At 35.6% G+C, this 57,671-nt stretch carries 49 protein-coding genes, 2 pseudogenes and 2 riboswitches (1 of these 53 running past the window's edge); of the genes and pseudogenes, 47 read left to right on the top strand and 4 right to left on the bottom strand.

Going from position 1 to position 57,671, the window contains the following annotated elements; genetic code table 11:
• From BW929_RS04585 to BW929_RS04690, 22 genes and pseudogenes are all read left to right on the top strand, one after another.
• A pseudogene (locus tag BW929_RS04585) lies at positions 1-274 on the top strand (hypothetical protein); the annotation flags it as partial.
• Positions 275-776: 502 nt separating this feature from the next.
• Positions 777-2,447, top strand: a complete 1,671-nt coding sequence (locus tag BW929_RS04590) for an L-lactate permease (RefSeq protein ID WP_076544214.1) — start codon at positions 777-779, stop codon at positions 2,445-2,447.
• 152 nt (positions 2,448-2,599) lie between these two features.
• The gene (locus BW929_RS04595) at positions 2,600-3,433 is read left to right on the top strand and encodes an electron transfer flavoprotein subunit beta/FixA family protein (protein ID WP_076544215.1); all 834 of its coding nucleotides are present in this window, start codon (positions 2,600-2,602) and stop codon (positions 3,431-3,433) included.
• 13 nt (positions 3,434-3,446) lie between these two features.
• Positions 3,447-4,445 (top strand): electron transfer flavoprotein subunit alpha/FixB family protein, encoded by a 999-nt coding sequence (locus tag BW929_RS04600; protein WP_076544216.1) that lies wholly within the window; start codon positions 3,447-3,449, stop codon positions 4,443-4,445.
• A complete protein-coding gene (locus tag BW929_RS04605; protein WP_076544217.1) occupies positions 4,445-5,863 on the top strand; it encodes an FAD-binding oxidoreductase in 1,419 nt (472 codons plus the stop codon). The genes BW929_RS04600 and BW929_RS04605 overlap by 1 nt, the downstream gene beginning before the upstream one ends.
• Positions 5,864-6,129: 266 nt before the next feature.
• Positions 6,130-7,410: a nickel-dependent lactate racemase gene (larA, locus tag BW929_RS04610; RefSeq protein WP_076544218.1), complete on the top strand. Its 1,281-nt coding sequence runs from the start codon at positions 6,130-6,132 to the stop codon at positions 7,408-7,410.
• A 220-nt stretch (positions 7,411-7,630) separates the two neighbouring features.
• A complete protein-coding gene (locus BW929_RS04615; RefSeq protein ID WP_076544219.1) occupies positions 7,631-9,529 on the top strand; it encodes an LTA synthase family protein in 1,899 nt (632 codons plus the stop codon).
• Positions 9,530-9,627: 98 nt separating this feature from the next.
• The gene (locus BW929_RS04620; RefSeq protein WP_234978066.1) at positions 9,628-10,560 is read left to right on the top strand and encodes a glycerophosphodiester phosphodiesterase family protein; all 933 of its coding nucleotides are present in this window, start codon (positions 9,628-9,630) and stop codon (positions 10,558-10,560) included.
• A 148-nt stretch (positions 10,561-10,708) separates the two neighbouring features.
• Positions 10,709-11,875, top strand: a complete 1,167-nt coding sequence (locus BW929_RS04625) for an iron-containing alcohol dehydrogenase (RefSeq protein WP_076544221.1) — start codon at positions 10,709-10,711, stop codon at positions 11,873-11,875.
• 17 nt (positions 11,876-11,892) lie between these two features.
• Positions 11,893-12,399: a Na+/H+ antiporter subunit E gene (locus BW929_RS04630; protein WP_076544222.1), complete on the top strand. Its 507-nt coding sequence runs from the start codon at positions 11,893-11,895 to the stop codon at positions 12,397-12,399.
• Positions 12,396-12,653: an MrpF/PhaF family protein gene (locus BW929_RS04635; protein ID WP_076544223.1), complete on the top strand. Its 258-nt coding sequence runs from the start codon at positions 12,396-12,398 to the stop codon at positions 12,651-12,653. Before BW929_RS04630 ends, BW929_RS04635 begins: the two co-directional genes overlap by 4 nt.
• The gene (mnhG, locus tag BW929_RS04640) at positions 12,653-12,994 is read left to right on the top strand and encodes a monovalent cation/H(+) antiporter subunit G (protein ID WP_076544224.1); all 342 of its coding nucleotides are present in this window, start codon (positions 12,653-12,655) and stop codon (positions 12,992-12,994) included. Before BW929_RS04635 ends, mnhG begins: the two co-directional genes overlap by 1 nt.
• Positions 12,994-13,236: a Na(+)/H(+) antiporter subunit B gene (locus BW929_RS04645; protein WP_076544225.1), complete on the top strand. Its 243-nt coding sequence runs from the start codon at positions 12,994-12,996 to the stop codon at positions 13,234-13,236. The genes mnhG and BW929_RS04645 overlap by 1 nt, the downstream gene beginning before the upstream one ends.
• Positions 13,237-13,253: 17 nt before the next feature.
• Positions 13,254-13,979 (top strand): hydrogen gas-evolving membrane-bound hydrogenase subunit E, encoded by a 726-nt coding sequence (gene mbhE, locus BW929_RS04650; protein WP_234978059.1) that lies wholly within the window; start codon positions 13,254-13,256, stop codon positions 13,977-13,979.
• On the top strand, positions 13,979-14,314 hold the full coding sequence (locus tag BW929_RS04655) for a sodium:proton antiporter (RefSeq protein ID WP_076544227.1): 336 nt from the start codon (positions 13,979-13,981) through the stop codon (positions 14,312-14,314). Before mbhE ends, BW929_RS04655 begins: the two co-directional genes overlap by 1 nt.
• Positions 14,314-15,849 carry a complex I subunit 5 family protein gene (locus BW929_RS04660; RefSeq protein WP_084566091.1) on the top strand — a complete coding sequence of 512 codons (1,536 nt, stop codon included), beginning with the start codon at positions 14,314-14,316 and terminating at the stop codon, positions 15,847-15,849. The genes BW929_RS04655 and BW929_RS04660 overlap by 1 nt, the downstream gene beginning before the upstream one ends.
• Before the next feature lie 3 nt (positions 15,850-15,852).
• The gene (locus tag BW929_RS04665; protein WP_076544228.1) at positions 15,853-17,385 is read left to right on the top strand and encodes a complex I subunit 5 family protein; all 1,533 of its coding nucleotides are present in this window, start codon (positions 15,853-15,855) and stop codon (positions 17,383-17,385) included.
• A gap of 3 nt (positions 17,386-17,388) precedes the next feature.
• Complete coding sequence (locus BW929_RS04670; RefSeq protein ID WP_076544229.1) at positions 17,389-18,930, top strand: complex I subunit 5 family protein; 1,542 nt, start codon at positions 17,389-17,391, stop codon at positions 18,928-18,930.
• An 80-nt stretch (positions 18,931-19,010) separates the two neighbouring features.
• A complete protein-coding gene (locus tag BW929_RS04675) occupies positions 19,011-20,225 on the top strand; it encodes a M20 metallopeptidase family protein (RefSeq protein WP_073156643.1) in 1,215 nt (404 codons plus the stop codon).
• A gap of 97 nt (positions 20,226-20,322) precedes the next feature.
• The gene (locus BW929_RS04680; protein WP_073156640.1) at positions 20,323-21,255 is read left to right on the top strand and encodes a diguanylate cyclase domain-containing protein; all 933 of its coding nucleotides are present in this window, start codon (positions 20,323-20,325) and stop codon (positions 21,253-21,255) included.
• Positions 21,256-21,296: 41 nt separating this feature from the next.
• The gene (locus BW929_RS04685; RefSeq protein ID WP_073156637.1) at positions 21,297-22,511 is read left to right on the top strand and encodes a pyridoxal phosphate-dependent aminotransferase; all 1,215 of its coding nucleotides are present in this window, start codon (positions 21,297-21,299) and stop codon (positions 22,509-22,511) included.
• Between the two features lie 50 nt (positions 22,512-22,561).
• The gene (locus BW929_RS04690; protein ID WP_073156635.1) at positions 22,562-23,335 is read left to right on the top strand and encodes a thermonuclease family protein; all 774 of its coding nucleotides are present in this window, start codon (positions 22,562-22,564) and stop codon (positions 23,333-23,335) included.
• A 77-nt stretch (positions 23,336-23,412) separates the two neighbouring features.
• On the opposite strand, the gene BW929_RS04695 is transcribed toward BW929_RS04690, so the two are convergent.
• The 3 genes from BW929_RS04695 to BW929_RS04705 all read right to left on the bottom strand — a co-directional run bounded on the left by BW929_RS04695 (position 23,413) and on the right by BW929_RS04705 (position 27,008).
• Positions 23,413-25,347 carry a TRAP transporter permease gene (locus BW929_RS04695; protein WP_073156632.1) on the bottom strand — a complete coding sequence of 645 codons (1,935 nt, stop codon included), beginning with the start codon at positions 25,345-25,347 and terminating at the stop codon, positions 23,413-23,415.
• Between the two features lies 1 nt (position 25,348).
• Complete coding sequence (locus tag BW929_RS04700; protein WP_073156629.1) at positions 25,349-25,879, bottom strand: DUF1850 domain-containing protein; 531 nt, start codon at positions 25,877-25,879, stop codon at positions 25,349-25,351.
• A 169-nt stretch (positions 25,880-26,048) separates the two neighbouring features.
• Positions 26,049-27,008 carry a TAXI family TRAP transporter solute-binding subunit gene (locus BW929_RS04705; RefSeq protein ID WP_073156626.1) on the bottom strand — a complete coding sequence of 320 codons (960 nt, stop codon included), beginning with the start codon at positions 27,006-27,008 and terminating at the stop codon, positions 26,049-26,051.
• Positions 27,009-27,530: 522 nt separating this feature from the next.
• Here BW929_RS04705 and BW929_RS04710 point away from each other — a divergent pair.
• From BW929_RS04710 to hydE, 4 genes are all read left to right on the top strand, one after another.
• Entirely contained in the window at positions 27,531-27,788 is a 258-nt protein-coding gene (locus BW929_RS04710) for a TM1266 family iron-only hydrogenase system putative regulator (RefSeq protein ID WP_073156624.1), read from the top strand.
• A gap of 41 nt (positions 27,789-27,829) precedes the next feature.
• Positions 27,830-29,278, top strand: a complete 1,449-nt coding sequence (gene hydG, locus BW929_RS04715; RefSeq protein ID WP_073156621.1) for a [FeFe] hydrogenase H-cluster radical SAM maturase HydG — start codon at positions 27,830-27,832, stop codon at positions 29,276-29,278.
• Between the two features lie 169 nt (positions 29,279-29,447).
• Positions 29,448-30,719 (top strand): [FeFe] hydrogenase H-cluster maturation GTPase HydF, encoded by a 1,272-nt coding sequence (hydF, locus tag BW929_RS04720; protein WP_076544230.1) that lies wholly within the window; start codon positions 29,448-29,450, stop codon positions 30,717-30,719.
• Positions 30,720-31,763, top strand: coding sequence for a [FeFe] hydrogenase H-cluster radical SAM maturase HydE (gene hydE / locus BW929_RS04725; protein WP_076544231.1), 1,044 nt, complete (start codon positions 30,720-30,722; stop codon positions 31,761-31,763).
• Between the two features lie 74 nt (positions 31,764-31,837).
• On the opposite strand, the gene BW929_RS04730 is transcribed toward hydE, so the two are convergent.
• Entirely contained in the window at positions 31,838-33,535 is a 1,698-nt protein-coding gene (locus BW929_RS04730; RefSeq protein ID WP_084566092.1) for a SulP family inorganic anion transporter, read from the bottom strand.
• Positions 33,536-33,834: 299 nt separating this feature from the next.
• On the opposite strand from BW929_RS04730, the gene BW929_RS04735 reads away from it, so the two are divergent.
• The 21 genes and pseudogenes from BW929_RS04735 to BW929_RS04835 all read left to right on the top strand — a co-directional run.
• On the top strand, positions 33,835-35,769 hold the full coding sequence (locus BW929_RS04735) for an SLC13 family permease (RefSeq protein ID WP_233493717.1): 1,935 nt from the start codon (positions 33,835-33,837) through the stop codon (positions 35,767-35,769).
• A gap of 378 nt (positions 35,770-36,147) precedes the next feature.
• Positions 36,148-36,678: an energy-coupled thiamine transporter ThiT gene (gene thiT / locus BW929_RS04740; RefSeq protein ID WP_073156613.1), complete on the top strand. Its 531-nt coding sequence runs from the start codon at positions 36,148-36,150 to the stop codon at positions 36,676-36,678.
• Positions 36,679-36,825: 147 nt separating this feature from the next.
• A riboswitch (TPP riboswitch) is annotated at positions 36,826-36,927 on the top strand.
• A gap of 131 nt (positions 36,928-37,058) precedes the next feature.
• Positions 37,059-38,345 (top strand): phosphomethylpyrimidine synthase ThiC, encoded by a 1,287-nt coding sequence (gene thiC, locus BW929_RS04745; RefSeq protein ID WP_073156610.1) that lies wholly within the window; start codon positions 37,059-37,061, stop codon positions 38,343-38,345.
• A 113-nt stretch (positions 38,346-38,458) separates the two neighbouring features.
• Entirely contained in the window at positions 38,459-38,956 is a 498-nt protein-coding gene (gene thiW / locus BW929_RS04750) for an energy coupling factor transporter S component ThiW (RefSeq protein WP_076544232.1), read from the top strand.
• Positions 38,957-39,036: 80 nt separating this feature from the next.
• On the top strand, positions 39,037-39,867 hold the full coding sequence (thiD, locus tag BW929_RS04755; RefSeq protein ID WP_073156604.1) for a bifunctional hydroxymethylpyrimidine kinase/phosphomethylpyrimidine kinase: 831 nt from the start codon (positions 39,037-39,039) through the stop codon (positions 39,865-39,867).
• Positions 39,868-39,902: 35 nt separating this feature from the next.
• Positions 39,903-40,601 carry a thiamine phosphate synthase gene (gene thiE, locus BW929_RS04760; protein ID WP_076544233.1) on the top strand — a complete coding sequence of 233 codons (699 nt, stop codon included), beginning with the start codon at positions 39,903-39,905 and terminating at the stop codon, positions 40,599-40,601.
• Positions 40,553-41,359, top strand: a complete 807-nt coding sequence (thiM, locus tag BW929_RS04765) for a hydroxyethylthiazole kinase (protein ID WP_073156598.1) — start codon at positions 40,553-40,555, stop codon at positions 41,357-41,359. Before thiE ends, thiM begins: the two co-directional genes overlap by 49 nt.
• A 134-nt stretch (positions 41,360-41,493) precedes the next feature.
• A complete protein-coding gene (locus tag BW929_RS04770; RefSeq protein WP_076544234.1) occupies positions 41,494-42,246 on the top strand; it encodes an IclR family transcriptional regulator in 753 nt (250 codons plus the stop codon).
• Positions 42,247-42,343: 97 nt separating this feature from the next.
• Positions 42,344-42,976, top strand: a complete 633-nt coding sequence (locus BW929_RS04775; protein ID WP_076544235.1) for a flavodoxin family protein — start codon at positions 42,344-42,346, stop codon at positions 42,974-42,976.
• 300 nt (positions 42,977-43,276) lie between these two features.
• On the top strand, positions 43,277-44,578 hold the full coding sequence (locus tag BW929_RS04780; protein ID WP_076544236.1) for a radical SAM protein: 1,302 nt from the start codon (positions 43,277-43,279) through the stop codon (positions 44,576-44,578).
• A 71-nt stretch (positions 44,579-44,649) separates the two neighbouring features.
• Positions 44,650-44,768: riboswitch (molybdenum cofactor riboswitch) on the top strand.
• A gap of 9 nt (positions 44,769-44,777) precedes the next feature.
• On the top strand, positions 44,778-46,583 hold the full coding sequence (locus tag BW929_RS04785; protein WP_076544237.1) for an aldehyde ferredoxin oxidoreductase family protein: 1,806 nt from the start codon (positions 44,778-44,780) through the stop codon (positions 46,581-46,583).
• 132 nt (positions 46,584-46,715) lie between these two features.
• On the top strand, positions 46,716-47,000 hold the full coding sequence (locus BW929_RS04790; protein WP_076544238.1) for a MoaD family protein: 285 nt from the start codon (positions 46,716-46,718) through the stop codon (positions 46,998-47,000).
• 2 nt (positions 47,001-47,002) lie between these two features.
• A complete protein-coding gene (locus tag BW929_RS04795) occupies positions 47,003-47,674 on the top strand; it encodes a HesA/MoeB/ThiF family protein (protein ID WP_076544239.1) in 672 nt (223 codons plus the stop codon).
• Positions 47,675-47,765: 91 nt separating this feature from the next.
• Positions 47,766-48,518 carry an MBL fold metallo-hydrolase gene (locus tag BW929_RS04800; RefSeq protein WP_076544240.1) on the top strand — a complete coding sequence of 251 codons (753 nt, stop codon included), beginning with the start codon at positions 47,766-47,768 and terminating at the stop codon, positions 48,516-48,518.
• Positions 48,519-48,746: 228 nt separating this feature from the next.
• Positions 48,747-49,757, top strand: a complete 1,011-nt coding sequence (locus BW929_RS04805) for a LacI family DNA-binding transcriptional regulator (RefSeq protein WP_076544241.1) — start codon at positions 48,747-48,749, stop codon at positions 49,755-49,757.
• A 269-nt stretch (positions 49,758-50,026) separates the two neighbouring features.
• Positions 50,027-51,214 (top strand): annotated as a pseudogene (locus tag BW929_RS15345) (ABC transporter substrate-binding protein).
• A 104-nt stretch (positions 51,215-51,318) separates the two neighbouring features.
• The gene (locus tag BW929_RS04815; protein ID WP_076544242.1) at positions 51,319-52,203 is read left to right on the top strand and encodes a carbohydrate ABC transporter permease; all 885 of its coding nucleotides are present in this window, start codon (positions 51,319-51,321) and stop codon (positions 52,201-52,203) included.
• A 2-nt stretch (positions 52,204-52,205) separates the two neighbouring features.
• Positions 52,206-53,039 (top strand): carbohydrate ABC transporter permease, encoded by an 834-nt coding sequence (locus tag BW929_RS04820; protein WP_076544243.1) that lies wholly within the window; start codon positions 52,206-52,208, stop codon positions 53,037-53,039.
• Positions 53,040-53,170: 131 nt separating this feature from the next.
• Positions 53,171-54,640 carry a glycoside hydrolase family 32 protein gene (locus tag BW929_RS04825; RefSeq protein WP_076544244.1) on the top strand — a complete coding sequence of 490 codons (1,470 nt, stop codon included), beginning with the start codon at positions 53,171-53,173 and terminating at the stop codon, positions 54,638-54,640.
• A 240-nt stretch (positions 54,641-54,880) separates the two neighbouring features.
• Complete coding sequence (locus BW929_RS04830; protein WP_076544245.1) at positions 54,881-55,888, top strand: LacI family DNA-binding transcriptional regulator; 1,008 nt, start codon at positions 54,881-54,883, stop codon at positions 55,886-55,888.
• 122 nt (positions 55,889-56,010) lie between these two features.
• Positions 56,011-57,671, top strand: partial view of an ABC transporter substrate-binding protein gene (locus BW929_RS04835; RefSeq protein WP_076544246.1) — the 5' portion only. Its footprint extends 223 nt past the window's final position; the window shows 1,661 of its 1,884 coding nt (coding positions 1-1,661); its start codon is at positions 56,011-56,013; its stop codon lies beyond the right edge, outside the window.

Here is a 57,671-nt window from a genome sequence, read left to right on the forward strand (position 1 = left end):
AGATATATTAAAAGCAATAGTTGGGAGGTTGATCCAAGATATGAAAGAAGAAAACTGGCAAGAAAATATGGAAATCCCATTCCATACCCCAGAAGACACAGACAAAGAGTGGTATAAATACGAATGTCCTAAATGTGGGGAGGAAGATGAAGTTCCAGGCTATGTGATAGATGAGTTTGCAATGGGAAAAGATTTGAAAGAGGGTGAGATGCCAGGAGTGGCATGTCCTGAATGTGGTGCGAAAATGAAGTTTAAATATACATTTGAAAGATAAAACCCTACTAAAGAAATATTAATTAACTTCTATAGTAGGGTGGCCGTCAGGCCATTTTGTTCTTTAAATGTGAAAATATAAATTTAATTGGGCAGTTTTAATAATTTTTAGAATAATTTTTTATTTTTTTAAGCTTTATATTTAGTAGAGAGTCAATTAAAGATAATTAAATCTTTAATACTTGTTTATCTGGCCATTTTATTACTTTAGATAGGTATTTCAAATTTTTTGAGAAACTAGCAGAAGACAATCTTTGGGAGATAGGCAATCACAAATTTGTGAATTTTTTATTTATCAGACAATTGGAAAAAGTCCGAAATGTAGGCAGGTATAATGGATTTTGTGGTGAAATAATATAATAGAGTACTGATGGTCTGACCATCAAACAATATTGCATAATATGGGGGTGAAGAAAATTAAGATAGCAGAAAAATTTTATTAGAAAGTTTCTCCGAAATTAAAACTGAAAATTATATAAAGACAATTATATAAGGAGGAATTTATGTTAGCGCTTTTAGCTGCTTTACCTATTATTATTGTTGGAGTTTTAATGATTGGTTACATGTGGCCTGCAAGTAAGGCGATGCCTTTTGGCTGGCTTAGTGCTTTAATTATAGCCGGTATAGGTTGGGGAATGCCGGTTAAATGGTTATCTGCAGCCACAATTGGAGGAGTAATCAATGCCCTTAGTATTTTACTAATAGTATTTGGAGCTTTACTTATTTTACAGCTAATGAAAAAAAGCGGAGGAGTATATGGCATTTCTCATTCTATGACTTCAATTTCAGTCGATAGAAGAGTTCAGGTAATTATTATTGCCTGGTTAATGGGATCATTTTTTGAAGGAGCAGCAGGTTTTGGGACACCTGCCGCAGTTGCGGCTCCACTATTAGTAGGTATGGGTTTTCCACCTTTGATTGCAGCAACTTCTGCTCTGATTGCAGATAGTACAGCTGTAACTTTTGGTGCTGTAGGGGTACCTATTTGGGGTGGCTTTGCTGCTTTAGAAAACTTAATTGAGTTTCCAATCCAATCAATGGGAGTAAGTATCGAATTTAGTCAATTTTTACACAATATCGGTGCTTTTTCTGCCCTCTTACATTTTTTAGTTGGTTCATTTATTCCGTTGATTATTGTTTTATTAATGACCAGAATTGTAGATGGGTCTTTTAAAAAAGGTTTAGAAGTATTGCCGCTGGCATTATTTGGTGGTTTTATTTTCACAATTTGTCAATTTTCAATAGCCTATTTTGTTGGACCAGAACTTCCATCTTTACTGGGATCATTAATTGCACTACCTGTCTTTATTTTTGCAGTCTCAAGAGGTTTTCTGGTACCTGACAAAAAGTGGGATTTTCCTGCTCATGATCAGTGGGATGAGAGCTGGGAAGGTGAGATTAAAGCTGGAGAACAGGATGTAGATGCTGCTCAAAAACAGGTTGGTACTTTTAAAGCCTGGTTACCATATGCTTTAATTGGATTAATTTTACTGGTAGGACGTCTGGAAATTTTTAATTTAACTCCATTATTAAAAAGCTGGACAGTTGGCTGGACAAATATTTTTGGCACAGGTATTGGTAAAGTGATAACACCTTTTTATAATCCGGGTGTATTTCCCTTTATTTTTGTTGCCTTATTAATTCCCGCTTTACACGGTCTGGACAGTAGCAAAACAAAAGAAGCCTGGAAAGAAACCTTTAAGATGATTCAGCCAGCTGCAATTGCTCTATTCTTTGCTCTGGGAATGGTTTATATTATGATGAATTCCGGTGGAGCAACAGGAGAAGACTCGATGCTGCTTGTTATGGCCGAATTTGCAGCAGCAACTCTGGGCTCAATTTGGTATTTAGTGGCTCCACTAGTTGGTATTTTAGGAGCCTTTATCTCTGGCAGTAATACTACTTCCGATATTATGTTTGGTCCTTTTCAGTATGGAACTGCAGTAGCTTCAGGTACAGCTGTTACTCCAACACTTGCTCTTCAGGCACTGGGGGGAGCGGCAGGTAATATGATCTGTATCCATAATGTTGTGGCGGCAGCAACTACAGTTGGTCTGGTTGGTAAAGAAGGGTTAATAATTCGCAAGAACTTAGCGGTTTCGCTTTTTTATGGTTTAGCCGCTGGAGCCCTGGCCTGGATAATAACAATATTTTTTATGCCAGGTATATTTTAACTTTAAAGCACTGCTGAGGGATAATTATGACCTCAGCAGTGTGATGATTTAAATTTTTTGCAGGAAATTTAGAAATAATAGAGAATTATAATATTATGACTTTAATGGTCTGACCATCAAACCAAAAGAATTTTTACAGGGAGGTAAAGAAATTGAATATAGTTATTCCGATTAAACAGGTTCCAGAAACAAGTAATGTAAAAATGGACGAAGAGACAGGTACAATGAAGCGTGACGGGGTAGAAAGTATTATTAATCCACTTGATCTTTATGCGATTGAAACAGGTATTCAGTTAAAAGAAGAATATGGTGGTAAGATTACGGTGATTACAATGGGCCCTCCAAGTGCTGATAAAGCATTAAAAGAGGCAATAGCCATGGGTTGTGATGATGGTATTTTACTTTCCGGAAGAGAATTTGCCGGTTCAGATACCTGGGCCACCTCTTATGCTTTAGCGGAAGCTATCAAAGAAATTGAAGATGTTGATCTAATTTTAGCAGGAGAAAGAGCTACTGATGGTGATACAGGACAGGTTGGCCCTGGTATTGCATCCTGGCTTGATCTTACACTTTCAACCTATACTTCAAAAGTAGTAGATGTTAATTTGATTGACGAAGAAGTTGATTACACAACAGTTAAACAGGATTCAATCATAGTTGAGAGAATGGTAGAAGATGGTTATGAAAAATTAGAACTGCCGCTGCCTGCTTTACTGACAGTTGTCAAGGAAATTTCCTTCCCGCGCCTACCTACTTTAAGAGGAAAACAGCGCTCACGTAAGGTTGAAATTCCCCAGTGGAATTTAGAAAATCTTGATATGAACAAGGAATTTCTCGGACTGCAGGGTTCGCCAACCAGAGTGGTTAATATTGACCATCCCAAGGTGACCAGGGGTGGAACAATTCTTGATGTCAGAGAAGACGGTAATGTAGAAGAGGCAGTTTCTCAGTTAATCGACTACTTAAAAGCAAAAGAATTAGTATAGGGAGGTAATATAAATGGACTATAATGGTGTATGGACACTGGGAGAAGCACGTGATGGTGAGATTAAAGAAGTTTCCTTTGAGTTATTGAGCAGAGGGCGCAAATTAGCAGATAAATTGGACGAAGAGCTGGTTTCATTAGTAATTGGTGATGGAATTACAGATCAACAGGCAGAAGAATTGATAAAGAGTGGAGCAGATAAGGTATTATTAATGAACGCTCCTGCTCTAAAAGATTTTATAGTTGAAAACTACAGTAATGTAATAGAGGATTTAATTGAGGAATACAAACCAGAAATTATTCTGGCAGCAGCCACAACAATGGGAAGAACAGTTATGCCTTACATAGCTATTAAGACCGATGCCGGCCTAACAGCTGACTGTACAGAACTGGATATTGAAGAGGATACAGGCAACCTTCTGCAGACCAGACCGGCAATTGGTGGTAATATTTTGGCTACAATTAAAACTCCAAATCACAGACCGCAGATGGCAACAGTCAGACCACATTCTACCAAAGCAGCTGAAAAAGATGAAAGCCGTACAGGTGAGATAGTGCATCTTAAATTTGATAGTTCACTTTTAGATGGCCGGGTTAAAAAACTTGGTTTCCGCAAAAATGAAGAAGATGCAGTCAATATTCAGGATGCAGATGTAGTAGCAGCTGGCGGAAAGGGACTCAAAAAAGGTGAAAACTTTGCTCTGATCAGAGAGCTTGCTGGTTATTTTGAGGGAGCAGTTGGAGCTTCGAGGGATGCAGTTGACCGGGACTGGATTTCCTATCCCTATCAGGTAGGTTTAAGTGGTAAAACAGTTACCCCTAAACTTTACTTTGCAGTTGGTATTTCCGGTGCCATTCAGCATCTGGCAGGAATGAAAACTTCTGAAAACATAATTGCAATTAACGAAGATCCCGATGCAGATATATTTAAAGTATCAGATTTTGGCATAGTAGGCGATTTATTTGAAATTGTACCTGAACTGAATAAGCAGCTGGCTGAGGAGGTAAAATAATGAAATATAATCCTGTAACTGAGGAAATTTTAGCAGAATTAAGAGAAATTGTTGGTGATAAAAATGTAATGACAGATGAAGAAAAAATAGAAGCTTATTCTCATGATGAAATACCGGCAGAACAGTATGCACACATGCCAGAGGTTGTTTTAACTCCAAATACAGCTGAAGAAATAGCAGCGGTTATGAAACTGGCCAATAGAGAGCTGATTCCGGTAACCCCTTCAGGAGCTCGCAGCGGACTCTCTGGTGGTGCAATACCTGAGCATGGAGGAATCGTAATTTCCGTAGAAAATATGGATGAGGTTGTAGAGATTGATTATGATAATTTAATGATGGTCTTAGAGCCGGGAGTAATTACCAATAATGTAAACGAAATGTTAGAAGAGAGCGGGCTTTTCTTTGCTGGTTATCCAATGAGTGTAGAAACCTGTTATCTTGGTGGTAATATTGCAGAAAACGCCGGTGGCGGTAAGGCTGTAAAATATGGTGTTACCGGCCGCTATGTGATGGGACTGGAAGTTGTGACTCCAACTGGCGAGATTGTGCAGCTGGGAGGTAAGCGGGTTAAAGATGTAACTGGTTATGATCTAAAACAGCTAATTGTTGGTTCTGAAGGTACCTTAGGTATAGTTACTAAAGCTATTATTAAACTCTTACCTAAACCAACTCAGAGAGTAGGACTTTTAGCTCTCTTTAAAGATGAGGCTACTGCTATTTCTACAGTACCAAAGATTATGACAGAAGGAAGGATAATCCCAACCAGTATTGAATTTATGGATAAACTTTCTGTTAAAACTTCCTGTGAATACTTAAATGAACACCTTCCTTATCAGGAAGCAGGTGCTATGCTTTTAATAGAGGTTGATGGCAATAAAGAGGATATAGTTAATGCCGATAGCGAAACCATTGGAGAACTCTGTCTGGACAATGATGCGATCGAGGTTTATGTAGCAGATAATCATACAACCAGAGAGCGGATCTGGAGTGTGCGCCGAAATATTGCTGAGGCCTTTAAAGTTGTAAGTCCACATCAGAGTTTAGAAGATATTGTAGTTCCAACTGCTAATATTCCTAAACTGATGCCTTATTTAGATGATATCAGTGAAAAATATGAGATTAAGGTTCCCTGTTATGGTCATGCTGGTGACGGTAATCTGCATGCTACTTTAGTTAAAAATCCTGATCATTCAATGGAAGAGTGGTTTGAGATTGAAGAAGAGGCGCTGGCAGATTTATATCAGGCAACCAAAGAGCTTGGTGGTACTTTAAGTGGTGAGCATGGTATTGGTTCCAAGCGTAAAAAGTATATGGAAATGATGATGAGTCCGGCCGAACTTAATTTAATGCGGGGCATTAAAAAAGCTTTTGACCCAAATAATATTATGAATCCGGGTAAGATTTTTGATCTAGAGTAGTTTACAAAAAGAACATCTTGATCTTCAGTGCAAATTTTTGAATCATCTAAAGCTCATAAAAGTTAAAAATAAGGCTAGCTGGCCTATGGGACATCCTCTCACTTGACCAGTTTACAACCTCGTGTTGTTCAACCATATTTTTAACTTTTATTTGCTAAGATTCTTTTCAAAAAATTTGCTATTCAGTCAATATGAACTTTTTGTTAGAAGCAATTCTAAATTAAATATTGTTGAAACTACAATTTATTAAGGAAGTGACTTTTATAATGAAGCAGATTAAATTTCCTTTTGGAAGAGAGGAGTTAGCGTTAGAAGTAGAGGAAGATAGACTCAAGGGTGTTTTACTATCTCAGGCTCATAAATTTGAGGCAGATAAATCGGAAACTGAGATTGTAAAAGAGGCGATGGCTAATCCAATTGCAAGCAAAAAGCTTTCGGAGCTGGCCCGGGCTAAGAATGATATTGTAATTATTTCGAGCGATCACACCCGTCCTGTTCCCAGCCATATTACAATGCCTATAATTTTAGAAGAAATTAGAGAAACTGCTCCTGAAGCCAGAATTACAATTTTAGTGGCCACAGGTTTTCACCGGGCTTCAACTGATGAGGAGCTGAGAGATAAATATGGTGATGCAATAGTTGAGAGTGTTAATATTGAAATGCATGACAGCCGTGATGAAGAGCAGATGATTAATCTGGGTAAGCTGCCTTCGGGTGGAGATATGCTTTTAAATAAAACAGCAGTTGAGGCTGATCTTTTAGTGGCAGAAGGTTTTATTGAGCCCCACTTTTTTGCCGGATTTTCCGGTGGGCGTAAGAGTGTACTGCCTGGAGTGGCCAGCAAAACTACTGTTTTAGCCAATCACTGTGCAGAATTTATTGACAGTGAATATGCCAGAACTGGTAATTTAGAGGGCAACCCAATGCACAGGGATATGCTCTATGCAGCTGAAGCAGCCGGACTTAAATTTATTTTAAATGTTGTTATTGATGCTGAAAAAAAGGTGATCAATGCATTTGCCGGCCATCGCGAAAAAGCGCATCTTAAAGGCACAAAATTTGTGGACTCCCTGGCTGGAGTGGATGCAGAGCCAGCTGATATTGTTATTACTACCAATGGGGGTTATCCACTTGATCAAAATATTTACCAGTCAGTAAAGGGAATGACAGCAGCTGAGGCTAGCTGTAAAGAAGGTGGAGTTATTATCATTGCTGCAGAATGCTCTGACGGTCATGGAGGAGAAGAATTTTACCGAACTTTTCGTGATGCAGATAGTGTGCAGCAGATTATGGATGATATTTTAGCCCGCGGCCGCAAGGAAACAGTTCCGGATCAGTGGGAAACTCAAATTTTAGCAAGAATAATGCTTAAATTTAAAGTGATTATGGTTACAGATCCTGAAAAGAGGAATATTGTCAGGGATATGGGGATGGATTGGGCTGAAGATCTGGAGCAGGCAGTAAAGAAGGCTGAATCTCTGCTGGCAAAGGAAAATCCCTCAATTACAGTAATTCCAGATGGAGTTTCAGTAATTGTTAGAAGTTAGATTCAGCCATTTTTTCAAAACTAATTTTTAAAACTTAATATTTTAATCTGGCCAGGAAAGATCCTACTCAAATTTGAGGTTATACCATTAAAAAAGTAATTTTTCGGGGAGACCCGGATGTTAAGAAATTACTTTTCATAAACTTTAATTTCTGATATGATTAAAGCGAAAAGAGTTTATATTATCCTAACAATAGCTTTTTATATTAGGAGGAACTTATTTGCTTAAATTTGAAGTGGAAAAGCGACTGCGTTTTTTTTCGCTGATACTTTTCCTGGCCTTTATTTTAAAATATAATTATTTGATGCTGCATATATTTTATGCACCATCTCTGACAGCGCTGATAATTAGAAATTTATTTTTTATCATATTTTACTTAAAATTTGTTGAGCCTCTGCTTATTTCTAAAAAGATAAGACAGAGGTTGTTTTTGATGCTGATAATTTTTACTATTTTTGTTTTATCTAACCACTGGTATAACCGTTATTTTGGTAATTTTCTAAGTATCAGTGATATTTTTGCAGGAGAGGGAACCGGTCAATTTTCAATGTATGAGGTTTTATTTACTCATATTTTTAAATACTGGGATGTTATTTTTATTCTTGATATTGTGCTGCTTGGTATTACCGGCTTTAATTCTCTCCCGGATCTTAATCTAGTTAAGGACTGGGGTTTTTGGAAACTATCATTAAAAGAAATTCCCATCAAAAACACAACTGCTTTTGCGCTTATTATTTTACTATTACTGGTTCAGATAGTTGCAGGCAGTTATATAATGGGTGGCAAGAGCCCGGCAGAACTTTACCGATCAGGCAGCTCCTACTTAGCATCAGTTTATGGTATTTTACCATTATATACAATAGAGGCCTACAGTTATATAACCCGTGAGGAAGAAAAACCAAGACCGGAACTTAAAAATATTCCTTATTATAAAAAGCAAAGACAGCTCAGTGGGATCCAAAAACTTCCTGACAAAACAAATGTAATTCTAATTCAGGTGGAATCACTTGATGCAAAGGTTTTGGATTACAGCAAACAGGGAGAACAGATAACACCTTTTTTAAATAAGCTTAAAGATCAGAGTCTTTATTTTGAAAATTTCTATGCTCAGAAAGTTAACGGTAGTTTTGATGCGGATTTATCAACTCTTACTTCTTTATATCCCGTTAATCGCAGTTATGTTTTTAGAGATATTGATCTGAGTGCTTTTCAGTCTTTACCACTGCTGCTTAAGGAAAAAAATTATCAGACTCTTGCTTTTCACAATAATGATCGTAACTTTTTTAATCGGGCTGAAGCTTATCCAGATCTGGGCTTTGATCGTTTTTACAGTCAGAGATATTTTGAAGAAAATATCTACCCTGTACCTGAGGCGAGAGGACTGGGAGTCAATGATTATGATTATTTTAATCAGGCTGCAGAGATTATAAAAGAAAAAGCGGCAGCTGAGAAGCCATTTTTTGCTTATTTAATTTCACTAACCAGTCATACTCCTTTTAATTTTTATCCGAAAACAGCTGTTAAAGAATTTGCTGGAGTAAAAAATAACCTGGTTCAGAATTATTTTAGATCAATTAATTTTACAGATGCTGCAATTGAAAACTTCGTTAATAAACTTAAAGAAGCCGGGATAATGAAAAATACTCTGCTTGTTATTTATGCTGATCATGAGTCTGAAATTAAATCTATAGAATATGAATCAGACAGTGATTTTACTCTCTGGCGGAATGTAAAAGTTCCTTATCATATTCCTCTGATTATTAAACATCCAGAGATTAAAAATAGGACAATTAAGCGGGAAGGTACTACCACAGATATAGCCCCAACTGTACTTGATTTGCTTGGATATCAGGAATTACCCGATCAGTTTGTGGGCAGTTCATTATTTTTAGAAGAGGAAAATCCAATTTTATTTTTACACGAAACTCCACATCTGCTTAAAGATGGGCAGCTTTATATAAAAGAATTGGATCAAATAATTAAAGTGGGACATTTAAAAAATCAGGAAAAAGAAATAACATTTTCTGAGGCAAAAATAAATGAAATAACAGAAATAATTGATTATATGCGCAGTATTTTTATGATTAATCAGGGTGAGATATTTAAGGAGGTGGAATAATTAAATACTTTATAATTATTTCAACCATCATCTTAGTCTTTGCTTTTATATATTTTGAATTCTACTATTTAATTAGACCATCAAAACTGGGAAAAAAAATTATTGAAAACTATAATTTTGATTATCCGGTTCTGATAGCTCATCGGGGTGCTTCTTATGCTGCGCCTGAATCTACATTACCGGCAGTTAAAATAGCTTTGGAAAGTGGTGTGGATTATATAGAACTTGATGTCCAGAGAACCAAGGATGGCGAACTTGTTGTTTTTCATGATACAAATCTTCTTCGATTAACAGATGCCAGAAAAGCTTTTCCTGACAAGAAAAATTATGAACTTAAAAATTTTACCCTGGCAGAATTGAAAAAATTGAATTATGGTGCCTGGTTCAATGTCAAATATCCAGAACGGGCCCGGGATAGCTACAGTCAACTAACTATTTTAACTTTAGCTGAAGTTTTAGACTTTGTTGATCCGGTAAATACAGGGGTTGGACTCTTTCTGGAATTAAAAAGTCCTTATCTTTATGAAGAAATTGAAAAAGAAATTGTCGCTCTCCTGCAGAAAAAAGAAATATATGAGACTGCTGAAAAGAAACCTTATATATTATTTCTTTCTTTTTCTCCAGCAAGTTTAAAGCGGCTTTCAGAATTACGTCCGGAATCACCACGGATACTTTTAACCAGGAGAAATTTTGTTTCTCCAAAACGCTGGCGAGGCTGGCTGGAAATAACAGAAGAAGTAGCAGCTGGGATTGGTCCCAAAGGACATGTCAGTTTTCCCTGGTATATCGGAGCTGCCCATAAAAAAGGGTTATTTGTTTTTCCTTATGTAATTAATCGTTCCTGGCAGCTGAAGATTTTTTCCTGGTTTAGTGCTGATGGTTATATTACTGATCGCCCTGAAATGCTGGCTGATTTTTACAATAGGGTGCAGGAATTTGGAGAAAGTGTGGGAGAACTGGGGGAAAATATACTCGAAGAGGAAGAGGAAAAAAGTACTGATGATTCCAATCAGCAAAAAAAAAATAATTAATTCCCCTATTTAATGGAATTATCCAAAAAGTTTATGATATAATTTAAATACTAGATATTTATAAAATGAAAACATTTTCAAGCTTAATTTTATTATATGTTTAGTGAATAATAATTTGAATTTATTTAAAAATCAGGAGGGTTAAATTATGCAGAATTTTACTTTTCAAAACACAACTAAAATAGTTTTTGGTCGGGATACAGAAGAAGAAGTGGGCCAATATACGGCAGAACATGGTTCCAAGGTGCTGCTGCATTATGGTGGAGGTAGTATAAAAAAATATGGAACCTATGATAAAGTGGTTGAATCACTCAAAAAAGCAGGAGTGGACTATGTAGAACTGGGTGGAGTTGAACCCAATCCAAAACTTTCTCTGGTTAAGGAAGGGATTAAGCTGGCCCGGGAAGAAAATGTAGATTTTATCCTGGCAGTTGGTGGAGGTAGTGTTATTGACTCTGCTAAAGCAATTTCTGTTGGTTATTTTTATGATGGTGATGTCTGGGACTTCTTTACTAGAGAAGCTGAAATAACTGAGGCTCTGCCAATTGGAGTTGTTCTGACTATTCCTGCTGCTGGAAGTGAATCCAGTGGGGCTTCTGTTGTAACAAAAATGGATGGAATGTATAAACGAGATATTGGCTCTGATTTAATCAGACCTCAATTTGCAATTATGAATCCTGAAATAACATTTACTTTACCAAATTATCAGACAGCCTGTGGAGCTGTAGATATTATGGCTCATATAATGGAAAGATATTTTACAAACACTGAGAATGTTGAGTTAACAGATAGATTATCAGAATCAGCTTTAAAAACTATTATTAAAAATGTGCCAGAAGTACTGAAAAATAATGAGGATTATGCGGCCAGAGCTGAAGTAATGTGGACAGGAACAATTGCTCATAATAATTTGCTTGGCACTGGTAGAGAAGAAGACTGGTCTTCCCATGGAATTGAACATGAATTGAGTGGAATTTATGATGTTGCCCATGGTGCAGGCCTGGCAGTTGTTTTTCCGGCCTGGATGGAATATGTGTATCAGCATGATTTAGAAAGATTTGCTCAATTTGCGGTTCGAGTCTGGGATGTAGATCCTGATTTTAAAGATCTGGAATGGACTGCTCGTCAGGGAATTAAAAAGACCAGAGAATTCTTTAAGTCAATTGGAATGCCGGTTACCCTGGAAGGTCTTGATGTTCCAGCTGATCGACTCGAAGAAATGGCAGAAAAGGCAACAGAAAATGGACCAATCGGTAACTTTGTTAAATTAGATACAGAAGATGTTTTAAATATTTATAAAAGTGCATTAAAGTAATGGCTGGAGGTGCCTAAATGCTGCAGAAAATATCTGCCTTTGTTTTTTTATTGATCGTCTGGTTTATCTTTGCAGGAAAAATAAGTGTTGATGTTTTAATAATAGGCAGTGCAGCTTCACTTCTGGTGACCCTTTTTTTTAGTGATATGTTATTCAGGGAAGTTCACCGTAGACTTCCCTGGTATCACTATTTACGTAAGCTGGCACTTATCTTATTATTTATTCCTGTGTTTTTTTATGAAGCAGTAACAGCTGCTTTAAAGGTTTCTAAACATGTTTTTGAAAAAAATCCTTCCTTTAATCCTGGAATTGTTAAAGTTAAGACTGAACTTACCGATATTACAGGCCTGAGTTTACTGGCCAATCTCATTACACTGACTCCAGGGACATTAACTCTCGACTATGACAGAAGCGAAAAAGCTTATTACATCCACTGGATTGATGTAGAAACAGTGGAAGAGGCGGAATTAAAAAAGAAAATAATTGCCCGTTTTGAGCGCTGGGTGGGAGTGATTTTTAGATGATTATTGGACTTGCTATTTTTTTTACCATACTTTCGGTCATTGTATCCTACCGGGTGGTAGTTGGTCCTACCATTACTGATAGGTTAATTGGTGCTGATACAATAGGAATTTTTATGTCTCTGGTAATGCTGATGATTGCTCTTGAATACGATATTTATCTTCTGGTTGATATTGTACTTGCCTATGCAGTCTTATTATTTATTGATATGCTGATTTATGCTAAATATTTTGAGCACGGGGAGCTGTATAGATAATGCCAATTAGATTAATAATCTCATATTTTTTAATGGGAACCGGTTCTGCTTTTGCTGTGGTAACCGTACTTGGATTACTTCGTTTTCCTGATGTCTATACCCGAATTCATGCCGGAGCAGTAGTACTGACTATTTCTGCGGTGCTGGTGACAATGGGGACTGCAATTTATGTCTGGAACTTTTTTTTGAGTGCGAAAATCGTTCTAATCGGAATCTTTTTTCTTTTTTCTAATCCAATGGCAACTCATGCAATCGCCCGGGCTTCTTATAAACGTCAGATTGCTTTACCAAAGGAGTATGAGATAGATGCCTATTCTGATTATTTAGGGAGAGATGACTAATGGCTGTACTGGAAGTTATTTTAGTAATTTTTTTAGTTTTTTCGGCTCTAATGGCTGTTCGCTTTGATGAAGAATTGATTTCTATAATTTTTTTATCTATTTTCTCCCTGATTTTAACAGCATTATATCTTTTGCATAAGGCTGCTGATGTAGCTCTGGCAGAGGCTGTAATTGGTGCTGGTTTGAATACAGCAATTTTTATGAGTGCAATCAGTCAGATAAGACACGGAGATTCTGACTGAAAACACAGCCGGGGGTGGTGAATTTGAATAAACTAATAAAAAAAATAATGAGCTTATTTATTCTGGCTGGTGTAACTTATGCACTTTATCAAAACTTTTCTCTAATGCCTGAGTACCAGGGATTAAATGAAGGGCTTTCCAGTTATATTATTGAATCAGGACTAAATGATACTGGCTCACTTAATTTAATTACTGCTGTACTATATGATTATCGAGCTTTCGATTCTCTGGGGGAAAGTACTGTTATTTTTGGTGCAGTTAGTGGAATAGTTCTTATTTTATCCCGCAAAATGCTTCCTGTTTCTTCTAAGGGATTGTCATTTATTGTTAAAAGAACTTTAGGGATTATGACTCCTTTTATAGCACTTTTTGGGCTTTATGTTATTACTCATGGTCATCTTACTCCTGGCGGAGGTTTTCAGGGAGGAGTAATACTGGCGGCAATTTCTATTATTTTTAGTATAGTATATGGTAGTGCCTTTGATTATCGCCGTTATAGTCCGCAAACTAAAACCGCTCTGGAAACAGGGGGAGCTATGATTTTTCTGGGACTGGGTTTGGCCGGAATTATTCTGGAGGGCGCATTTTTGCATAACCTTGGTTTTTTAACTGCCGAAACAGGGACTTTAATTTCTGCAGGTAGTATTCCCTATATAAACATTGGAGTAGGTTTTAAGGTTGGGGCAGGACTGGCTATTATTTTTTACAGTATGATTCAAAAAACTTTTGAGGAGGATTTTTAATGTTTAATAATTTAATTTTTATCATCCTCTTTATGCTTGGCTTTTATGCTCTGGTTATCAAAACTAATTTAATAAAAAATGTAATTGGATTAAATTTAATGGAAGCAGCTGTTTTCTTCTGGGTTATTTCATTTTCTGATATCGGAGGTAAAGTTTCCATTCATAAATTGGGAGAAGAAGTAACAAAGTTTAATGATCCTGTGCCTCAGGCCTTAACTTTAACAGGTATAGTAATTGGTGCCAGTACTGCGGCTCTGCTTTTAACTTTAATAATAGAATTAAATAAATTTAGTGGAACAATAGACAGAGACCAATTAGAGGGGCTGAATGACTGATGAGTTGGATGAACATTGAACTGATTTTGCTAATTGCTTTACCGGCTCTGACTGCAGTAATTATGTATTTCAGCAAATATTTTAAGCAGCGGCTTCGAAACTTTTTTGCAATTACAGGAGCTGGAATAGAACTTTATTTGATTTTTTCTTTATTTGTTGTAAATTATGAGGCTGTAAAAAAGTCTGATTTTTTTCTCCAGTATACTATTGGTTATCAGAATACACCCTTTGTAATAAATTTTGCTATGGATAATTTGAGCCTGCTATTTTCGTTAATAGTGACTGGAGCTGTATTTTTAATTGTTATCTTCTCGACTCAGTATATCAGAGACAAAGAACATAGATATTTTGCTCTCTTTTTTCTGGTTCTGGCTGCAATCCAGGGCAGTATTCTGACTGCTGATCTTTTTACCCTGTATTTATTTATTGAGACAATTACCATTTTTACAACGCCCCTAATTTCTTTTAAGAAAACCGAGGAAACAACCAGGGCAGCAATGCAGTATTTATTTTATGGGATTACCGGTGGGATCTTCTTTTTTATTTCCATGATCTTAATTTATTTTAAGCTGGGAACTCTTAAAATGGCAGCAGTAGCTGAATCATTTTCTTTAATCTCAGCTCCAATGCAGCTTACAATTATAATTTTCTTTCTGCTGGCTTTAATTATTAAGCTGGGAATTTTCCCGATTCATTTCTGGCTGCCTCGAGCTCACAGTGCCTGTCCTGCCCCAATAAGTGCTCTGCTTTCGGGTGTGCTTTTAAAAGTTTATCTTTACATATTTATGCGTTTATTCTGGACTATGATTTCCTTTGATTTTTTAGTTAATCTGCACCTTAATGCTTTTGTGCTTGATCTGGCCTTAGTTTCGAGTTTAATTGGCCATATTTTTGCCCTGCAGGCTGATAACTTAAAGAAAATGCTTGCTTATTCAAGTATTGGTCATATTGGCATGATTCTGGCTGTGCTGATGCTAAACACCGAAGCCGCTTTTTACGGAGGACTTCTGCATATTATTGCTCATTTATTGATGAAATCCGGACTTTTTTTAAGCAGTGGTTATTTACTGCAGAGAACTCTTTCTCATCACATAGATGATCTAAAAGGGATTGGTCATAAAAACAGACTGGTCTTTATTGCTTTTATTACTATCTGTCTGGGAACAATTGGTATGCCGCCTTTAATAGGTTTTGTCAGCAAATGGTATGTGCTGCTTGCTTTTTTAAAAGCCAGGCATTTTTTTGGGGCATTTGTGGTTGGGGCAGGAAGTATAATTGCTCTTATCTATTATTTGCGCTATATCTCGCAGGCCTATGAGACAGTTAAATCTGAGAGTCTTAGTTTAAAGGAAGAATTTTTTTCACTAAGAGAAATTTTTAATTCGACAAATATTATGAAAACCGTTATCTATATTTTTACCCTGCTGGTTATTTTCTTCGGGCTGAGTTATCAATTATTTGAATTACCAGTTAATACAGCTATTTTTGAACTATTAAATCCGCAGAAATATATTGAGCTTGTTCTGGGAGGTTGATTAATGGATATTAAAATTTTATTTTTGATTTTGGTACCTCTGGGTACAGCCTTTTTAATACCTTTTATCGATCTGATAAATGCTAAATTAAGGCGCTTTTTTGTTCTGCTGGGGATATTACTGGAATCATATTTAATTATAAGTATTATAATAAATAATTATCAGAGCCTTAAAAGTGGTGATTTCTTCCTGCAGTATTATCTTGGAGGCTGGCAGCCACCTATTGGTATTTCTCTAGCGATGGATGCTCTAAGTCTTGTTTTTGCTGTGATTACAGCTTTGAGTCTTTTTCTGATTGTTATTTATTCGATTGGTTATATAGGTCATCATGAGGGGAAATATTATGTATTATATTTTTTAATCGCTGCAGCCTCAATGGGCGCTATTTTAACAGCCGATATGTTTAATATTTATGTCTTTATCGAAATGCTAACTATTACTTCTGGAGCACTAATTGGTTTTAAAAGAAGCCAGGAAGCAAGTGCTGCAGCAATTAAATATTTAATTTATAATGTTTTAGCAGGACTACTTTTTTTCCTGGGAGTACTGCTCATTTATTTTAATCTGGGAACCCTAAATATGGCAGATATTTCTCAGCATTTTGCCAGTCTGGAAAGTGGAATTCAGCTATTTATAACAGCTATTTTTCTAACAGCTATTTTAATTAAAATGGGAGTTTTTCCCTTCTTATTCTGGCTACCCAAAAGTTATGATACTGCTCCATCACCGGTAACTGCTGTTTTATCAGGGGTACTTTCAAAAGTTTATCTTTATATTTTTATCAGGATTTTCTGGACAGTTATAGGTTTTAAAACTTTAGAAGCTTTGAATTTAAATATATTACTGCTTGATCTGGCACTTTTTTCTTCATTTTTAGGTCATCTTTTTGCTCTGCAGTCAGATAATATTAAGCGGCTTTTAGGATATTCCAGCATAGGCCATATTGGGATGATAACTGCGGTAATTATGCTTAATACAGAAGCTGGGTTTTATGGAGGTATTTTGCATATAATTAGTCATATGTTTATGAAGGCCGGCCTTTTTGTTGCCTGTGGTTATTTGCTTCAGTATACTCGCTCTCATGCCTATCGGGATTTTAAAGGGGTTGGGATTAGAAACCGCTCAGTTTTTGTTGCTTTTATTGCTCTGCTTTTAAGTATGATTGGGATGCCACCCCTGCTGGGTTTTGCCAGTAAATGGTATGTATTGATGGCTTTTTTAGAAGCACGTAGTTATTTTGGTGCTTTTATAGTTATTTTTGGAAGTCTGACAGCCGTAATTTATTATCTGCGTTATATTGCCAAGGGTTTTGAAGAAATCAAACTGACAGAAGATGATTTAAAAGAGGAAATTTACAGCAGGCCCCTTTTATCTGTTCTTTACAGAGAAAAAATAGTCAGTTTTATTACTTATGCCTATACAGCAATAATTATTGGTTTTGGACTTGGGTTTAGATTTTTTGATTTACCGCTTAGAATGTCAATTGAAAGTGTAATGAATGTAGAAAGATATATAGAATTAGTACTGGGAGGTTAAATTATGGCTGTTATCTGGCAGCAGTTTCTGTCGAGTTTTCAATTTGATAGTTATTTTCCTCTGCTGGCTGAAGTAGGAGTTATTTTAACTCTGATGACAGCTCTGGCAGCCTGGAATTATATAAAAGAAAATAAATTCTGGTATTATATTTTAACATTTGTGTATCTTTTAAGTTCGCTGGTTGTAATTCTTACAAATGACTGGTTCTTCTTTCTTTTTGGCTGGGAGATGGTAACTCTGGCTACAACCTTTATGCTGGCCTGGAGTGACTGGAAACTGGTTCGGCAGTATTTTGTAATTCAATTCAGCGGCAGCAGTATTCTTCTTTTTGGAGCTCTGGCAGCTAATGCATTTGGTTATGCAAAAATTGGAGCAATTAATTCTATACCTCTGCAGTTTTTATTGATTATGGGAATTGGAATGAAGAGTGGTCTCTTTTTATTTCATTTCTGGCTGCCTCCAATTCATTCAGAAGCACCGGCACCTGTGAGTGCAATTTTGTCCGGCTGGGTTGTTAAACTGGGCTATATATTTTTGCTAAAGATTATTCCACTGGAGAAGGGCAATACCTTTCTATTTTTGTTGGGGCTGGCGATGGTTATTTATGCTGGCTGGCAGGCTCTGCGTTCTGCTGATTTGAAGATTATGCTGGCCTATTCTACAGTAAGTCAGCTGGGATTTATTGCTCTGGCCATTGGTACAGGTGGTAAATATGCTTTTTATGGAGCAGTATTACATATTATTGCCCATGGATTTGCAAAAACAACCTTATTTATCAGCAGCGGTATCTGGCAGAAAGAATACGGAAGCCGGATTATTTATGATTTTAAAGATGCGATCAGCCGCAGGCCTGTAACCTCGGCAGCAGCAATTATGAGTCTTGCTTCCCTGGGAGCCGTAGTTTTCACAGCTGGATATAAAAGTAAATACTTAATAAAGTCTGCTCAGACACCAGGTATCTTAGTGACAACAGTCTTCTTTTTACTCGGATTTTTAAGCTTTTTATATGCGGCTCGAGTTATTTATTGGATTTTTATAAAAGATCAGGATTATAGCAATTTTCTCAGTGATTTAAAACATGGATTTAACCACTATCAGATTTACACGGCAGATGTGCTGGCTTTGATTACCGGAACATTAGGGATTATAGTTGTCAGTTTTTGGCCGGAGATGCCAGCTGGTGTTTTAGCCAGCCTGGCAGATAAAGATTTTCATCTGATCAGCGGTTTGAGGGATAGTTTAATTTATTTGGCTCTGGCTGCTTACCTTTTTGTTAATAATAATGGCTTTAAGATTAAAGTGAGGGATAATTTATCTTTAGAAAATTATCTGCAGGCTTTTTTAAATTTTGTTTATGGTTTAAGCCGCAAAAGTGTTAAGTTTGATACAGAAAAGATTTTTGAAGCATTTTTCTACAATGCTATCTTTAATGCTTCTAAAAAGCTGTATAATTTAGTCTATCAGGATTTTACTATACAGCTGCTTTGGATTCCAATTTTTATGACTGTGCTTTTACTCTGGCAGCAGATTTATGCATATTTTTAAATTTGACATTTTTAATTTAATAATGATATTCTTGCGTAAAGCAGAGCTGGGCCTGCTGCCGATTGGAGGATGATTAATTAATGAATGAACTAGATATAAGTCAAAAAATATTAAATAAAGCTGCAGAAATTGAGCCAAAAATAATTAAAATTAGACATCAGATTCATCAAAATCCTGAACTTTCCTTTCAAGAAAAGGAAACAGCAGCTTTAGCAGCAGCTGAAATGCATAAATTAGGATTTAAGGTTCGGAAAAATATTTTTGGAACTGGGGTTACAGCTACTTTTAAAAATTCTAATGCTGAAAACAGTAAAACACTTTTAATTCGGGCTGACATGGATGCACTGCCTGTGCTTGAAAAAAATGACCTTGAATATATTTCTAAGAATGAGGGAGTAATGCATGCCTGTGGTCATGATGGGCACACTGCAATTTTGATTGGTACAGCTGTGGTTTTAAAAGAGCTGGCTCAGGAGTTTGAAGGTAATCTCAAATTTTTATTTCAGCCGGGAGAGGAGACTTCAGGTGGAGCTGCAGGAATGATTAAAGAAGGAGTGCTTGAAAATCCCCAGGTCGATGCGGCATTGGGACTTCATCTCTGGGGTAGTACTGCTGAAGGTGTAGTGGAATATAAGAGTGGTCCTTTTATGGCTTCACCTGATCATTTTGATTTAAAAATAATTGGCAAAGGAGGACATGCTGCCCGGCCTCATAACACTATAGATCCGATTCCAATTGGAGCTGAAATCATTTCTACTCTCCAAAAAATAGTCAGCCGCAGAGTTGACCCGCTGGAATCAGCAGTAATTTCTGTCTGTAATTTCGACTCAGGCAGCACCCATAATGTTATTCCAGATACAGCGGTTTTAAAAGCAACTGTTCGCTCTTTAAAACCTGAAATTAGAAAACAGCTGGCTGCTAACATTGAAAAAGTTATTAAAAATATCTGCGATATTTATGATGCAGATTATGAGTTTGATTATGTTTTCGGTTATCCACCGGTAATAAATAATTCGGAGATGACAAAGTTATTGTCAGAATCAGCTGCCAAAGTTTTAGGTAAAGATCGGGTTCGTGAAAGAGAAAAAGCTGAAATGGGAGGCGAAGATTTTTCCTTTTTTGGTGAACAGGTTCCATCAGTATTTTATTTTTTAGGTATTGCTCCTGAGGGAGAAATTATTAACCATCACCAGGCTGATTTTAAATTTAATGATTCTGTTTTAAAAGATGGAGTAGCTGTAATGGCTCAAACTGCTCTCGATTTTTTCGCTAATTATCATAAACAGTCTCAATAATATAAATTAAAAATCTAAAAACCTCTGCCGGTAAGTAATTTATAGGTGGTTCTTTATTTTAAAATTGCTAAAAAAATGGGGAATAAGGAGTGGTATAATGAATAGCAATAAAACAATTTTAATAGTTGATGATAGCCAATTTAATATCCAAATTTTAAGTGATATTCTTCAAGAAAAATCATATAAAATTGCTTTAGCTAAAAGCGGAGAAATGGCATTAGAATTTGTTAAAGCTCAGAAGCCTGATTTAATTTTGCTTGATATTATGATGCCTGATCTAAATGGTTTTGAAGTCTGTAAATCTCTAAAAAATAATCAAAAAACTGCAAATATTCCGATAATATTTATTAGTGGTCTTGATAAAAGTAAAGATATAGTAAAAGGTTTTCAAGCTGGGGCGGTAGATTATATTGTTAAACCTTTTCAAAAAGAAGTAGTATTGGCTCGAGTAAATACTCATTTAAAATTAAACGAAACTCAAAAAAAGTTAGAAAAAACAAATAATGAGTTAAAAAAATTATTAGATGAGGTAAAATATCTTTCTTTTCATGATGAGATGACCGATTTATATAACAGACGTTATTTTGAAAATGAGTTAGATAGATTGTCTAATTCACGTCAGCTTCCGATAACTATTTTTGTAGCTGATATAGATAGATTAAAATTTATTAATGATAATTATGGTCATAATAAAGGTGATCAATATATTAAGGCGGCTGCAGATATTTTAAAAAGATCAACAAGAAGCGAAGATATTGTTGCTAGAATTGGTGGAGATGAATTTGCAATTATCTTAACTGAAAGTGGGTTTGAAGCAGCAAAGATTATTTTTGACAGAATAAGAGCTAATGTTATAGAATATAATAATAGAAATCAGCTTGTAGAAAGTTTGGAAATTTCAATTGGATTTTCAATAAAGGTCAAAGATGATGAAAATATTGATAATATATTTCAACAAGCAGATGAGATGATGTATAATAATAAAGGAAAGAATACAACTTTAAAGAAATACAACTTTAGCAGTTATTAATTTTAAGTATTGAGTATCGAGTAGAATTGGAGGAAAAAAAGATGAATTATATAAAAAAATCAACTAAACTAGAAAATGTTTGTTATGATATTCGAGGACCTGTACTTAACGAAGCGACTCGATTAGAAGAAGAGGGTTATACTATTTATAAGCTTAATCTAGGGAATACCGCTCCTTTTGGTTTAAATGCACCTGACGAAATTATTCATGATGTAATGTATAATTTAAAGAATTCTCAGGGTTACTGTGATTCTCAGGGTATTTTTCCAGCCCGCAAAGCAGTAATGCAGTATTACCAGAAAAAAGGGATTATGGATGTAGAAATTAATGATATCTATATCGGTAATGGGGTAAGTGAGTTAATAACTATGGCAATGCAGGGGCTGTTAAATAATGGAGATGAGGTTTTAATCCCAATGCCGGACTACCCACTCTGGACAGCCTCAGTTAATTTAGCTGGAGGTAAAGCCGTCCACTATATCTGTGATGAGCAGTCTAAATGGTATCCAGATTTGGATGATATAAGAGCTAAGGTTAATAAAAAGACTAAAGCGATTGTAGTTATTAATCCTAATAATCCAACTGGTGCTAATTACCCAACTGAAATTTTAGAAGGTATTATAGAGATTGCTAAGGAAAATGAACTAATTGTTTACAGTGATGAAATTTATGAGAAAATAACATATAATGGAGCTGAGCATACTTCAATTGCAACATTAACTGATGAGGTTTTAATTGTAACTTTTAGTGGGTTATCTAAATCCCATCGAGTTCCTGGCTTTAGAGCTGGCTGGATGATGCTTAGTGGTCAAAAATATCATGCTGAAAGTTATATTGAGGGTTTGAAAATTTTATCTTCAATGCGGCTCTGCAGCAATGTTCCTTCACAGCACGCAATTCAGACATCATTAGGCGGCTATCAAAGTATTGATGATCTAGTTCTGCCGGGTGGAAGACTTAAGGAACAGCGTGATCTAGCCTATAAACTTTTAATCGATATTCCTGGGATTAGCTGTGTCAAACCGGAAGCTGGACTTTATCTTTTTCCAAAAGTTGATACTGAAAGATTTAATATTACAAATGATGAGCGTTTTATTTTAGATTTTCTGATTCAGGAGAAGGTGCTTCTGGTCCAGGGCAGTGGTTTCAACTGGCCTCAGCCCGATCATTTTAGAATAGTATTTTTACCATCAGAAAAAGATCTAAAAATTGCTCTTGGTCGTTTAAAGAAATTTCTGAGCAGTTATCAGCAGTAAGTTTAAAATAATTGGATTAAATAAAATAATAAATTAAGGGTTGATTTAAGTTGAAAAAGGCACTAATTTTTTTAACAATATTAACTGTATTAATTTTAGCAGCTGTCGGCTGTAATCAGCAGCGGGGAGATGTCGTATATATTGAGCGAGTTATAGATGGTGATACTGTTGAAACTGCAGCTGGAGATTCAATCCGCCTCTTGGGAGTTGACACCCCTGAAATTGATTGGGAAAATAATCAGTCTGAGTTTTATGCTGAAGAGGCAAGAAAATTTACTATTGAAAATTTGACCGGGGAAAATGTAATTTTAGAATTTGATCAGGAGAAAGAAGATCATTATGGTCGGACTTTAGCTTATTTAATTCATGATGGAGAAAATTTTAACCAAAAACTGCTGGAAAATGGTTATGCCTCTTTAATGATCGTAGAGCCCAATGATTATTATGAAGCTGAATTTAAGCAGGCGGTAAAAAAAGCTAGAGCTTCCCGGCTTGGCATCTGGTCTCAGGTGCTGGAGCTTGAACGTGATTTACCCGTGATTTCTTTTCAGGAGGCAGCTTCATTTATTGGAGAAAGGGTAATTGTAGCTGGTAAGATTGTTAATACAGCAGCTGCAGATTCTATTAATTACCTAAATTTTTCTGATAACTATCAGGACACTCTTTCTTTAGTTATTTTTAATCATAATTTAAATAAATTTGATTACCAACCTGCTGAATATATTTTAAATAAAAAAATTAAAGTTTTAGGCAAAATAGAACTCTATCAGGGGAGTCCACAAATTATTGTAGATGATCCACATGATATTTTAATTATTGATTAAAGTCGTCCTGGGATGATAAAATTAAGATTAAATGTAGAACCCTCTAAGTTTAAACTTAGAGGGTTTTTTGCTGCTTGTTAAGCTGCAGCAGGTTTTGGTAGATCCTTATTTCTAAACTGTAGATATAAGACAATTCCGAGAAGTGAAAGACCAATTATATCTGACTGCCAACCTGGAATTAATAGACCCAGAGAACTTCCCAGCAGTAAGATTCTTTCAATAATAGTTGTTTTTCTGTTTAAATATCCTAAAACAGCAGCTGCTAGCGAGAAAACTCCAATAATTGAACTTCCGGTAATTAAAATTACCTGAACAGCTGTAGTATTAATTAACAGCAAAGAGGGAGAATAGGCAAAGACAAAGGGCACCACAAAACCAGCAATTGCTAATCTAACAGCCGTTAAACCTGTTTTAAGTGGATTTGAGCCCGCTATACCAGCACCTGCATAGGCTGCCAGAGCAGCTGGTGGAGTTAAGTCTGCAACAACTCCAAAGTAAAGTACAAATAAATGAGCTGCTAAAATTGGAACTCCAAGTTGTGTTAAAGCTGGAGCAGCCATTGTTGCCAGTACAATATATGTAGCTGTTGTGGGCAAACCAGTTCCCAAAATAGTACAGGCAACCATAGTAAAGAATAAAGCCATAAATAAGTTGCCGTTGGCAAGTGCAACTGTCAGACTTGTAAATTTAAGGCCCAGTCCGGTTAAAGTTGTAACTCCAACTATAAAACCAACTGCTGCACAGGCGGCTGCCACACCAAGCGCAGAAATTGCACCTTCTCTTAAAGTATCAAGCAGATCCTGCAGACCCATTCGAGTATCTTTTTTAAGAAAACTTAAAGCATAAGAAACAATGATTCCTAAAAATGCAGCTCTCAAAGGAGTATATCCTTTAAATAAGTAATAGAAAATAATGATCAAAGGAGCAATCATATGTCCTCTTGTTTTTAAGACTGTTAAGAATTTAGGTATTAAATCATCGCTCATTCCTTCTAAGCCCTGCTTTTTTGCCTCAAAGTGAACCATTAAACCTACTGTAATATAATAAAGAATCGCTGGTAAAATAGCCGCTTTGGCAATTGTCACATAAGGAACTCCAATAAATTCTGCCATAATAAAGGCTGCAGCTCCCATGATTGGGGGCATTATCTGACCACCTGTAGAAGCAGCTGCTTCTACAGCAGCTGCAAATTGGGAATTGTAACCAACCTTTTTCATAAGTGGAATTGTAAAAGATCCTGTAGTTACAGTATTAGCTACTGAACTTCCTGAAATTGAACCCATTAAACCACTGGAAACAACAGCTGCCTTTGCAGGTCCACCAGTTGTTCTACCGGTTAAAGAGAGGGCTAGATCAATGAATAAGTCACCAAGTCCTGTTCTTTTTGCAAAAGCTCCCAAAAGTAGGAATAAGAAAATATAGGTTGCGGATACTCCAAGTGGTATCCCAAAAATACCTTCAGTTGTAAAATACATATGACTTGCAATTCGAGACCAGGAATAACCTCGGTGGGCTAACATTCCCGGCATCTGCTGACCATAATGAGCATAAAGTAAAAATAGAATTGAAATCACCGGCAGTTCCGGGCCTAAAGCACGTCTAGTACCCTCAAGTACTATAATGATTGCTAAAATAGCCATAAACTGATCCAGCTGTGTGTACATCCCGGCTCGATGAACCAGTGATTCATAATTAATTATTATATAAGATGAGATGGCAATACTAGCTAAAGCCAAAATCATATCAAAAGTTAATAACAATTTATTTTCTTTTTTATGTTTTAAAGTTGGATATAAAAGAAAAATTAGTGTAAAAATAAAGCCAAGATGAACGGCTCTCTGTTTTAGGGCTAACAGCACTCCAAACCCAGCAGTATAAAGATGAAACAAAGATAAAGTTACAGCAATTGTAGAAACTATAATTGCTGCTAAACCGGTATAATGCCGATAATCTGTAGTCGGGTCATATTTTTTGAGTAATTCATCTTCCTGTAAATGTTCTTTTTCAGCCATTTTAATACCTCCTTAAGATAAAACTTAAATAGCTAAAAGCTGTAGTCTTAATCTGGAGCAGAGTTTCAGTTTCAACTTTTTCGTATAATTTAAATGTTTTATTATTAAAAATGAATTCATGTTGAGCATAGTCACTAACTCTGAGCATTATTTCCGGCAGCTGTTGATTAATATTTTCTATTATAAATTTACCATCTGCGGTTATATAATTTCCCTGCCCAGCTGAAGTGGGAAGCCCTGCTCCATAAGACTGATATTCTGTTCCTGTCAGTAATATTTCTCCATTTTTTATTTCAAAGAATTCAATTACCGGTGTTTTCGCAACAGAATGTAGATATTTAATACTAAAATTATCCCCATCTGTCAGCTTTTTTTCCCAGATGATTTTATCTGCTTGATAATCAATAATCTGAAGAGTATTAACCTTGAAGATAGAGAGTGAAATAATTAAAATTAAAATTGATACTATAAGCAAAAAAAATTTAAATTTTTTGTTTTTATTCATAATAAATGAGAGCCGGGTATTTTTCAATACCCGGTTATCCTCCTTTAAGTAGATTTTAGAGGCTTGATATTATTTTTTAAAAGTTTCTACATATGATTTATGAAACTTTAAGCTTAGTCTAAAATCTAATTCTTAATCTCTAATTCTTAATCTTTAATTCTTATAATAATCTTAGTTCATTTATAGTCTTAATAAATTACTTAACTTCATCATAATATTTCTGAGCACCAGGATGTAGTTCAACTGTCATACCTGATTTAGCACCCTCTAAAGTAATGTCTCTAGCTCTATCATGAGCAGCAATTAGAGTGTCTCTATTTTCAAAAATTGCTTTAGTAATATTATATACTACTTCTTCACTTAAACTTGATTCAGCAACTAAAATAGCCTTTAAAGCTACAGTTTGAATATCATTATCTAAACCATTGTAGGTTCCAGCCGGAACGGTAACTCCGGTTAAATAAGGATAACTTTCATTTAGTGAGGCAATATCTTCATCGCTGAAGTTTAATAAAGTAATATCCTGAGTTGCAGCAACATCCATTACAGCTGCAGTTGGAATACCGGCTGTTAAGAAAGCTGCATCAATCTGTCTATTCTTTAAACGACTTGCTGCTTCACCAAATGAGAGATAATCTTCTTGAATATCGTCATAAGTTAAACCAAAGAAATTTAAGATTTGGTTTGCATTAGCTTCAGCACCACTACCAGGAGCACCAACGGCTACGCTTTTACCTTTAAGATCAGCAATACTTTTGATTCCTGCATCATTACGAACAATAATCTGAATTACTTCTGGATATAAAGAAGCAATACCGCTCATATTGTTAACCTGATTACCTTCAAACTGTCTTTCTCCATTGACAGCATAGCTAGCAATATCATTCTGTAGAATTGCAAGTTCTACTTCCTGATTGTAAATTAAACGGGTGTTGGTTACTGAGGCTCCTGTTGATTGAGCAGAAGCGTTCATATCATCTATATTTTCATTTAAGACCTTGGCAATTGCACCACCAATTGGATAGTAGGTACCTGAGGTACCTCCGGTTGCAATTGAGAGGAAAGTGGTTTCCTGTGCAGAAACCATTCCACTAAGTAGAAGACTAAAAACAAGAACAGCACTTAAAATGAATAGAGTGTTTTTACTTTTTAACATAAATTATAACTTCTCCCTTCTTGTATTAAATTAAATTAATTTAATTCTTTAACACTTTACTATAGATATTTTTAGAATAAAGTGTTCCTATTTAATTTTACAACATTTGAGGTCAAAAAGCAAGAATATAATTTCAGAAACAGGCGCTGATAGCTGTTATCTGGGGTAATTAAGGTCTTAATAAGTTATAGATTTTATCGGCAGAAAGCTCGCTGGGTCTGCCCCGAGGAGCGTCAAAATACTTAAAATTAAAATAATTAAAAAATAAAATAACGTGAAAACTTGAACAAGTTCCCAAAATGAGTTATAATTAATTAAAAGTTAATATCTGATCAGCTGGGTTAACTATCTGAAAGGATATCATATTTTAGCACTTCCTGAATTTAAGGAGATTTCTGAGGATCAGGGGAGGGATCTTTCTATGTCAAAATATATATATATATATATATAGGTACCAGGTACAAAAAGGCCTTTTTGTACCTGGTACAAAAGAAATATATCACAACTAATGGAGGAACGAAGATGAAGAAGAGAATTGGCTCAGTTGCTGTTGTTGTTGAACAAAGAGAAAAAGTAAGCAATCAGATAAATAAAATTTTAAGTAAAAATGCGGACTGTATAATTGGTCGGATGGGAATCCCTTCGGCTGAACACGGCTTATCAATGATCTCGTTAATAGTCGAGGGAACTTCAGATGAAATTGGAGCAATGACAGGTCAGCTGGGAAGTTTACCTGGAGTTAATTTAAAATCAGCCTTAACTTCAGTTGAAGTTAAGTAGAGATAAACTAACGTACATGTAAAAAAATAGGAGGAAAAAATATGAGTGAAGTTAATTATTTTAAAGAGGAATTCGGAGAAAATTACAGAACTGAAATTTGTGATTATATAACTGATGAAAAGATTGAGGATATTTTGGCTGCAGCTGAAGCACCAGATAAAAAAGAGGTTCAAAGAATTATAGATAAGGCGCTGGAGCTTAATGGAATTACACCTCTAGAGGCGGCGACCTTATTACAAGTTGAGGATGAAAATTTAATTGATCAATTTTTGGAAGCAGCAAGAAAGGTCAAAGAAGAAATTTATGGGAAAAGGCTGGTTATTTTTGCTCCCCTATATTTTGCTAACCAATGTGTTAATAATTGCCTTTACTGCGGCTTTCGTAAAGATAATAATCAGCTTGATCGTAAAAAATTATCCCAGCAGGAAATTCGAAATGAGGTTGAGGCGTTAGAAAGAGAAGGTCATAAAAGATTACTTGTTTTAACCGGTGAAGCACCAATTACTGATTTAGATTATGTTGTAGAGAGCATCAAAACTGCCTATGATGTTAAAACAGAAAATGGGGGAGAAATTAGAAGAATTAATGCTGAAATTGCTCCTTTAAGTACTGAAGATTTCAAAAAGCTGAAAGAATCTGAGATTGGAACATATACCTGTTTTCAGGAAACATATAACCGCAAACAATATGCTAAATTACATCCTTCAGGTCCTAAAAGTAATTTTGAATGGAGATTGTCGGTGATGGACAGAGCTCAGGAGGCGGGAATTGATGATGTAGGAATCGGAGCTTTGTTTGGACTTTATGATTATAAATTTGATGTAATTGGAATGCTGCTTCACGCAGAGTATCTAGACAAAAAATGGGGTGTGGGACCACATACTGTTTCAGTACCAAGACTTAATCCTGCTTTAGGAACTCCTTTAGACGAAGTACCCTATCCTGTTTCAGATGCTGATTTTAGAAAATTAGTTGCTGTTTTAAGGTTGGCAGTTCCTTATACAGGTATGATTTTATCAACCAGAGAAAGTACAGAAATGAGAAATGAATTATTTGAACATGGTGTTTCTCAAATTTCTGCTGGCTCCAGAACAACTCCTGGTGGTTATGATAAAAAAGCTAAGAATAAAGAAGAGCTGGCCCAGTTTTCACTGCATGATTTGAGACCGATAGATGAAATAATTAGTGGAATTGCTGAAGATGGTTATATACCTAGTTTCTGTACAGCCTGTTATCGCCTCGGTCGAACAGGTAAAGATTTTATGGATTTGGCTAAGCCTGGAAAAATCCAGGAATTCTGTCGTCCCAATGCAATGCTTACTTTTAAAGAATATTTACAGGATTATGGAACTGAAACAAGCCGCAAACATGGTAAACAATGTTTATCAGATTTAATGGATAGATTGGAAGCAGATAACCCCAAATTAGCAGCAAATATTGCTGATAAATTAGATGCAATTGCAGAGGGAGAGCACGATTTATATCTTTAGATTTTAAGTTGTTACCATTTTAGAATAGTTAATATTTCAAGCATCAAATTCTGATCTGCTCCAAATTAAGATTAAAGAAGGGAGTAAGATTATTGTTTCTATTTTACTGATGATTTTTAGTGTAACTAATTTCAAGTTAAGAAACTATTATAAATAAGGAAGTGGAAAAATGAATTCTACAGCCAAGGGAGATCGACCACATATCGCAGTTTTCGGTAGGCGGAATGTTGGTAAATCTTCGTTAATAAATAAACTGACTAATCAGAAGCTGGCCCTTGTTTCCAGCCAGCCGGGAACAACTACTGACCCTGTTTATAAAGCAATGGAGCTGCTGCCAATTGGTCCTGTGATGATGATCGATACAGCGGGGATTGATGACCAGGGTGAGCTTGGAGAAATGAGGATCAAAAAGACCAAAGAAATTATGCGCAAAACTGATCTGGCCCTGCTGGTTATTTCTGCGGTCCAGGGAGCAGGAGAATTTGAAGCTGATTTGATTAAAGAATTCAAAGAACGGGATATTCCATTTATTGTGGTGCTGAATAAAATTGAGCTTTTGGAAACAGAAAGGGCTGAGCAGAGATCTGTTTTAAAGGAGCTTGATCAATTTTTAAAGAAATTCAAGCTCGAATTCATTAAAGCCAGTGCAGACCAGGAAATTAATATAGACTTAATTAGAGAAGTAATTGCAGAAGAGATGCCGGAAGACTGCAGCCGCCAGACAATTATGGGAGATTTAATTAACACAGGTGATACTGTTGTTTTAGTGACTCCAATTGATAGTGCTGCTCCCAAGGGGAGACTAATTCTGCCTCAGGTACAGACAATTAGAGATATTCTGGATCATGACGCTGCTGCTCTTGTAACTAAAAAAACAAAGGTTAAATCAGAAATTGATAAATTAAAAAATCCTCCCAAAATTGTAGTTACTGATTCTCAGGCTTTTGAAACAGTTTCCAAAGAGGTAGCAGAAGAAATATTGCTGACAGGTTTTTCCGTTTTATTTGCACGTTATAAAGGTGATCTGAAGACCTTTGTCCGGGGAGCAAAAGCAATGGAAAAATTAAAGGCCGGAGATAAAGTGCTGGTAGCTGAAGCCTGTACTCACAGACGTCAGCAGGATGATATTGGGACAGTCAAAATACCAAATTGGATCCACAGTAAAATAAGCCCTGAAATTGAATTTGACCATGTTTCAGGTAGGGAATTTCCAGATAATCTGGAAGACTATACAGTGATTTTACACTGCGGCAGCTGCATGTTAAACCGTAAAGAAGTTCTATCACGGCTGAAGGAAGCAGAGGCTGCGGGGGTTCCGGTGATTAATTATGGAATGGGTATTGCCTGGCTGCACGGGATTTTGGACCGAGCTCTGGAACCTTTTCCAGAAGCTTTAGAACTCTGGCACCAGGATCAAGAAAAAATTGTAGGAGTGATTTAGTTGAATCAGTTTGAAATCAAAAGAATAATTGATCAGGCATATGATAAAGCTCAATTAAATAAAGAGGATATTACTGCTATATTGGCAGAAGATTTAGCCAATCTAGATTATTTATTACAAAAAGCAGATGAAAAGCGAGACGAAATTTGTGGTGATGAAGTACATTTAAGAGCTATTATAGAATTTTCCAGCTACTGTAAACAAAACTGTTATTATTGTGGATTGAGAAAAGATAACCAGCAGCTCAAACGCTATCAGTTAAAGTCAAAAGAAATTATTGAAACTGCTCAAATGGCGTCTGAATTGGGTTATCAAACAGTGGTTCTGCAGTCAGGAGAGGATGATTATCCTGCAGAAGAAATAGCTGAAATTATCAAAAAAATTAAAAAGACTACAGCTATGGCAGTAACTCTGAGTTTGGGAGAAAGAGATTTTGAGGCTTATAAACTCTGGCGGGAGGCTGGGGCAGATCGATATCTTTTAAAACATGAAATAGCAGATAAAGTACTTTATCAAAAATATCATCCAGGAATGAGTTTTGAAAATAGAATTGAAAGTCTAAAATATTTAAAGGTTTTAGGTTATCAGATTGGAAGTGGAGTTATAATTGGTCTGCCGGATCAGACTCCGGCAATTCTGGCTGAAGATTTGCTGCTCTGTCAGGATTTAGAACTTGATATGATTGGTTCAGGTCCTTTTATTCCCCATCAGCAGACACCGTTAAGAGGGAGTGAAAAAGGAACAGTCGAGATGACTTTAAAATTTACTGCTTTAAGCCGACTTTTACTACCTTTAGCACATATTCCGGCGACAACTGCGCTGGGGACCATTGATGCTGAAGGGCGCCAAAAAGCTCTGCAGGCAGGAGCCAATGTAGTTATGCCTAATGTAACAGATGGCAGATATCGAGAACAGTATCAGATTTATCCAGATAAAATATGTGTAAATGAAGAAGCAGGAGATTGTCGTCAGTGTATCGGCGGTATAATAGCTTCACTTGGTCGTTATGTAAGTCAGAATCAGGGTCACAGCTTAAGAGAGTAAAAGTTAAATATTAATAAAAAACAACTCCCAATTTAAACTGCAGATTTAAAATTACTGCAGCTTGAGTTGGGAGTTTAATTATTTTCATCTGATTCATTTTCCTTTTTTTCATGTTCATGTTCGCTGAAATCAAGAGCCTTATTTGTAGCTGCGAAATATTCGGTTTCAGATAGATAAATATTACCTTCACCTACTTTATCAGTCAGCCCAATTTTACGGAACATTTTAAGTAAACGCTCATTAACTCCAGTCAGCATAATCTCCCCACCATTTTCCTGAACCTGGTCTATAAATTCTTCTAAAACTTTAATAATTGTGATATCAATTCTTCTGACATTTCTCAGCCTGATAATAAAATCTGTATTTGGTTCAAAAAATTCTTCCAGCTGATCTTTTAAATCATCAGCAGCACTAAAATGAACCGCCCCTTTGAGATCAACGACCCTTGCCTGTTGGGATGAGATTTCAGATTCATCAGCTTTTTTATGGTGGACATGGTGCAGATGATAACCCTGGTCATCGTCTTTTTTATCATAATAGAGCATATCAATATCAGCTTTTTTTGAAATTTGTAAAACGACAACTAAAGAAACTAAAACACCAAAATAGATTGCCTGATCAATATTTGGCAGCACAATTGTAGCAATAAAGGTTGAGCTGAAAATTAGAGCATCTCCTTTAGTAGTTTTTAAATTCCTAATTACTTCTTTGAAATCTAAAATGCCTATAGCTGCAGCTATAACTAGACCTGCTAAGACAGAAACTGGAATATAGGCTAGATAAGTTCTGAAAAATAAAATAAAAAACACAATAGAAATGGCAGAAAAAAATTGTGAAACTCTGTGTTTGGCACCAGCACTCAAGTTGGCAAATGTCTTGGCAAAGGAAGAAGAAATGGCAAAGCCGCTAAAAAATGAAATAACCATATTGGTAATTCCCTGACTCTTAAACTCTCGATCAAAGTTGGGTTCCTCATCTGTTTTTAAAGCCAGAGACTGCAGTACAGCCATTGTCTGAATCAGTCCCAATAAGGCAATAGAAAAGGCTTTAGTATAAACCTGACCGATTAGACCCCAGTCTAAACTTATCAGATGAAAATCTATAATTCTTTTCGGAATTTCTCCAACCAGTGGTATTGACTGATTAATTCCAGCTGTTGTAGTTAGGATAGTCATTAAGACTACTGTTATTAGATATTCCGGCAGTGATTTCTTGATTAGGGGTATCACAAAGATTAAAAATAAAGTTGCTGCCCCAACTGCTAAATTAAGATAATTGAGCTCGGAAATATTTGAAATAAACTGGGTGCTTTTGGTGATTACATTTGAACCACTGACCCTGACCCCGGTGAAATTTTCTATTTGAGAAAATAGAATTAAAATAGCTGCTCCATGAGAAAGGGCGACAACAACAGGGTGTGAAATGTACTTTATTAATTCACTGAGGTTAAAACTGACAAGTAAAAATTGGAATAAACCAATTAAAAAGGTCGTTAAAAATATGACCTGCAGATAATTTTCTCCCTGAAAATTATTTAAACTGCTGTAGAGAGCAACTGTGATCATATTGGTAGGACCTACAATTACATAAGAAGAAAAATTAAAAATAGAGGCAGTCAGCATCGAAAAAATAGAGGCGTAAATTCCGTAAATTGGATTAATTCCTAAAATTAAAGCATAGGCCATATTCTGCGGCAGAGCAATAGTAGCAGTGGTTAAACCGCTCAGCATATCCCCACTGTATTTTTTAAACAATTTTTTTATATTTAGCAAGGTGGTTCACCCCAATTCTGGATTATATTTTTTTCTTTGCTTCTAGTTTAACAGGCCAGCCTAAAACTTTCAATTGAAAAAGGAATTTTATAATTTAATTTTGCATAGGCAGAGAGCAGGATCAGTAAGCTGCAGCATCTAAAAACACAAGATAAAATTTATTGAAATATATTTTTAGATACTTGAAAAATAAAATAAAATTTATTAAAATAAAATGAGAAATTCTGCTGCAAAAAAAACTAAAATAATTTAAAACGAAGCTGATTAAAAAATATTGAATTTAATAGGAGGAGATGAATATGTTAACAAAAAATAATTATTTAACTGCAGTATTCATTTTGCTTATTCTATTATTTGTTTTTTTTCAACCATATTGTGTACAGGCACAAGAAAGTCAAAATAAGACAAATATTGAAGGTACACCAACTTTTAATCAAGGAATACTTATTATTATTTTATTAATATTTTTGCTTTTAGTTATGTTTATATGGGAGCCGCTTCCAATAGGTGTTATATCTTTATGTATACCAGTTATTTTAATTATACTTGATTTTTGGACGAAGGTCTCAGTTGAGGATGCTTTATCAGGATTTAGTAATTCAGCGACAATTACAGTTATGGCAATGTTTGTAATTAGTAGGGGAATTCAAAATAGTGGAGCAATGCAATTTCTAGGAAATAAAATTATTAAATATACTGGTGATAATGAGAAAAAACAAGTGATTGCAATAAGTGGACTGACAGGTATTATTGCTGGTTTTATTAATAACACTCCGACAGTTGCTACTTTTATACCTATGGTGACTGATTTAGCTAGAAAAACAAAAGTATCTCCCTCTAAATTGTTAATCCCACTCTCTTATGCTGCTATGCTGGGTGGTACATTAACTTTATTAGGGACATCCACTAATCTTTTAGGAAGTCAGGTATCTGCTCGCTTGATAAACCATCCTTTTTCCATGTTTGAATTCACAAAATTAGGGATAGTAGTATTTGTGGTGGGAATTTTATATTTAATAACAATTGGACACCGCTTAATACCCGAAAGAATTAGACATGATCTAAAAGATTATATAGAAGAATATGAGATAGAAAAATATTTAACTGAAATAAAAATAGCTGAAAATTCTCCTTTAATTGGACAGGATATAGGAGAATTATTGTCAAATAAGGGTAAGAATTTAGATATTATACAATTAAATCGCAATAATGAAAAATATATGGAACCTCTAGAATTAAAAACAATTAGGCCAAATGATCATTTGGTTATTAGAGCAGATTATGAAACTGTTTTAGAATTTGCAAAGATTAATGGGGTAATTATTCTACCAGAAATTAAAATTTCTCAGGCACAATTAGAAAACGAGATAACCGGGCAAAAAGTAATTGAATTAGTTATTCCTGATAACTCGTTTTTGAAAGGCAGGACTATAAATAATGTTAATTTCCTTAATCGTTATGATGCAAGTTTGCTTGCAATTAGACATGGAGGAGAAATTGCCCATACTGATATTAAAAATTTTTATTTGAGAGAAGGGGATGTTCTTCTATTACTGGCTGCTGAAAATACTATAGAAAGGCTAAAAGAAAATCAAAACTTTATAATAAGAGAAAGGGATGAAACAGAAACTATTGCTTATAAGCCTTTAGATATTATTTTATCAGTAGGAATCGCTTTTTCGATAATTATTTTGGCATCACTTAAAATATTGCCGATTCCGATTGCTACTTTAGCAGGTATTGCAGCAATGGTTATCTTAAAATTAATAGATCCACAGGAAATATATGATTCAATTAATTGGGAAGTTATTTTTCTTTTAGCGGGTTTAATACCACTAGGGGTTGCAATTGAGCAGACTGGAACTGCTAAGTTTATAGCTAATCAGATTTTAAATATTGCAGGATTTTTACCGGATATTATTGTTTTGGCGATATTTTATTATATGACTACATTACTTACAGATATAATAAGTAATAATGCCACTGTGGTACTTATGATTCCGGTGGCAATAAATGCTGCAGATCAGATTGGAGCAAATCCTTTTGCCTTTGTTTTAGCAGTAACATTTGCTGCTAGTGCTTCGTTTGCGAGCCCGGTAGGCTACCAAACAAATTTAATGGTTTATGGACCGGGAGGTTATAAATTTAGGGATTATGTACTAGTAGGTGCACCCTTAGAAATAATAATGGCTGTTATAGTACCAATTGCTATTTCAATATTTTGGGGGTTATAAAGCATATAACTGTCATAGAACTACAGTAAGTCGAGAAATTAAGAAGGGCTTAATGTTCAAAAAATAAAGGTTATGAGCTGAAGCAGAAAATGAAAGAAAAAATGGTGCAGAATTATTAGATGGGGAACAGGTTTTTCAGAACTAAGGAAAAAATATCAAAATCCCATTTGATTAATCTCAATTTCTATTGTATAATACAGCTAGATAGAAATTTCTACATGACTAGATTTAAAAATTAAAGAACGGGGAGCCAAACTGGAAGCTGAGAGGATGAGCAATCATCGACCCACTACCTGATCCTGGTAATGCAGGCGTAGGTAAAATAAAAAGACCTTAAACCCTCCGGTTTGTTCCTCACAAATTAGGAGGGTTTTTATTATGCAGAATAAATTTTCAACAAGAATGCTGGCAGAAATTGGGGTGGCTGTTGCTCTTGCAGTTGTTTTAAATTTTCTTAAACTCTGGCGGATGCCGCAGGGTGGTTCAATAAGTTTAGAAATGCTGCCGATTTTAGTGATTGCTTTCCGCTGGGGAGTAGGAGCCGGAATGTTTAGTGGTCTGGCCTATGGACTGCTGCAGCTGATGTTTGGAGCTTATATAATTCATCCGATTCAGTTAATTATGGATTATCCTCTGCCTTATATGGTTTTGGGTGCAGCGGGTATGTTTAAGATCAGGAAAGACGAGATTATTAAGCCTCTTAAAATGTTCTGGGCAGTGGTAGTTGCCTCGGCCTTAAGGTTAATTGTTCACATTTTATCAGGAGTTATCTTTTTTGGCAGTTATGCACCTGAGGGTCAGAATGTCTGGGCCTATTCTACTATTTATAATGCGACATTTTTGATTCCAACTACTATAATTACTTATATTGTGCTGATAATTGTAATGAAGGCACTAGAAAAAAAATAATGACGCACTCAATGCTAATGGTGTGATGCACTCAATGTGCTAAGGCAAATCTATTTATTTGCTATAAAAGAAAGCGAGTATGACGGGCTCGATGCCCTAATGCTGAGCTGACCATGCGTTTATAAAAGAAAGCTCAGTACAATTTAATAAATGAAACAGGGGAGCCCTTGGGCTGAGATAAAGCAGATGCTTTAACCCTTAGAACCTGATCTGGATAATACCAGCGAAGGGAGTTGTGGGGAGTGATTATTAATATGATTACTTTATTTTAAAACACAGTTTCCTTAATTGGGAGCTGTGTTTTTATTTTGCAATGATTTTTAAACTGATTTTTATATAATATTCTAAATTAATTTCAAAATTATAAGGAGCTGAGCAAAATGACTCAAATGACAAAAGCAATTAATGGTGAAATAAGTAAAGAGATGAGGATGGCAGCAGCGGAGGAAGGGGTGGCTGCAGAATTTATTTGTCAAGGAATTGCTGCAGGAACTATTGTTATACCGGCAAATGTTAACCACAAAAATTTAAAGGCAAAGGCCTTTGGCAGAGGTTTAAAAACTAAGGTTAATGCTAACTTTGGTACTTCTGAAGATTATGATTCTATTGAAGCTGAGTTAAAAAAATTGGAGGCAGCAGTTAAAGCTGGAGCAGATGCAGTTATGGACCTCTCTACGGGAGATAAAATAAAAGAAACTAGAGCAGCTATACTAAAAAATGCTGAAGTTCCTGTCGGAACAGTCCCTATTTATCAAGCGGCTGTAGAAACAGTTAAGTCAGGACGGGGAATAATTGAGATGAAAGTTGAAGAATTATTTGAAGTGATTAAAGCTCAGGTTGAAGAAGGGGTAGATTTTATTACAGTCCACTGCGGCTTGACTTTAGAAACTCTAAGACATCTGGCGGCTGAAGGAAGAGTAACCGATATTGTCAGCCGGGGTGGATCGTTTATGGCAGCCTGGATGCTCCATAATAATCAGGAAAATCCACTTTTTGAGTATTATGACCGCTTACTTGAAATCTGCTATAAAAACGATGTAACTTTAAGTCTTGGTGATGCTCTCCGTCCGGGCAGTCTGGCAGATGCTACAGATCGAGCTCAGATCCATGAACTTTTAGTTCTGGGTGAACTGGTAGATAGAGCTCGCGAGGCGGAAGTCCAGGTGATGGTGGAAGGACCAGGCCATGTACCCTATGATCAGATTGAAACAAATATCAAACTGCAGAAAGAACTCTGCAAAGAGGCTCCATTTTATGTGTTAGGACCTTTAGTTACAGATATTGCAGCTGGTTATGACCATATTACAGCAGCAATTGGCGGCACAGCAGCGGCAGCGGCGGGGGCGGATTTCCTCTGTTATGTTACCCCGGCTGAACATATTGGCTTACCTGATATTGAAGATGTGCGGGAAGGAGTAATTGCCTGCAAAATTGCAGCTCATGCTGCAGATATTGCAAAAGGAGTTAAGGGGGCAAAGGAGAGAGATAATCAGATGGCAGCCGCCAGAAAAAAATTAGATTGGGAAAAGCAGATTGAGCTGGCCCTGGCGCCAGAAAAATTAAAAGAATCAAGAGCAGCCCACAACCAGACTTTAAAGGAAGAAGATGCCTGTACAATGTGTGGCTCTTATTGTGCGATGAAAATAGTAGATCAGCAGCTTAGTTAAATAATATTTAAGTCCTGATTTAATAGAAGTCAAATAAGAACTTAGAAAAACTGACGATGACTAAAACTAATTATCAAAATAAATATTAACTTAATTCTGAAAGGATGATTAGAATGGATAATAAGAAATTGACCTTTTCGGCACTTTTAATTGCTCTGGGAACAATGACAGGACACTTAATCTATATTCCAGTGGGAGTGGCCAAAGCTTTTCCGGTCCAGCATTTAATTAACATTTTATCCGCTGTTTTACTGGGGCCTGCCTATACAGTTTGGAATGCTTTTGCAATTTCTCTGCTTAGAAATATGCTGGGAACCGGTTCTCTGCTGGCTTTTCCGGGCAGTATGATTGGGGCCTTAATAGCCGGTCTGCTTTATCAAAAGTTTAAATCTAAGGGGTGGGCTCTGGTGGGAGAGTTAATTGGAACAGGACTTCTGGGAGCAGTGGCTGCTTATCCGATTGCCAGATTTTTGATGGGCAGCGGTTCCACAGTGTTTTTCTTTGTTATTCCTTTTTCTTTAAGTGCAGCTGGAGGGGCAGTGATTGCCTATTTATTCTTAAAAGCAGTGGAAAAGGCAGACAGCCTATCATTTATTGAAGATTTAAATTAATAATGAAGATAGAAAATTGACTGAATTAATTTTAAAGATTAGAGAATTGAAATTGGAGCAAGCAAAAGGAGCTGATTATATTGAAGAAAGTCTTAACAATAGCTGGTTCTGACTCTGGTGGAGGAGCAGGGATCCAGGCTGATTTAAAAACAATGACAGTTCATCAAGTCTATGGAGCGTCAGTAATAACAGCAGTTACAGCTCAAAATACGTTGGGAGTACAGGGAGTAAAAACTTTAAGTGTTCAGGCGGTAATTTCTCAGCTGGATTCTGTTTTAAGAGATATAGAATTTTCTGCTTTAAAAACTGGTATGCTGGCCAACAGTCAGATTATTGAGCAGATAGCTGCAAAAATAAAAGAATATTCTCTGCCAAATCTGGTTGTTGATCCAGTAATGGTAGCTACAAGTGGTGACTTATTATTAAAAGAAGAAGCAGTTGAAACATATAAAGAAAAACTCTTTCCGCTGGCGGAAATTATAACACCTAATCTATATGAGGCGAAAGTATTGGCAGGTGTAGAAACTGAAGAAAATAATGATCCGCAAGTTCTGGCAGAAAAGCTAATAACTTACGGCAGCAGCTGGGTGCTGATCAAGGGCGGTCACACAACTAAAAAGAGGTCAGCAAAAAAAGCAGTTGATCTCCTTTATGACGGCAGCCAGTTCATAGAATTTGAAGCAGAACATATTCCTACAAATAATACTCATGGAACAGGCTGTACTCTTTCGGCAGCAGTTGCTTCAAATTTGGCTCGGGGAATGGACATGGAAAAAGCAGTGGGCCAAGCAAAGAAATTTATTACCGGGGCCATCAAAAATAATTTTCCTGTTGGCCAGGGTAATAGCCCGGTCAATCATTTCTGGCGGCTTCAAAATCTGCAGCATAGTTCCAATCAGCAGTTTTCTTAAGTTTATCTAGTCAAATAAGATATTAGGAGGTAAAAATGCTAAACTGGGATCTTTATTTAATCACAGAAGAAAGTTTATCAGCTGGCAGAAAAACTATAGAAGTTGTGAAAGAAGCAGCTGCAGCTGGAGTTGATGTAATTCAGCTGCGGGAGAAAAATTTGTCTCTGCGGGAAAAATTTAAGCTGGGACAGCAGATTAAAAAAATATGCAGTCGATATCAGATCACATTGATAGTCAATGATCGGCTTGACCTGGCTCTGGCTTTAGATGCAGATGGTGTGCATCTGGGGCAGAGCGACCTGCCTCTGCGGTCTGCCCGCAAAATTTTAGGTCCAAATAAGATTATTGGCCTTAGTGCCTGCCGGGATCAAGAAATCACTCAGGCTGAAGCTGATGGTGCAGATTATCTGGGAGTGGGAGCAATTTTTAAGACTAAATCTAAGCAGCTCAATTCAGATAAAAATGGAATTGGTCTGCAGAGATTGGCTGAGATTAAAAAAAGAACTGATTTACCGCTGATAGCAATTGGAGGCCTGAATAAAAGCAATGCCCCACAGGTAATCAAAAGTGGGGCTGACTGTATTTCGGTAATTACAGCTCTGACAAAAGCGGAAAAGATAGAAAATGAAACTCGAGAATTTAAGCAAATAATCAAAAAAGCAAAATCTAAAAGGAGGGTCCTAAATTGTCAGCAGAAACTAGTCAAAATAGAAAAGAATATGCCGAAAGGTTAAAAAAGTTTAAAAAAATTATCAAAGCAGAAAAGCCTTTGATTCATCATATAACAAATAATGTGACAGTTAATGACTGTGCTAATATAACTTTAAACTGGGGCGCTCTGCCGGTGATGGCCCCAGCAGTAGAAGAATCAGCTCAGATGGTGGAAAATGCTTCATCTCTGGTTCTAAATCTGGGGACTATTTCTTCCTGTCAGCTTGAGTCAATGCTTAAAGCAGGTAAAAGAGCAAATGAACTAGGAATTCCAATAGTATTAGATCCCGTTGGAGTTGGAGCTACAAAGTTTAGAATTGAAGCAGCTCAAAAAATATTAGCTGAGCTAAAAATTTCAATAATTAAGGGCAATCAAGGTGAGATATCTTTCTTAGCCGGAAAAGAAGCTGAAGTTAGAGGTGTAGAGTCGATTGGTGAATACAAAAATACAGCTGAAGCTGCAGAAGAATTGGCCAAAAAGTTAGGAGCAGTTATTGTTGTCAGTTCTGAGATTGATTTGCTTAGTGATGGCCGCCAACTCTCTGAGATCAACAGAGGTCATCCTCTAATGGGAAAAGTTGTGGGCACAGGCTGTATGCTGGGGTCAACATTAGGTGTTTTTGCTGCTGCAGCAAAAAATTCCAATTTATCTTTATTTGAGGCAGCCCAAACAGCAGTTTATTATTATTCTCTAGCTGGGGAAAAGGCGGCAGAAAAGGAATTAACTCCTGCTAAGTTTAAAATAGAATTTATGGATGCTATATATAAATTAAGATTTTGATTTTAACTACTTTCTCTAAAAATATTATTTATTTTTGCAAACGAATTTTATAATGTCAAATAAATGATTGAAATTTCCGCCCCCAACTAATATAATAAATTGTGGTAAGATATTTTGGGAAGGGGATTATTGTAATGGGAAAAAGAGTAATTAAGTCAGTTTTGCGAGCAACCAAAATTTTAGATTATATAGGCAATAATGAAAATGAAGTAAGATTAACGAAGATCAGTAATGATCTTGAAATAAATATGAGTACTTTACACAGTATCATTGCAACTTTAGAAAAAGCAGGCTATATAAGTCAAAATAGTAATAATCATAAATATTCTTTAGGCAAAAAGCTTTTTGAACTGGGAAAAGTTTATGAAGGAAAGATCTCTTTTACAGATCTTGCTAGACCTTTTTTGGAAAAATTAGCAGATAAATTTGACGAGACAGTTCAGCTGGGCGTCTTATCTGCTGACAAGGTACTTTATATTGATAAGGTAGAATCTAAACATAGTTTAAGGATGACCTGTCAGATGGGAAGCAAAGATGAACTTCATTCCAGTGCCACAGGTAAATTATTACTGGCTTATTTGGAAGAAAAAGAAGTAGATAGATTATTGAACAAGAAATTAGAAAAATATACTGAAAACACTATAACTGAGCGTAAAAAATTAAAAAAAGAACTTGAAAAAATTGAGAAGCAGGGATTTGCTCTAGATAAAGAAGAATCAGAAATTGGTTTAAATTGTGCTGCTGCACCAGTAAAAGACAACTCTGGTAAAGTAATAGCAGCAATAGGAATCAGTACTCCTACGAGTAGAGTTTCTGAAGCTAAATTAATGGAAATTAAAGATAATTTAATAAAAGAAGCTTCTGATTTATCAGATTTATTATCCTAAAAATTAGTTTGACAAAATTAAGTTATTCACATACAATAATTTTACATTAACAAATTAATTTTATAATAGCAAATTAATTTCAAAGAGGGAGGATAATATGAAAGTAGTAGCTTTTAACGGCAGTCCCAACAGCGAGGGAAATACATATCATGCAATCAAAATGGTGGCAGAAGAACTCGAAAATAAGGATATTAAAACGGAAATTATTCAGGTAGGTAATAAAGAAATCAGAGGTTGCCTTAGCTGTAATAAATGTGTCAAAAACCAGAATGAAAAATGTATTATTGATGATCAGGTGAACGATTGGATTCAGAAGCTGAAAGAGTCTGATGGGATTATTATTGGCTCACCTGTTCATTATGCAGCAATTGCTGGAACAATGAAGTCATTTTTAGACAGAGCATTTTATGTAGCAAGTGTCAACGGCATGATGCTCAGACATAAGGTAGGTGCCCCTGTTGTTGCAGTTAGAAGATCAGGTGGAATGCCAACTTTTAATCAGCTTAGTAATTATATCAATTATTCGGAAATGATGATGCCTACATCTAATTACTGGAGTGTAATCCACGGTACGACCCCAGGCGAAGCAGAAAAGGATGAAGAAGGAAAACAGATTATGAGAATTTTAGGTAAGAACATGGCTTATCTGATGGAAGTTATGGAAAATGCCGAAGGTGAAGTTGAAGCACCAGAGGCGGAAAGAAAGAAATTAATGAACTTTATCAGATAAACACCGTTATTCATATCTTTTAAGGAAGAGCTTGCTTTAATCAGCAGGCTCCTTTTTTATTTCTTTTGCTGATTTTTGAGACTTGAATCATAATAATTAATTTTTACTTAATATTTTGAAAATAATTTGCAAAAAATTTATTTTTGTGTTTAGATATAAATAATAGCTGATAGAATTGCTTTGATTTTATTTATTCAAAAATAATTAACTGGAGGCGGATTTAATGTTCGAATTTATAAATAACAGTGAGCAGCGAGTAATCTGATTTAAGTCTAATTTTAACAGAGAAAGGGGTAAATTATGCAGTTTTTAATCAATAATCCACAGTTCTGGCGCAGTGATGGGATTAATGAAAACCCGCCGGAAAAGTTTGAACTTAAATTAAAAGATGGTAAGCTGGAGCTGCCGACAGAAGTTAGAGCCAGACTGGGACTCAACACAGAAACAGAAGTTAGAATTAAATTTAATCAGAAGGGAATTTACATTGAAAGAGCAGATCCCAGGCTGACAAAAGTTTATATTGAGCCGACAAGTGACTGTAATTTAAACTGCAAAACCTGTGTCCGCCATTCCTGGGAGGAAAAGATGGGTTTTATGGAAATGGAAACCTATTATAAATTAATTGAAGAACTGAAAGACTTTAAGGGTCTAGAAAAAATTTCATTTTGGGGAATTGGGGAGCCGCTTTTTCATCCAGAGATTGCAGAGATGATTGAGCTGGCCTCAGAGCTGGGAGTAAAAACGCAAATGATTACAAATGGGCTGCTGCTCGATCAGAATAAAGCAGAAGCACTGCTTGAGGCCGGTCTGGACAGCCTGGTGGTTTCTGTTGATGGGACTTCTCCAGAAACTATGGCCGATATTCGTTCTGGAGCTGATTTGAAAACTGTAATTGAAAATGTGCAGAGATTTCGCAATCTGCGGGATAAAAAGCAGAAAAAATGTGAGATTGGAATTGAATATGTAATTATGAAATCAAATGTGGATGAATTAAAGGATCTGCGCAAGCTGGCCTTTAAAATGGGAGCTTCATTTATTTTTCTAACAAATCTCCTACCTTACACTGAAGATATGTCTGATGAAATATTATATTCATTTTCAATCAGCCGCTCCCAACCTGAAATCAGAACTGAACACCGGCCGGAAATTTATCTGCCGCCAACGGATTTAAGAGAAGATATTATCCGTGATCTGGCTGCAGTAGGAGGTAAATCAAGTTCAATCAGTACGACTCAGGTACCATTTAATCCCCATCGCGGTTACTGTAAATTTGTAGAAGACGGCTCAATAGCAGTTAACTGGCAGGGAGAAATTAGTCCCTGTATTGCGCTAATGCACAGTTATGACCTGTATGTCAGAGAACGGAAGAAACATATCAAAAAATATTCACTCGGAAATATTTCCGATGAGTCACTCTCAGCAATCTGGAATCAGAAAGAATTTAGAGATTTTCGCAAAGAGCTTAAAGAATTTCCTTTTTCAGACTGTACCCAGTGTTCCGGCTGTGAGATGTCAAAAGAAAATGAAGAAGATTGTCACGGTAATGAATTTCCGGTCTGTGGCGACTGCCTCTGGGCCAGGGGAGTTATTCAGTGTCCCTAAAAGTTAAGTTTTATCTAAAAATAAATATTTTTCTAAAGATTAAGCAGGAATTTGGCTATTAATATTTAATATTAATAATATACCTTCGAGTCTTTTTGCCTAAGGAATTTTCTATGGGAATTAGACCGCTGGGTTGAGGAATAAATGACTCAGCCTCCCGTGCTTGGAAAGAAGAGTAAATTTAAAGGAGGTATAATTAATGGGAAAAATTTATGAGTACAAAGTTTTAAGAGTTGATTTGACAAACGAAGAAATTAAAACAGAAAAAATATCGGGTGAGCTTGTTAAAAACTATCTTGGGGGTAGAGGTCTGGCATCAAAGATTTTATATGATGAGATTGATCCAAAAGTTGATCCCTTAAGTCCAGAAAATAAACTGATCTATGCAACTGGACTTTTAACCGGAACAGCTGCTTCTACTGGTGGCCGCTACATGGTTGTTACCAAAGGGCCTCTTACAGGGACTATAGCCAGCAGTAATTCAGGTGGATTTTTTGGAGCCGAGCTTAGATTTAGCGGCAATGACATTATCATTTTTGAAGGTAAGGCCAGTCATCCAGTTTATCTTTCAATAATGGGAGATAAAGTTGAGCTCAAAGATGCTTCTGAAATCTGGGGTAAGCCGGTTTATGAGACCACTGATCTCCTGATTGAAGCAGCTGGTAATAAAAACGCAAGAGTCAGCTGTATTGGTCCGGCCGGTGAAAAGCTAGTTAAATTTGCCTCAATTATGAATGAAAAAGATAGAGCTGCCGGCAGAACCGGTGTTGGAGCAGTAATGGGTTCTAAAAATCTGAAGGCAGTTGTGGTTAAAGCTGATGAAAAACAGGTTGAATATTTTAAAGATGAAATGATGAAAGTTGTCAAAAAACAGACTAAAATACTGAAAGAAGATGGAGTAACAGGTGAGGGTTTACCTGCTTTAGGTACCAAAGTTCTAGACAATATTATTAATTCTACTGGGGCCTATCCAACTAAAAATTTCCAGTTTGCAATCTTTGAGGATGTGGATGAGGTTTCTGGAGAAGCACTGGTTGAAAAAGGATATCTGCAGTCAAATACTGGCTGTTATGGTTGTCCAATTCGCTGTGCCAGAAAGACAAAACTTCCCAATGGCCGCAGTGGAGAAGGTCCAGAATACGAAACAGGCTGGGCTTTTGGTGCAGACTGTGGAGTTAATGATCTAAATGCTATTTCAGAAGCAAATTTTATCTGTAATGACCTTGGTCTGGATACAATTACAGCCGGTGCAACTATTGCCTGTGCCATGGAATTATATGAAAAAGGCTATATAGATAAAGATGAACTGGAAAATGGTCCTGAATTAAAATTTGGTTCTTCTGAGTCAATAATCTATTATACAGAAAAAATGGCTTACCGTGAAGGCTTTGGAGATCAGCTGGCGGAAGGTTCATACCGCCTGGCAGATTCTAAAGGACATCCTGAGCTTTCGATGAGTGTTAAAAAACAGGAGCTTCCTGCTTACGATCCTCGCGGTGTTCAGGGACATGGACTTAACTATGTTACTTCAAACCGCGGTGGCTGTCATGTTAGAGGTTATATGATCTCACCTGAGGTTTTAGGGGTTCCAGAAAAGTTGGATCCACAGGAATTAGAAGGAAAGCCTAAGTGGGTTATGACCTTCCAGGATTTAACAGCTATCATTGATTCAATTGGAATGTGTCTTTTTACTTCCTTTGCTTTAGGACTTGATGACTACAGAGAAATAGTCAATGCAGGCACTCAGTTTGAGTACAGCTCAGAATCTCTGCTGGAAACCGGTGAACGAATTTATAACTTAGAGCGTCAGTTTAACTTAGAAGCAGGTATTTTACCTGAAGAAGATAAACTGCCAGCTCGCTTTGATGAGCCACTTCCAGATGGTCCACAAAAGGGTATCAGCACTAAATACAGAGAAATCTTACCTGAGTATTATGAAATTAGAGGCTGGCAGGAAGATGGTTGGATCAGTGAACAGAAACTAAAGGATATGAAAATTAAATAATAATATTGGCGGGGTAAATAATTGGCTTTTAAAAAATATATTGCAGTTTAAGGTTATTCAATTTAGCCTCGTAAATCCATCCAGTTCTCTGCCGGGAACTGGGTGGAATTTTAATATTAAAGGATGATAATTATGACATTAAAAGTTAAATTTTATTCACTATTTAGAATTAATTTAAAAAGTGCAGGAACTGAATATAAATTGAACAGTAAAATTACAATTGCAGAACTGATAAAAAAATTAGATCAGGATTATGATAATTATTTTACTCAAAAATTACTGGAGGAAGACCGGAGTATCTCACCCGGGGCGATTATTCTGGTTAATGGTAAAAATATTATTCATCTAGATAAATTAGAGACAGAGATTACAAACAAGGATACAGTAACTCTATTTCCACCCTCAGCAGGAGGTTGATTATGAAGAATTATTTACAAAGACAGCAGGAATTATTTACAGATAAACAGCAGCAGAGGCTGGAAAAATTAAAAGTTATGATTGCTGGTGTTGGAGGTCTGGGGACAAATCAGGCTCTACAGCTGCAGCGGATTGGAGTTAAAAAAATATATCTTTATGATTATGATCAGGTGGAAATATCAAACTTAAATCGGCAGCTCTGTTATGGGAAAAATGATATTGGCCGTCCAAAAGTGGAGGCAGCAGCAGAGTTTTTAGGTAAATTTGAATTGGAAACTGAAGTTATTGGTATAAATGAAAGAATAAGTTTAGAAACTAAAATTCCCAATGATGTAGATATTATTTTTGATGGTCTTGATAATTTTGAGTCCCGCTTTATTTTGGATCAGCTGGCTGCAGAAAACAAACTGCCTTTTATCCATGCCGGGATAGAAGAGTTTTTTGCCCAGATCATGCTGGTGCTGCCTGAAAGCAGCTTGCGTCTAAAGGATGTTTTTGCCGGCAGTAAAAAGCAGAAGCTGCCTGCAGTTTTTTCCCCTGCTGTGACAGTGACTGCTTCCATTCAAGTGTTGGAAGCTCTAAAATATCTACTTGGTTTTGATAATTATTTAAATAATCAGCTGCTGTACATTGACTTATTCAACAATCAGATAGAAAAAATTGACTTGAGTTAAATTAAAAATTCATATTTTAGTTATCTGATGTAATTTTTCTACTTGATAAAAATTGATTTCTCTGTTAGCCTTAATTTCAGGAGTTGATAATATGCAGACAGAAATATATCATTTATTTCATAGTGGGACAGCAGTTAGAGTAAAAGATAAATTATTTATTTTCGATTATTTTAAAGACGAGCCGCAGCAGGAAAAAGCAGTGACTAGTTCTTTAGAAAAAGGAGTCATTCGTTCAGACAGCTTTAAAAATATAAAAGAAACTTATGTTTTTGTTTCTCACAGCCATCATGATCACTACAATCAGATAATTTTTGACTGGGGAGAATACTGTGATCAGATAAATTATATTTTAGCTGCTGAAGTTGCAGAGGAATCAGATCTGGAGAGCAAAGATAACCTTTACTTAATGGAAAAAGACGAAGAACTGAAGCTTGATCAGATAAATATTTCAAGTTATGGCAGTACAGATAAAGGTGTTTCATTTTTAGTTGAGCTTGATAATTTAACTATTTTTCATGCCGGGGATTTAAACTGGTGGAAGTGGAAAAAGTTTAGCCCAAAGGTTCAAAAAAGAGAAGAAAGAGAATATAAAAGAGAAGTTGATAAGCTTAAGGGTAAACAAATTGATATTGCCTTTGTGCCGGTTGACCCGAGATTAGAAGAAAACTTTTATCTGGCCGGAGAATATTTTATCAATCAGCTTAAACCAGCACTTTTTGTCCCCATTCATTTTGCTGATAATTTTGATGTAACTAAATTTTTTCGAGATAGATTTAATTCAAATCAGACAAGAGTGGCCGAAATCACTGAATCTGGAGAGAAAATTCTTTATACAAGAAAATAGAATGAGTTAATTTAATGTTTTAATTAAGTAAATTTCAGAAATTAACTTGACAAATAATTATCTAAATATTATACTAAATTTAGATAAAGAAAAATGTAAAGGTTTACCCGAGCTTTTAATTCTGCAAAATAAAGTATTTTATAACTTGCTTGTAGTGGAAAAAGCAATTTTTTTATTGTCAATGTAAACGTTTACCCGTTTACATTACAAGGATCTGGAGGTGTAAATATGGGTGTTACAATTAAAGATGTTGCCAAAAAAGCTGGAGTTTCTATTGCTTCTGTCTCTAGAGTAATTAATGACAGTAAGCCTGTAGCTCCAGAGACTAAAGAAAAAATACTTAAAGTAATTAAAGAAACGGGTTATAAACCAAATGCGATGGCCAGAGGTTTAAAGAAAAATGAATCTGGACTAATTGGTTTGATAACCCCTGATATGGAAAATGGTACTTTCGCTGAGCTGGTTAAGGGAATAGAAAGTGTTATTGAAAAAAATTCTATGAATTTAATAGTTTCTAACTCAAAAGGTGAGATTGAACGAGAATTAAGAGAGCTACATATTTTTAAAGAACAGCAGTTGGATGGAATTATATTTTCAGGTGTTAAATTCACAAAAAAGCATAAAGAATATTTTGATAGGTATAAGGTTCCGACGGTTGTTGTTTCTCAGAAATTTCCTGGTTCTGGTTTACCTTATGTTGATATTGATAACTATAAAGCTGCCTATCAGGCCGTTGATTTTCTGATAAAAAATAATCACCAGCAAATTGCAATGGTTAGGGGTCCATTTTATGATAAATCAGCCGGTAAACAAAGGTATAATGGGTATTTTGAAGCTTTAAAAGATGCCGGCCTTAAAGTTAATTCTAGTTTTGTTAAAGAAGGTAATTTTACAATTAAAAGTGGCTATCAGGCTATGGAAAAGATTTTAAGTGAAAACGAAATGTTACCAACTGCAGTTTTTGCAGCTTCTGATAGAATGGCAATTGGGGTTTTAGACTGCTGTTTAGATAATAACCTTAAAGTACCTGAAGATATTTCAATAATTGGTTTTGATGATATAGAACTTGCTACAGTTGTAAGACCAAAATTGACTACTGTTAGAGTGGATCACAGTAAATTAGGAGAAAAATCAGTTGAATTGCTGCTTAACAAAATTAAAAAGAATAAAGATAGTGAATCTTTTTATGAAGCAGATTTTGAAATTGTTGAAAGAGAAACAGTTAAAAAATTAACTTAGTTTGAGAATAATAAGTTAAAAGTTTATGAGAAAATAGCAGTTAAAAAGATTTAATATTGCTAATATTGGCAATGTTAATATATTTATCAAAGATAATCAATTAATATCTTGAGGAGGTGGATAAAAAAATAATTTATCAATTGTCTGACACTGGTAATTCTAAGATTAAATTAAAAAAGGGGGGATGGGCTTGATAGCCCACAATAATGAGTAAAAAATTAGTTTTAGCTTTGACAATGATTTTAGTTTTAGCGATTTCTGCAGGTGTAATGGCACAGACAGAAATAACAGTCTGGTATCATTCAGGTAGAGGTGCAGAAAGAGCAGTTACTCAGGACCAGGTAAAGAGATTTAATGAAATGCAGGACGAAGTTTATGTAAACTTAGTTGAGCTTCCAGAAGGTAGCTATAATGAGCAGGTTCAGGCTGCAGCTGTAGCTAATGACTTACCTGATGTACTTGACCTTGATGGTCCATATGTTGCTAACTATGCCTGGTCAGGATATTTACATCCACTAGAAGAATACATGAGCGAAGAAATGAAAAATGATTTCTTACCTTCAATTATGTCTCAGGGAACTTACAATGATCATGTATATGCATTATGAGCTTTTGATTCCGGCCTTTCATTCTGGGGAAATAGAAAGTATTTAGAGGCTGTTGATGCAAGAATTCCTACTTCTGTTGAAGATGCCTGGACCTATGATGAGTTTATGCAAATTGTAAAAGATTTACAGGCGCTTGATGAGGTAGAATATGCTCTTGATTTTAAGATGTTTGATGTTGGTGAATGGTATACTTATGGATTTTCACCATTTTTCCAGGCTTTTGGTGCTGATTTGATTGATAGAGAAGCTAATCAGGCTGAAGGGACTTTAAATGGGGAAAAAGCGATTGAAGCTGGTAAATGGTTTAAGTCACTATTTGAAAATGGTTATGCAAATCAGAATCCTCCGGGAGATACAGAGTTTATCAATGAAGTTGCAGCTTTATCCTGGACTGGACACTGGAATTATAACCCTTATACAGAAGCTTTAGGTGAAGATTTAGTATTATTACCTGCACCTAAGTTTGAAAAGCAGGCTACTGGTATGGGTTCCTGGGCCTGGAGTATAACCAATAACTCAGAAAATCCAGAAGCAGCCTGGAAATTCTTAGAGTTTGTACTTCAGCCAGAAAATATTGTTCAGATGACAGATGCCAATGGTGCTGTTCCTGCAAGATCATCTGCTGTTGCATTATCTGAACCATATAAAAAAGGTGGAGATCTAAATCTGTTTGTTGAACAGCTGGAAACTATTGCTGTTCCAAGACCAGTTACTCCTGCCTATCCAGTAATTACTGATGCTTTTACTACTGCTGTTGATAACTTTGTCAGTGGTGGAGATGTAAAAGAAGAACTGGATAATGCAGCTCAAGAAATTGATCAAGAATTTGAGTATCTAGGAATTAATTAAGATAAAAATTCTGATTGGTGTTTATCAGCCGGGAGAAATCTTCTCCCGGTTTCAATTTGAAAATGTAATCTATTATTTAACGTTTTTAATGAAAGGAGGATTTTATGCTAAGAAATGATAAAAAGTCTATTACTACCTTTATGCTGCCGGCATCAATTTTATTATTAGTTTTTATGGTTTTACCTTTTTTAATGGCATTTGGACTGTCTTTTACCAACCAGCGTTTAATTGAAAGTCCCCGGGGAACTCAATTTGTTGGTTTAACTAATTATGTTCGGGCTCTTGGTGACAATCTTTTTAGAACCGGTCTTACAAATAATGCTATCTTTGTTCTGGTGGTTGTACCACTACAGACAGCTTTAGCACTGGCACTGGCGATTTTAGTAAATATAAAAGTTAAGGGTAATAAATTTTTTCGAGTAATATATTTTATACCAACTGTTACCACAATGGTTGTTGTGTCTGTAATCTGGAGTTTTTTATATCATCCGGACGGACTAATTAATGGCTTTTTAACTTCTATTACTTTTGGCGCCTGGGATGGAATTGACTTTTTAAATAATACTACTACAGCCTTTCCTTCAATTATGCTGATGTCGATGTGGCAGGGAGTTGGCTTCCAGATGCTGATCTTTTTAGCAGCCTTACAGGAAATACCGGATTCTTTTTACGAAGCCGCTGATATTGATGGTGCCAATACCTGGCAGCAGTTTTTATATATCACTTTACCACAGCTAAAAAATACTACAACTTTTGTTATTATTTCAACAACAATCCTGGCCTTTAGATTATTTACTCAGGTTTATGTAATGACAAATGGAGGACCACAGAATTCTACTTATACAGCAATGCTTCATATTTATAATATGGCCTTTAAGCGTTTAAATATTGGCTATTCTTCGGCTCTAACAGTTATATTCTTTTTAATTATTTTAGTAATTTCAATTATTCAGAGAATTGCACTTAATGATACAGAAGAGGAGGTGTAGTAATGAAGTACAAGCAGAATAGAAAAATCTTTGCTTATCTTGCAATGATTGTATTAAGTATCTTTTTCATATTTCCTTTATTTTATATGATTTCAGTATCTTTAAATCCGGATGAAACTGCAATTTTAAGAAATATGGCTTCAGTGAGAGCCTTTTTCCCGGGAGATCTCAGCCTTAAAAACTTTTTTGATGTATTTGACAGAATGCCATTTGCCAGGTTTTTATTTAACTCAACTTTTATTGTAAGTACTACAATTATAATTGGTCTGCTGGTCAACAGTATGATGGCATTTGCACTGGCACGTCTGCGCTGGAAGGGGAGAGCTTTGATAGTTTCTGGTGTAGTAGCTTTAATGATTATTCCTTTTGAAGCAATAGCAGTTCCATTATTGCTGATTACAAATAGATTGGGCTGGCTGGATAGCTATCATGTACAGATTATACCTTTTATAGCCAATCCACTATATATATTTCTGTTATTTCAGTTCTTTAAAAATTTCCCATCTGAACTGGAAGAGGCTGCAATTATTGATGGTGCAAATTGGTTTGGAATCTACTGGCGGATTGCTCTGCCCCTATCAAAGCCTATTTTATCAAGTGTAGCAATTCTACACTTTCTGATGCAGTGGGGATCCTTTCTCTGGCCTTTGATGGTAACTAGAGGTCCGGAATATCGACCTTTAACAGTAGCCATGGAAGTATTCTTTGGTCAGTATCCGCGCAACTGGGGAGATATTATGGCTTTTGCAGCTATGATTACAATTCCTGTGTTATTATTATTCCTCTATTTGCAGGATACCTATGTTAATACTGTAGCCAGAAGTGGAATTAAATAAGACAGATAAATCTTTATTTTCCAGAAAAATAATACTATAATGATTAGTGCTGAACAATAAGAAGCAGCTGGAATAAGATTTGATTTAAGATAAGTAAATTTAAGATTTGAATTTTGTAGGAGGCACAAATTATGTTAGTAGATAATTTATATAAGGAAAAATATAGACCCCAGTATCATTTTTCCCCGGCAAAAAATTGGTCCAATGATCCCAATGGTCTTGTCTTTTATCAGGGAGAATATCATCTTTTTTATCAGTATAATCCCAATGATGTAATCTGGGGACCGATGCACTGGGGTCATGCTGTCAGCAAGGATTTAATCCACTGGGAGCATCTGCCGATAGCTCTGGAGCCAGATGATGAACTGGGGATGATTTTTTCCGGTTCAGCTGTTGTAGATAAAAATGATTCAACTGGCTTTTTTGATGGGGGAGAAGGTCTGGTAGCAATTTATACCACTCATCTTGAACGGGAAAAGGGACCACTTCAGCAGCAGGCAATTGCCTATAGTAAAGACAAGGGCCGCAGCTGGACAAAATATGCGGGTAATCCTGTAATAAAAAATTATGGAGTAGCAGATTTTAGAGATCCCAAGGTTTTCTGGCACAAAGAAAGTCAAAAGTGGGTAATGATTGTTACCTGTGCTGACCGGGTTAGATTTTATAATTCTCCAGATTTAAAGGACTGGAATTATTTAAGTGAATTTGGTCAGGAGATAGGTATTCATGTTGATACCTGGGAGTGTCCGGATTTAATAAAAATGCCGGTAGAAAAATCAGGGACTGCAGATGCTTCAGAAAATAAAGAAAAATGGATTTTAGAAGTCGGTGATATCCAGGGTGGTCAGTCTGGTGTAGCTGTTCAGTATTTTATTGGCGATTTTGACGGCAGAGAGTTTAAAAGTGATTATGACAGGAGTTTTTTTGTAGACCAGGGGCAGGATATTTATGCCCTGCAGAGCTGGTCTAACCTGCCTGATCAAAGAGAAATTTGGCTGGGCTGGATGAACAATATCGGCTACATGTCTAAAATACCGACAACAGGTTGGCGGGGAATGATGTCAATTCCCAGAGAACTATCTCTAAAAGATGATGGAGAGAGGATTAAGTTAATTCAAAAGCCGATAACCGAATTAAAGAATTTGAGAGAAAAATTTTATTCTGAAGTAAATACTGAACTTGAGGGTTCAAAAAAGATTGACTTTAAAGAACAGAGTTATGAAATTAAAGCAGAGCTTGACTTTAGTGATGCTGAAGAAGTTGTTTTTGCTCTGCATAAAAATGACAAGCAGGAATCATTACTTAAGCTGAATAAAAAGCAGAATAAAATTATAATTGATCTTAATAATTCTGGTAACACAGATTTTGATGAGACTTTCCTACTTGAAAAAGAAATAGATTATGATTTTAAAAAAGCAGTTGATTTAGATATTTTTATTGATCGTTCTTCTATGGAAGTTTTTTTGGATGATGGCGAGATTTCTATAACAGATCTTGTTTTTCCAGAGTTAGATTCAGAGGAGATAGAGATCAGAGTTTCTGGTGGAAAAGCTTATATAAAGAATTTAGAAGTTTATAAACTTAATTCTATCTGGGATTAAATGAAATTAATAATTATTTAATGGATTATCATTCACCCTGTATATACAAATTTATTTAAGTATATACAGGGTAATATCTATCGAAATGGCAAATTAATTTTAAAAATTGCTTGACAATTATAATTATTTAATTTATACTTAGAATGCGTTAAAAAAATATTTTTTTAAAAACTTTTGCACACGCGTTCAAAAAATCAATTATAAGTTTATAATTTACATAAGTCTAATGAGGTGTTTTAGATGACAACTATGAAGGATATAGCTGAAAAAGCAGGAGTATCACGTTCTACAGTATCTAGAGTTATCAATGGTCATGATTCAGTAAAAGAAGAAAAAAGAAAAAAGATAATGAAAATAGTTGAGGAGTTAAATTTTAAGCCAAATAAAGTAGCCCAGAGTTTAGTCAGCAATAAATCTTATCTTATTGGTGTTATAGCTCCCAATATTTCCAACCCATTTTACAGTGAAATTATTGAAGCACTAGAGATTGAAGCAAATAAAAAGGGATATAATATTATTGTCTGCAATTCTGGCGGAAATATAGAACGTGAGAAAAATTATTTAGAAATATTATATGGCCGGCAGGTTGATGGTATAATTGTTATTCCTTCAGAATATAAACTGCCTCATTTTCAGGAACTAATAGATAATGATATTCCAGTTCTAACTTTAACAAAAAATATAAATAATTTTGATTCAGTTTTGGTTTCTCATCAAAATGGTGGCGCTGAAGTAGCCAGACATTTTATTGAAATGGGACATAAAAATATTGGTTATATTGGTCCCGTTCCAGATAAAGAAGGGAAATTACTTGGATTTAAAAATGAGCTAAAAAAACACTGCTTGGAAATTGAGTCTTCAAATTATATTGAATCTGATTTTGCAGGGCGTTCAGCTTCTCAGGTGGTTTATAAAGCTACAACAAAATATTTAAAAGAACATGATCTAAAAGCAACAGCTTTTTTTGTAGTTAATGATCTAGCAGCTTTTGGTGCAATACATGCTTTTTCTGATTTTGGCTTAAAAATCCCCGAAGATCTTTCAATTGTTGGATTTGATAATACATTTTTTGCTGCAGAGAGCAGACCAACTTTAAGTTCTGTTGCTCAACCAATAGAAGAGATGGGAAAAGTTTCGATTGAGATATTACTTGACAAGATTAATAATAAAGAGGAAAAATATTTTACAAAATTACTTGAGCCTTATTTAATTGTTAGAGATTCCAGTAGAATAAATAAAAAAAGCTGAGTTATTTTTTTTGAAGACTTTTGAACACGTGTGCAAAAAGTGTGGAGGTGATATTGAAAATAGCTGAGTATTTGAAATTGTTAACTTTAAATTAATTTATTAAAAATTTTAGGAGGGAAATAATGAGTAAAAAATTATTAGTTTATATGCTTTTAGCTTTAATATTATTGGTGTGTCAAACTGTTACAGCAGCAAATTTCAATCAGTCGCCTATTCTGGATGAGAAAGTTGATAGTGGAGATTTACCGGAAATAGAAAATAGACTTCCAGCTCAACCTTTTGTTGTTCAAACTGGAACCCAGGTACCAGAAGAGTATTTAGATTATCAGATTGGTGAATATGGAGGTACACTTAATTTAGTTTCAGTAGAGGCAGGGATCCATGAATTGTTTTTAGGATTTGGAACCCCTATCCTGAGGGCCCCAGGTCAAACGACAGAGGATCCTAAACCAGCAATTGTAAGTGAATACAAGCATAATGAAGATTATACAGAATTTGAATTTAAAATTCGCGAAGGATTAAAGTGGTCTGATGGAATAGAGGTAACAACTGAAGATGTCAGATTTGCTTTCGAAAATTTCTATGCTGATGAAGAAGTGGCTGAACAATTTCCCTCAATGTTAAAAGACCCAAATGATAACCCTGGTCAGCTGGAAGTAATTGATAAATATCGTTTTAAAATTAAATTTTCAGAAAGCTTCGGCTGGTTTGAAACACAACTAGCTTCCTGGATTACTGATTATACAAAAATTTTCAAACCTGCTCATTATTTAAAACAGTATCACAAAGATTTTACTCCTGTAGAAGAAATGCAGTCAGAAATTGACGAAGAAGGGCTAACAAGCTGGTCAGAATTATTAACCTTAAGAGATATTAATCACTGGGAGTTGTCTCAGCCATTTTCCATAGGATCACCGGTACTTACGGCCTGGATGCCGGTCAATATTGATTCTAATGTAATGGAGTATCAAAGAAATCCTTATTACTGGAAAGTTGATCAGGAAGGAAACCAGCTGCCGTACATTGATAATATAAAAGTTGCTAAAGTTAATAAGCAGGAATCAATTGATATGAGAGTAATTTCTGGTAATGTTGACCTCCTTTCTCAAAGTGCAACTTTAAATAAAATGTCACTTTATAAAAAGAACGAAGAAAAGGGTAATTATAATACTGTACTTACTGGTTCTATAAATAATCCTCCACTTCTCTTTTTAAATCAGGATTATAATTATCAAAAAGAAGATAGTGTCTGGCAGAAATTAATGCAGGATCCAGAGAAGAGATTTTCTAAAGCTTTAGCCTTAGCCATTGACTCTGAAGATGTAAATAACAGTATTTACTTTGGCCGCTATGGTAAAAAAGGCTTAACTGCAACTTATGATCCAGAAAAGGCAAGAGAATTATTAAATGAAATTGGAATGGATAAATTTGATGATGAAGGTTACAGACTTGCACCAGATGGCAGTAAATTTGAGTTTGTGCTTTCAGTAACTGATCATGCTCCAGATATTGTGCCATTATCAGAACTTTTAAAACAGCATATTGAAGATATTGGAATTAGAACTTCAGTTGATCAGATGGGAATAGATTTATGGTGGCAGAGAAACTATAATAATAAATTTATGGGTTCAATCCACTGGAATGATGGTCCAATCTGGTCTTCAGGTATTTCCGAAGATTATCTGCCTGATTTTAAAGGTTCCTGGGCTCCAGCTTCTTATGATAACTACCTTGAACTTGACGGCAGAACTCCACCAGAATATTTACAGGAGTTTTTCGACAT

It is taken from the genome of Halanaerobium kushneri (genome assembly GCF_900156285.1).
In the GTDB taxonomy this organism is placed as follows: Bacteria; Bacillota; Halanaerobiia; order Halanaerobiales; family Halanaerobiaceae; genus Halanaerobium; species Halanaerobium kushneri.

Excerpts from the sequence above, each read along its gene's own strand:
- BW929_RS04605 (WP_076544217.1), top strand. The coding sequence starts at position 4,445 with ATGAAATATAATCCTGTAACTGAGGAAATTTTAGCAGAATTAAGAGAA.
- BW929_RS04770 (WP_076544234.1), top strand. The coding sequence starts at position 41,494 with ATGGGAAAAAGAGTAATTAAGTCAGTTTTGCGAGCAACCAAAATTTTA.
- BW929_RS04630 (WP_076544222.1), top strand. The coding sequence starts at position 11,893 with ATGCTGCAGAAAATATCTGCCTTTGTTTTTTTATTGATCGTCTGGTTT.
- thiT (WP_073156613.1), top strand. The coding sequence starts at position 36,148 with ATGCAGAATAAATTTTCAACAAGAATGCTGGCAGAAATTGGGGTGGCT.
- BW929_RS04820 (WP_076544243.1), top strand. The coding sequence starts at position 52,206 with ATGAAGTACAAGCAGAATAGAAAAATCTTTGCTTATCTTGCAATGATT.
- BW929_RS04795 (WP_076544239.1), top strand. The coding sequence starts at position 47,003 with ATGAAGAATTATTTACAAAGACAGCAGGAATTATTTACAGATAAACAG.
- BW929_RS04655 (WP_076544227.1), top strand. The coding sequence starts at position 13,979 with ATGTTTAATAATTTAATTTTTATCATCCTCTTTATGCTTGGCTTTTAT.
- BW929_RS04665 (WP_076544228.1), top strand. The coding sequence starts at position 15,853 with ATGGATATTAAAATTTTATTTTTGATTTTGGTACCTCTGGGTACAGCC.
- thiW (WP_076544232.1), top strand. The coding sequence starts at position 38,459 with ATGGATAATAAGAAATTGACCTTTTCGGCACTTTTAATTGCTCTGGGA.
- BW929_RS04685 (WP_073156637.1), top strand. The coding sequence starts at position 21,297 with ATGAATTATATAAAAAAATCAACTAAACTAGAAAATGTTTGTTATGAT.
- BW929_RS04705 (WP_073156626.1), bottom strand. The coding sequence starts at position 27,008 with ATGTTAAAAAGTAAAAACACTCTATTCATTTTAAGTGCTGTTCTTGTT.
- BW929_RS04815 (WP_076544242.1), top strand. The coding sequence starts at position 51,319 with ATGCTAAGAAATGATAAAAAGTCTATTACTACCTTTATGCTGCCGGCA.
- BW929_RS04800 (WP_076544240.1), top strand. The coding sequence starts at position 47,766 with ATGCAGACAGAAATATATCATTTATTTCATAGTGGGACAGCAGTTAGA.
- BW929_RS04830 (WP_076544245.1), top strand. The coding sequence starts at position 54,881 with ATGACAACTATGAAGGATATAGCTGAAAAAGCAGGAGTATCACGTTCT.
- thiC (WP_073156610.1), top strand. The coding sequence starts at position 37,059 with ATGACTCAAATGACAAAAGCAATTAATGGTGAAATAAGTAAAGAGATG.
- BW929_RS04735 (WP_233493717.1), top strand. The coding sequence starts at position 33,835 with ATGTTAACAAAAAATAATTATTTAACTGCAGTATTCATTTTGCTTATT.
- BW929_RS04710 (WP_073156624.1), top strand. The coding sequence starts at position 27,531 with ATGAAGAAGAGAATTGGCTCAGTTGCTGTTGTTGTTGAACAAAGAGAA.
- hydG (WP_073156621.1), top strand. The coding sequence starts at position 27,830 with ATGAGTGAAGTTAATTATTTTAAAGAGGAATTCGGAGAAAATTACAGA.
- BW929_RS04775 (WP_076544235.1), top strand. The coding sequence starts at position 42,344 with ATGAAAGTAGTAGCTTTTAACGGCAGTCCCAACAGCGAGGGAAATACA.
- BW929_RS04660 (WP_084566091.1), top strand. The coding sequence starts at position 14,314 with ATGAGTTGGATGAACATTGAACTGATTTTGCTAATTGCTTTACCGGCT.
- BW929_RS04590 (WP_076544214.1), top strand. The coding sequence starts at position 777 with ATGTTAGCGCTTTTAGCTGCTTTACCTATTATTATTGTTGGAGTTTTA.
- BW929_RS04790 (WP_076544238.1), top strand. The coding sequence starts at position 46,716 with ATGACATTAAAAGTTAAATTTTATTCACTATTTAGAATTAATTTAAAA.
- hydF (WP_076544230.1), top strand. The coding sequence starts at position 29,448 with ATGAATTCTACAGCCAAGGGAGATCGACCACATATCGCAGTTTTCGGT.
- thiE (WP_076544233.1), top strand. The coding sequence starts at position 39,903 with ATGCTAAACTGGGATCTTTATTTAATCACAGAAGAAAGTTTATCAGCT.
- BW929_RS04680 (WP_073156640.1), top strand. The coding sequence starts at position 20,323 with ATGAATAGCAATAAAACAATTTTAATAGTTGATGATAGCCAATTTAAT.
- BW929_RS04785 (WP_076544237.1), top strand. The coding sequence starts at position 44,778 with ATGGGAAAAATTTATGAGTACAAAGTTTTAAGAGTTGATTTGACAAAC.
- mnhG (WP_076544224.1), top strand. The coding sequence starts at position 12,653 with ATGCCAATTAGATTAATAATCTCATATTTTTTAATGGGAACCGGTTCT.
- BW929_RS04600 (WP_076544216.1), top strand. The coding sequence starts at position 3,447 with ATGGACTATAATGGTGTATGGACACTGGGAGAAGCACGTGATGGTGAG.
- BW929_RS04645 (WP_076544225.1), top strand. The coding sequence starts at position 12,994 with ATGGCTGTACTGGAAGTTATTTTAGTAATTTTTTTAGTTTTTTCGGCT.
- BW929_RS04805 (WP_076544241.1), top strand. The coding sequence starts at position 48,747 with ATGGGTGTTACAATTAAAGATGTTGCCAAAAAAGCTGGAGTTTCTATT.
- BW929_RS04675 (WP_073156643.1), top strand. The coding sequence starts at position 19,011 with ATGAATGAACTAGATATAAGTCAAAAAATATTAAATAAAGCTGCAGAA.
- BW929_RS04625 (WP_076544221.1), top strand. The coding sequence starts at position 10,709 with ATGCAGAATTTTACTTTTCAAAACACAACTAAAATAGTTTTTGGTCGG.
- BW929_RS04695 (WP_073156632.1), bottom strand. The coding sequence starts at position 25,347 with ATGGCTGAAAAAGAACATTTACAGGAAGATGAATTACTCAAAAAATAT.
- BW929_RS04670 (WP_076544229.1), top strand. The coding sequence starts at position 17,389 with ATGGCTGTTATCTGGCAGCAGTTTCTGTCGAGTTTTCAATTTGATAGT.
- BW929_RS04780 (WP_076544236.1), top strand. The coding sequence starts at position 43,277 with ATGCAGTTTTTAATCAATAATCCACAGTTCTGGCGCAGTGATGGGATT.
- larA (WP_076544218.1), top strand. The coding sequence starts at position 6,130 with ATGAAGCAGATTAAATTTCCTTTTGGAAGAGAGGAGTTAGCGTTAGAA.
- BW929_RS04825 (WP_076544244.1), top strand. The coding sequence starts at position 53,171 with ATGTTAGTAGATAATTTATATAAGGAAAAATATAGACCCCAGTATCAT.
- BW929_RS04635 (WP_076544223.1), top strand. The coding sequence starts at position 12,396 with ATGATTATTGGACTTGCTATTTTTTTTACCATACTTTCGGTCATTGTA.